This is a genomic window from Ensifer sp. ENS06, assembly GCF_014852205.1.
GTDB classification, from domain to species: Bacteria; Pseudomonadota; Alphaproteobacteria; order Rhizobiales; family Rhizobiaceae; genus Ensifer; species Ensifer adhaerens.
The window spans coordinates 1-57,671 of record NZ_JACVBC010000003.1 but is presented as its reverse complement, the minus strand read 5'-3'; the positions used below and the strand labels follow the sequence as shown (position 1 = coordinate 57,671).

Sequence of the window (57,671 nt, the reverse complement as noted above, 5' to 3'; positions counted from 1 at the left end):
GCCTGCGCGGCACCGGCTATGCTTCCGACGATTTCGACTGGTCGCGCGACAGGGGCTTCACCGTCGTCCCGGCCGAGGAATGCTGGCACAAGTCGCTGGTGCCGCTGATCGAAGGCATCCGCGCGAAGATCGGCAACCACAAGACCTACCTGACCTTCGACATCGATAGCCTTGATCCGGCCTATGCGCCGGGCACCGGCACGCCCGAGATCGGGGGCCTTACCGTCATCCAGGCACTCGAGATCATCCGCGGCTGCCGCGGTCTCAACCTGGTCGGCGCCGATCTCGTCGAGGTGAGCCCGCCCTTCGACACGACTGGAACGACCGCGATCACCGCGGCGAACCTGCTTTATGAAATGCTCTGCGTGCTGCCGGGGGTGAAGTACAAGCGGTAACGGCTCCGGCAAGCTTGATTGCGGATTGGCAGGAGGCCGGAGGCGGCCTCCTTTCCGAAAACCTTTCGAACGCCTTTAGCGCTTTGCCGGGCGCAGACGCCCCCAGATCGGCGCGACGACATTACCCAAGACGACGATCGTGATGGCGCCGACGACGAGGGCGAGCAGTGCCTGCTGTGCCGAGGTCGCAAACCAGCCGACGAGCCCGGGCGCGAACTGAAGCGCCTGCGCGACATGCTCGGAGATGTCGTGGATGAAATGTTCAGGCCCGGCCTCGCCAAGTTGCGCCATGCCGTGCACGAGAATGCTGCCCCCGACCCACAGCATGGCGGCGGTGCCGATGGCGGCGAGAGCCTTGAGGAACACGGGCATGCCGAGCACCAGTCCGCGGCCGAGCGGCCGCAGGAGCGCGACGGGGTTTTTGGCAAGCGCGACGCCGGCGTCGTCGGCCTTCACGATCAAGCCGACCGCTCCGTAGACGGCAAGCGTGATGAGGATGCCGACCCCGGCCAGAACTGCTGCCTGTGTGTAGATGCTGGCGTCGGCAACGGTCGAGAGCGTCAGTGCCATGATCTCGGCGGAAAGAATGAAGTCGGTTCGGATGGCGCCCGCAACCTTCTCGTTTTCGAGCGCTGCCGGATCGCTCGTCGCGCCGAGCACGGCTTCCTCATGTGCGTGGGCGGCATGGGGGAAGAGGGCACCATAGAGCTTCTCGGCGCCCTCGTAGCAGAGATAGATGCCGCCGAGCATGAGCAGCGGCGTGATCGCCCAGGGTGCGAAGTAGCCGAGCAGAAGGGCTCCCGGCAGAAGGAAGAGCAGCTTGTTCTTGAGCGAGCCGAAGGCGATCCGCGCGATGATCGGCAGTTCCCGTTCCGGCGTCAGGCCAACGACATAGCGTGGCGTCACGGCCGCATCGTCGATCACGACGCCAGCGGCCTTGGTGCTGGCCTTCACCGTCTGGGCGGCAACGTCGTCAAGCGAGGCCGCAGCCATCTTGGCGATCGCAGTGATGTCGTCGAGGAGGGCGATGAGACCTGTGGCCATCGATGGCTGAACCCTTTGAGAGAAATCCGAAAAACACGGCAGTTAAGTCGCCAGTAACCACCATAGCGTGTCGAGTCAACGGCGCCGCGGTTGCACCCCGTCACCCAGTCTGCGTCGCGGAGGCCCTCGTGTGCCAGAGGAGGGCGTCTCGCTCGTTCTTCAAAACGTTGTAAAAAGCAGCCATGTTTGGCTCAACCCCTCTGCAAGTACTTGAAATAGCGTACCGCGTTCGCGTGACGGCATTTTGATTTGGCTCGGAAGCAGCTTGAAATGGCTCAAGGCGATGCCGCTGGAGCCTCGCGCGCAGCTCAAAGGCACAAAAAAAGCCGGGCAAAATGCCCGGCTTCGACGTTGCGCTGATCGCTTGTTTAAAGGGTGATCTGGGATCGCTGATAGAAATTGGTATGGACGACGCTCATGGGGATTGCAGGCGGGATTCCGCTTGTCGCGATCTGAGCAGCCATGTGGGGACGCGTGGATCGCAGAACGCTCGCCAGTTGATACCCGGAAACATAGGTGCCGGCGAAGCGAATGAGGGAGTCTAGAGGGATGGTTCTTTCGGTGTCTCGACCGCTTCGCACATTACCCGCGATGAAGCCTTCCCTGACCAGCGCCTCCAGGGTGAGAGCCGAGACCTGAAGCGCAGCTCTCGCCTTCGCGAAGGAGAGTTCCGCCAGTCTGCCATCGGAACACAGCCGGGCGCATCCGATTGCGTCGAGAACCAGGCCGGCGAAGCCCATTTCACCGGTGGTCGCGGCGTGCACCTGACCGCGAAATACTAGTTTCATCACGGTAGCCGGAGAGCGGTCCGAGACGAAAGCGGCGACGGTTGGCGAAGTCATTAGTCCGTCGTCGAGACCAATTACGGGAAGCGCCTGAAGCCAGTTGAGTGCACGCTCGACGTTGCTGTTCAAGAACTGCTTTGAACCGAAGCGCTTGCCCGGAACTGCAAAGAGCAGATTTGCTCGCAATAGAGCGTTGAGCTCGCTGCTCGTCGTGTTGAGATGTCGCATCGCCTCTTTCATGCTGCAGCGAGCGGATGGCCGAACTCTGTCGAGAGCGTCCACCGGAAACACGACCTGATGATCGGGAAGGTTTTCCGTCTGAGGCGTGATGACCTCGGCCGCCCTCAGCGCGTTACGGAGATCGACCCGGCCGAGCCCCAGCCCGAACGACGCGGACGTGATCGAGTGAAGTTTGCGTTCCCGAACAATGCCTAGAAATTCTTGGCCGGGTCCGATCGGGAGTTCCTCGATGGCGACAGTCTGGATGAGTTGGCGGATCGGCGTATAAGGCGCCTGTTGGCTGGTGTCCTTTACGAGCTCAAAGAGTCGGCCAAAGAGAGCTCTCGGACCGATATGAATTGCTGAGCGGTAGAAGACTCTGGTGAGCCCACGGATGAAGTGAGAGAAGCCTTCCGGTCCTTGGGCGGAGACGGCAAACCCCTCGACAGCGCATTTAGACCACTCGACCTCGTCGAATTCCTTCGGATCGAACCAAATACCATGCCGGACGATGGCGCCGACCGTTTCGGTGAGGCGGCAAGCCACGTCCAGCGGCATGGCATCGAGCCACTTGGCTGCGGTCGGGCGCTTGTGAAGCCGTGCCAGCACATAGCGATCCAACGGAGAAGCAGGCGACGGGACGATGTTCATCTTCGGGCCCAGCACCAGATCTCGGTTGTTGGCTGAAAAGTCGCCGGGATGACGGCGCTGCGGCACGGCGACGTCGGAGAGCGCGCAGTCGTGAGTTTCGCAGGAGCGGATCGAGGAAACGCACCAGTGGAGACGGAAGTATGCGCGCGATCCTTTCCTGCCCGGAGGGAGAGCCTCTTCCGCGACGAGGCAGGCGGGACAGAAGCGATGACTGGTAGGCGCGAGGAACTGCTTTGAAGTCCACTCCCCAGCGATGCAGGCCTTGTCACCGGTCACCCGGATAGCGGCCCGTTTCAAATCGTCACCTTCCAGACCTGTCAGATTGGAGTACCTCTCGATTTCAGGATCTGAGCCGTTACAGAGCTTCTCGAAGCTAATACCCAGATGCCAAGTGAACGGGGGCGCCGTTGGGAAGTCGTGTGCAGCTGCGAGCCGCGAGCAATGGCTGGCGACGGACTCGTCGCTATGCAGGGGCAGGGAAATCGACAGTCTTCTCATCGTGACGTTCCTTGGCCTCGGTCGCAGCTGCGTGCGCCGGTCTGGTCTTCGAGAGTTCTTCTAGATGCAGCGCCACCTCTGGGCGGCGGAAGAACCGGGTGCCTATAAGATCTCTGTCGAAGGCAGGTTGAACGCCAAATTCCGTCAAGCGGCGCACGATCCATCTGGCGTTTCGGCCGAGCGATGCGACGAGCTCACCGATTGAAACGTAAGCCGACCCAAACGCGGAGAGATCGGTCTGGCACACGTAACGCGATCTAGAGCTGTGCTTCCGCCTTGCAGAGGTCGTAACCGGGAGCTGGCCGTAATCGATCAATGCTCGAACGCACGACGCCTGCACGGTCAACGTCTTACGCACTTGCGGAATTGGAAGCAGAACTGTGCCTGGACCGACAGTCAGCAGGGCCTGTCTGATTTCTGTAGGATCCACCAGCATGTCCCTGTACCCATCTTTCTTGTTTGCCCGAGCGACATTCTTCAGTTCCCCCTTCAACAGCAGACGCACGAAATCCCTCGCTCCGCATTTTGCCGATCGGGTGGCCTTTGGAATTTCGACGAGTCCGCCCGCCGGATCCGACATCGTCGCGAGCTTCGCCAGCTTGCCCTTCAACGCGACGATTTCCTCCACCGCGAAGTATGGAACCGCCCCTTTTTTCCGGGCGTCTTTCGTGGTCATTATCGGGGTCAGGAACCCTTCTTCGACAATTGCGGAAAAGTGATAGACGGGCATGCCGAGCATCCGTTGCGCTTCGGCGGATGACACAGCACGATTGGCCGCGACGAGGAGCTCATCTGCCTTCCTTGCGTCCACCAGCACGCGGCGATCACCGCTACGGTTGGCGCGGTAGGGGAGGAGGCCGGCGGCCCGGAACTTCGTTGCGACGCTCCTAGGCGTCTGCCCATGGAGTCTCGCGGCCGTCGACACCGTATGCCACCTGCGCGCCGTGATGGCGCCGAAGACGTCGTCGCCTGGACCCAATGGAAGCCTGTCGGCTGCAACCTGATGAACGATCTGCCGCACTTTCGCGTACGCAGGGTCGCGCTTCTGGTAGCGGAGCAGCCCATAGAACCGCCCCATGGCCTTGCCGCTGTGCTGTTGATTTGACGTGCATTTCGAACAAAGGTCTTCGAGGAATCTCCGAAGCCCGTCCTCTCCGTCAGCCACGACGTCGAAGCCCTGCTTTCCCGCCTCGTACCATTCTGCCTCGCTCAGCCTGTCGGGTTTGAAATCGAGGCCGCGGATCATGGTGGCGCCCACCCACTCCGACGTCTGCGCGGCGGCATAGAGAGGCATCGCGTCCATGAAGTCGTTGCCGCGACGGCCCAGAAGTCTGTCAGTAACGTATTGCTCCAATTTCGTAGGCTCCTGTGGTTTGCTGGAGAGCAGATGTTCGGGCATGTTCGATCGTTCCCATCCAAGGCGAACCACAAAGTCATGGATCGCCTTGAGGCCTTGGTTTTCCGACGTTATTAGCCGCGACCGGTGGACCGGACAGGTCCGGATGAACGTGATGGACCAGTTCAGGCGCGCATAGGCGCGACCTTGCCGGCGCCCTGCACGTGTCGTCTCATCTTCCAGTATGCAATGAGGGCAGAAGCGAAGCCTGTGCCGGCGGAAATGGTAACGAGAGATGGTCTGGTCGCGAACGAATGCGTGGGTGTCGTTCGTCCTGACTACCGCGTGTTCCAGTTGTTCCCGCTTCAGCCCGACCGCGTCGGCAAAAATGCCGATATCGGAGTGCCTTCCGTTGGCCACGGCTGTCAGGTCGAATCCCATATGTCTGGCGAACGCGCTCATGCTTGGGATGCCGTTGACCGCGGCGGTGCGTGAGCAGTAGCTCGTTAGAATCTCATCGGCGTGCAGGGGGACGGTGAGTGCCAGAAGCTTCATTCGGTTTCCTTGAACGTGTCGAAAACGAAGAGCGGAGCCTGAGAACCAGGCCCCGCGTTGGCAGGCGCGGAGGAGCCGACTACGGGCGGACTCCGAATTTCGTCGGCTTGCGCTTGGTCTTTTGGAGATTTGCTTCCTCCCAGGCGTGGTCGTCTTCGCGCAGGAACGCCGTGTGCGGAGACATCCCCCGCCAGTCGGCGGCTTCGAAAATATTCTCTCCGACCACGCACCCGGAATAGGATTGGTAAACGCGCTTGAAGTGTTCGCGTGTCACCTGCGTTGCGCCGTCGATGATCGCGAGTTCCACCGCTCCTCGGACCATCTGGACCACTGAGCCGAACTCGCCATCGCAGGCGTAGGTCAGACGGGCGACGAAGTCGCCCTCAAGGGAGTCGTGTAGCTCGAGCCTGGCATGCTCGCCGATGACTTTCTTCAGGACGGTCGCGACCGTTTCCCGTGCGGACTTTCCCTTGAGCTTGTCAAAGCGGATCACTGTGCGGCGATTGTAGAGCTGCTTTCGTGCAAGAAAGCTCGCCAGGGGAGGAACGCCGGCCAGGACCAGCCGCACCGGCCAGTCCGGCATCTGCACGAGGTTCTTGTATGCATTGCCGATCTTCGTCGTCGACAGCACGTCAGCCGTATCGACGGCGTGCTGGGCTTCATCGATCAACACGAACATCACGCGGTGGGTCTTCAACATCTGCTGAAACAATGCCCATGCTTGATGTTCCTGCAGCGCCTGTCGGACGGGGTAGCCCAGCGCCTCCAGACCTGTCAGAGCGAGCAGTCTCGCAGTGCAGGGGGACGGAGCGTTGAAGCAAAGAAAAGGCCGCACTTCGACGCCGTCCTCGTCGATGTACGACTGCATGGCTGGGATACGACTGGTATGCTCGAGGAGCGCACGTGTCTTGCCCGCCCCGGAGTCTCCGCAGATGGCGACGATCCTGCGCTTATCGGGCTTGCTGATCGCGTTTGTGTCGATGGTGGCGATACTCGCCACCATCGACACCAATGCATCGTGGACAGGACCGTCCCTGGACAGTCCAATATAGCGTCCGTTGATTTCCGAAATCCGATCGGCCACCTCGAGTTTTTCTGGAGGGAGCAACGCCCTGATGCGGGCGACGGCCGCGGTCTGGCCAAAGTTGTCCTGCACGGTTCATTCCTCCCTATTCCTAGCTGTCGAACTGGCTGTCGGTGGAGAACGACGCGCCCGCAATGCTGCTGTCGTCTGAGACGTCTTCGGCAACCTGAACATCGCTATCCGGATTGGGGCGCAGCAGCTCCAGTTCCAGCGCGGCCTCCTGCGAAGGCGTGCGGGGTTCCTTGAGAAACTCGGTGGGATCGAGCCCCATCAGCTCAAAGAACTGTGTCGACGGTCCCCAGTCGGCTTCGTAGTCCGATGGCACTTGGGCGTTCTTTTCGGTGATCCGGATGGGATGCGAGAGCTTGCTTTCGAAACGCACGAACTGCTCGTCCGTCACGAATCCCGTGCCCAGTTCGGCATGAAGGCGAGCCATCTCCCCCTGTCCCTGCAGCCATTGCTTGGTCTTCAGAAGCGTCCCCCGCGAGAGGCTGGCGTTCTCTCGATTCAGGAGCCGATGCCTTTCGCACGCGGCCGCCCAAATCCACATGCTCATTCCTCTGAACTCCTGGTGGACGGCCGGCACGCGAAGCCAGCCCTTGCCGTTCCAGACGGAAATCTCGCCGTAGTCGAAACGGTCGACGCGGATAAGAACCCTGGTCTTCGGATTTTTGCGCCGCATCGCCTGAATCGCGTCGGACTGATACCAGATGCCGCTCTGGCAGATGCCCGAAGTCGTGATTGCGGCGTTCCTGTTGATCCCGAAAATATGCCGACGGCGGTCGCCGGTCGGCGGAGGAAGCACGCCGTAAGTGTTGCTCAGCCGGATCCAGGCGTTGCGCGGCGTTTCGCCGCTCAGTCCGGCATGCGGTTCGTTGTGATAGACGTCGACGACGAAGCGGGTAAGGAGTTCGGCGGCCTGGTCCACCAGCAGGCTCGCCTCCTTCTCCGGCTGGTAGTCGCCCTTCGCCTCGATCGAGCCCCAGGTCTGGCCCGAGAAGTACTGGAGCGCCTTGGATCCGAAGGTGCGGAATGTCCGCTCGATCGTGCCACGCGCCGACGCCGCGCCGGCCGGGGGAAGGAACAGCGCGCTGCCAAGGTCATTCACCACGACGCGAAATGCCGTGCTCGTAAACCAGGTGGCGGAGTCGGTGGCGACGAGCTCCGGCGTGCCGAACATGTCCCAAGGCGTCTTGCACCCCAGCTTCCGGGCAATGTCGGACTTGTCGCGTGTTGCCTGCTCGAGGGCCGTGATCGCCGATCGGGCGGATGGCGCCTCCCGGTGAACGCGGAGCGCCAGAATGCATCTCGTCGCGGTATCGATAAGAGCGGTCACCCACAGACGAATCCGCTTGAGCCTTTTCTTCTGGTCCGCGCTCAGGGTCTGCCAGACCTTGCTGATGGTCAGCAGGGTCTGTACGTCAAATGCCCACTCGTCCTGCTCGACCCGCTCAAGCGGACGGATCGGATCGACACCCTCCAGCACGATCGCATACTTTTTGGCGGCAGCAGCTTCGCCAAGTCTTCCCAGATCGACGAACGCCTTTGGCAGCGCGTTGATCCGGTTTTGAAACGTGCGAAGGCTGGGAATGGCGAGCGGACGCTCGTGCTGATCAGTTCGGCGCAGGTTCTCAGCCAGCATCGATGCGACCATCTGGTCGTAGAGAGCATTCATCTTGGGCTTGCTGTCTGATGCGTACATGCGGGCGAAAGCGGCCATGGTCTGCTGAACCTCCGGTACCAAGGGGCTTGGCCTGGTTGTGAGGTAGCGGTCGACGAAAACGATGGGGTCGTAATCGGCCGCCTCGAACTGCCTGAGCCAGCGGCGCAGGGTAGTTGGAGAGGGGGTGCTTTCAGCGCTCCTTTTCGACTTGTAGGTCATGCGTTTCTGAGGCGGATTGAAGAGCTGGTTGAACTCCTCGCCGAGGCGGAAAATGTTGAGGCGCATGCACAGATCGCTGCGCTTGATGTTCGGTTCGTTGTGCTCGAGCTGCAGCCAGCGGCGGCACCACCGGTCCTTCTTGATGACGGCCTCCTGCTGCTTCGGAGTCAGGCTGGAAAGCAGATCGGCGCCATTCGCGCTTCTCGCGGCGGCTCCCCGCTTATAGGCGTCCGGGTAGACGACAAGCGGACTGACGGCATCCGCCAGCATCGTCGCGATCAGTTTGTGCGAGAACGGCTCCAGGATGTTGGTGCCGTCCTTGCGACGCAGCACATGGCCTGCGTCGTTCGACGCGACTGGTTGGTACTCGACGCCGCGATAGACGAGCATGTCGTCCGTCGCGAACCGGTTGCGAGGGGTGTGATCGTCGGCCGGAGTTGCGGTTGCGAGTCGAAGTAGATCGTACAAGGTCATCTCCTCAGTGAATGGACATGGCTTTCGCGACGAAGGGAGCGTCGACCAGCTTCCGATCGGGGAAGACCGGCCTCAGAACGCCGTCGTAGATCAGGCACCAGATGGCGTTCAGGGCCGACGCTCGGTCGTCAAACTGCGCGGTGGCATGGCTGGCATGGATCGCGCCATGCACCCCTTTGAAGAAGGCGCGCATTCGGGCGCAGTCTTCGTCGTTGCGAGCGCGTCGCGCTCTCAGAATGCTGAGGGCGTTCCAGCCACGGGCGATCGTCACGTTTTCATCCGTGAGGACGATCGCCTCGTCGGCGAAATCGGAAAGCTCCGTTCGGGCCTGCTTGAGCACCTGACGGATGCCGCTTTTCTCGAGGTCAGTCTTTGGCTTCACGGCGATTGCGATCTTGTAGCCCGTTGAGTAAGTGGCGCGAAAATCGAACGTGTGATGATGCCAACGGCCGTCTACCCCGAGATATCTGATTGCCGGCGGTTGGTCCTCGACCTCCACGACCGCCCGGTTGGCCATCAGGAGCGCGGCCACCCTCAATTCGTGGGTGCTGGAAAAGCCGACGGAACGGCAAGTGGTCGGATCGACTAGCCAGCCACGGCAGTGAGCTTTCGTGCGTGGCGTGGGCTGGCGAGTGCCTGTGGACCGATGAGGAGGAACCCATAGTTCCGATCGCCAGTCCTTCTCCACTTCGTATTCCCACCCGTCCTCCGCGATGGGAACCACCCGGCCGGAAACGATGCGATCCGGGCGCAGGCCGGAACTCTCGCCGGCGTCTGGCGTGCTGCCGATCTGTCGCAGCGCCTGCTCTTCTTTCACAAAACGCAGCACTTGAAGCGCTCTCATAAAACGTCCTTTCAGTGAACGAAGTTCTGATTGCCGTTCAGATGCGGCTGGGATCCACGGCGAGGCGACGTGCTCTCAAGTCGAACAGGCGGGCGAATGACTCCATGGTCGTCGGCGGGGGCGCGATCACAAAAGGCAGCGGCGAGGGGCGGAAATCCTGATACTGGAAGCCCAGAAGTCCGTCCTCGGCGCCTGTGGGAGGACCCACCCGGTTTCGCTCTGAATCAGGTGCCAGAAGCATGAGCAAGGTCGCGCGGAGCGATGTGAACTTTTCCGTCGTGGTGGGCGCCGTAGCCTTCAGAAGAATGGCGGCGTTGAGCTCGTGAACGAGGCGCATGATGCATTTGGTCACGATGTCGACCGCGATTTCGATGAACGTGTCGACGGAGCAGAGCTCGCGCGCAGGTCGGCGCGAAAAGCGATGTGCGCCTTCCGGGGTTTCGACGTCCTCAAAGTAGTCCAGGTAAGTCTCGTCGATCCCGCGCCGGTCGCTTTCCGCCATCTCGAGCGCGAAGTGAAACGCGGTTGCGAAGGATTCCTCGTCCAGGCCGCGCCGGTTCAGCGACGCGTAAACGGAGGTGAGATCGGAGATGGTGAGAAGGCGAGGGGTAGCGCTGCAGGAAGTCATCTTGTGACCCTTTCCACTGGAACAGATTTTTTGGTGTTTGGTGCGGAGCTGGCCGGGTCCTAAAGGACCAAGGCTTCGGTCATGCGGCCTATTATGAGAGCGCGCCTTCGCAGGATGCTGCGGACGGGTGGTCGTAAAAGGATGACGGACATGCACTTATCCTTCTGAACGAGACTATCGGGCACGATGGGCGCTATCGCCGTCTGAGCGGGAGGTCGCGCAAGCGACGTCCTAGGGCTGAGTGCGAAAGTGCCCGCCAGCCGGGGAAGCGGCGCTGCCGCAGTTGGGATGCGCTGCCGGGTGCCTCAGGCAGCGCTTGTTGGGACGAGGGTCGGGAAACTCGATGTGGATCAGGTCGTCCGGGTCGGCGAGACCCAAGTCTTCGTCGAGTTCCGACATGCGATACTTGCGAAACAGGCTCTCGATGGGGTCGCGCATAGAGGTCTCCTTGCGTCGAGGGGTTAGAGTTCATAGAAGGCGGCCGACGCGTCACGAGACCAACGGGGCTTTCGAAATCTGGCTCACGAGTGAGCGACCAGAAAAACGCGCACGGCTTCTCGTTCTGCGGAAAGGCAGGCCTTTTGATCGTCGGTTGCTGTAGGTTTGGTGGGCTTGGCGCAGGTCGCCGGCGCTAGGCGGCGCGGCCTATGCGGACCGCAGGCGCGGCCGTGCCGCGAGACGTCATCGCCTTAACGGTGTTCTGCTCCGCTTGCATTGAGCTAAGTCTGCCATGCTGGACTTCGCGCATCTGAGGCTCTTGCTTGTACTCGCGCTGCAACATTTGAAGCTCACGGAAAGTAGGAGCTCGCTGCGGACGTAGGGTCTCCCTGGCGATACCGGCGGTTTTCTCGACGAGGTTGAAGTGTTGCGCTTGAATGTCCTGCTTGTCGACGCAGTCGACAACTGCCTTAAGGACGATCGTGTTGCTGCAGCAACTCAGGAACCGGCTCTCCATCCACGCGATCTGAGAGGGGTAGAATTCAAGTTCTGCGATGGGAAGTGTCATGTCTACTCCATGCAGGGCGTCAGCCCGTTGACGCCGAAACACTAGGCGAACGGTGCTATGATTGTCATTCGCAATTCGCGTTTAAGGGGCGTTAGGTGCCGTATGGACGGCTACCGCGGGTTGTTCCTGCAACGCGCCTAAAGTGCCGTCTTGGCGAGGGGTAAGGGTGTGGTACAAAAGCAACACAGGCTGGCGGGATCATATGGCCCGTGTGTCCATCGCCCAAGAAGGGCTCTCGGTTCGCGTCGTTCGCATGGACTCGTCTCCACTAGCGATCTTTCGCGTATATTCCGACGCCGATCGTGACGGGCGTCAATTAAAGTCTTAAGAAATTCTTAACTATGGTTAACGCCGAGACTTCCCGTGGATTGGCGCGCAAACGGCATGTCCATCGACGAAGAGTTGACAATCCAGCCCTCAGAAAGGCGTCATTTCCATTGTTATGCGCCGTCGCTGGTAGACGGTGGTGACACCGCCGTTTATCAACCTAGGACCTAGGCTACCGACGGCAGTTTGCCTGCGTCCGAGAGTCAAATTCTCATTTCAAGGGGTAGTGTCTGCGGGTGCCGCCGTCTCAAGTAGTCGAGGACTTTGGACCTAAGTTCGGAATCGGTCAGAACGGGATCGGCGTCCGGACGATGTCGTAGTTTCTCTCCATGACCTCGGAGGCAGTTCGCTCGAGGAGGCTGTCCCAGTTTGTGCTGAAAACATCGGCCCATGGGAGGCGGAGCAGCCGCTTGTGTAGGTCACCCGGCTGATAGTCCATATCCGGCACCAGGTGTCGGATGCGGTTGTTCAGATCTCCGGCCCCGAAAGCGGAGTGATATTCCTGCGCGATCCTGAGGAAACCGCTCGTCGCCCTGGCTTCTGCGAGCGCAATTTTCCGCCGTTTCTCGTCATCGGGGTAAAGGGGGTCGCAACGCGCCTCCGCCATCTGGGCCCATGATGGCATTTCCCGCGCTGTGGTCGACGAACGGTTGGCGTTTCGGCTAAATCCGGCTCAAATCATGCTAGAGGCGCTGCCGAGGGCCTTGTGTCGCCATAAGGCTTCGCGAATTCGGAGAACGTTCGAAATGTCAGAAACATCAAGGAGACCTTTACAGGTGCTGGGCGGGCTGCGTGGGTTACAGTAACTGCTCAAGAAGGGGTCCACATAACCACAAGTTGAAGACGCGTTTCGATACCTGGTTGGGACGATTCCTTTCGCAGGGGTACAAGGCGATGTCGACCCCACGACGGGTCGTAGGCGCGCGCCTGATAGACCCCGGGCTCCGATCACGTATCGGCTCGGAGAAAGGTCGGTTCCGAGTGGACCCTTACACGGGCCTCAACAGCTGGAATTTGACACACGGCAAACGATGTTTTCAGCGCCGATTTCGGACATAAACCTCGACGCAGGCAACTCAGGCATATTTGACGTGGCGACGCGGACGAAACCCGCCCACCGGGCTGCTTCCTTATGTTCATCAAACAGCGAGTTCGCACCCGAGCCCTTCGCAGCGCCGCTGGAGAATCCGAGCGTAGTTTGGAAAGCCTGCCTTTTGCTGTGATTCCTCCGCAAATGCACCGCGAGCAGCGTCGTGAAGCGCCAACGTTCCGACCAGCTTGGCCACGGCAGCGTGCTGAGCATCGGATGCGATCTTGTCGAACTCAACCGCCAACTTCAGAGCTGCGACGCTGACGTTAGGGACAGGCACGGGATTGGTGCTCGCTTCAACGTCGGAGAAGAGCTGGCCTATAATGCAATCGAGCGCCTGGGACACGGCGACCAATTGCTCGCCGAAATCCGGTTGGTACCCTTTTTCTGAACCTGCTGGAACGTGAGCCCCGGTTTCTCCCCCAGCGTTTCCTGCGACATGCCGATCATGTTGCGAAGGCGCCTCACGTTGCGCCGACGGTTACGTCGATTTCGTTCGGGGACTTCGGGTTTGGCATGACGATCTCCTGGGCATAATCGCAAATCGCTGGCGAAAAATGGGGTACGGAGGGTGGTCTGTCTACTCTCAGATGTGATGGTGATCCATCTTTGCTGTCTGGAAACTCCTTCCCGCGCAACCTGCGCGAGAATCGACGGTTCTTGCTGCGCATTCGCGATGGCACGGTTGTGTATGGTTGCCAATGAGTCCCTCACAAGCTCCGGTGCCGAATCCTTCGACATGTGCGGCCTGGCAGGCAGGCAACCAGTAGATCTGAATCTTTGAATCGAAGGCCGTGCTGTACGCCAAATCCGCTGGCTGCGTTTTAGCTGTGACCGAGTCCTCTTTCGAGTTGCATTTCTTCTGAGTGCGCGCATAACCTGCGCTCCATTTCATCGATTCGGCGAGTCAGTCGAGGAGTCCATGCGACACAATTTGTTGAGATTTGCGGCTTTGGCCGCCACGGTTTCGTTTACCCTATCGCTCGCCTCTGAGGATTCTCGCCTCGACCTTAGCCAGTTGTTGGTCAATGCCGCCCACGCTCAGGACGCGGACGGCAGTTCGAGCGCAGGTGAAAGGCTTGGGAACGGGGCGTCGACGCTCGGAGGTTCTCCTGGGTCGGATACTAAGGCTATGGGCGGCGATGGCGCGTCGGCGGACAAGCCAGACACGGCAGTTGACCGCACTCGGCTCGGCAATGGGACCGATGTATCAACTGAACCGGGGGAGGTGGAGAAGCCTGCGGCGAAATCCGAGAATCCGACCGCCGACAAGAAGGATGGGACCCTAGAGCGCTCGCTCGCTGCCGCTGCCGCAGCAGCAACGCCGATTGAAACCCCGGTCAGTGCGATCCCGAAAGCTTCGGTACCGGAGATCACCGGCAACGGTTCGATGACGCAGTCGATCGCCATCGACGTTCCTGCCTTCCGTAGCCTTTCGCCGAAGCTGGCGCTCACCTACGATTCGGCGCGCAAGAGCCGACTGGGCGGTCTCTACCAAGGATTCACCGGCTTTGCCTGGGGGCTTGAAGGCCTCGATGTCATCGAGCGCGCGAGTCCTGGTTACGGTGTTCCAGCCTATGATGCGAGCGACGTCTATCTTTTGAACGGCAGTGAACTCGTCGCCTGCACAGCGGGAATGGTTTCGGCGTCTTGCTCGACCGGTGGCAGCCATGCCAACGAGAACGAAGACTATCGCCGCATCCGCTTCGACAGTGCTTCAAATAGCTGGACTGTAACGGCGCGTGACGGGACGGTCTCGTGGTTCCGTTCAGTGGCGGCAATGTCGAACTACAATCCGGCGGCCGGAACGCCGGAATGGGACACGAACCAGACTGGTCGTTATGTGCTTGCCTCGGTGACGGACACCAACGGCAACGCGATCACCTACCAATATACCTGCCCGGACCTGCCGATGTGCCTGCCGGAGCGTATCACCTACAACAACAACTACTTTACGTCCTTCTTTTACGACAGTCGTCCGGACTTCCAGACGGCTGCGAACGGGCACTACCTTACCTGGATCAAGCACCGTCTGAAGTCGGTGGTCAATTATGCCAACGGTCAGCATCACAGCGCCTATTCGCTTTCCTACGATCAGGCGCCGCTGTCGAACACCTCGCGGCTCGTTAAGGTCGAGCGCTGGGGCCGGGACGTTGGCTTTGACGGCAACGCCAATCCAATATCTGGTAGTCGCAAGACCATCCGCCAGATGGCCTACGACAACTTTGCGTTCACCTATACCCGCAAGGCGTTCGCATTCCCGAGTGAGCTCAATCTCAATGCCGGCGTGAATGCCCAGCAGGTCGGCGATCTCAATTTTGACGGCCGCGATGAGATTTTTGGCCTCCTGCAACAGAACACCGGTACTACGTCTGCACCAATATTCGGCTTTCACCTGACTTCGTTCGATGGAAACGGGGTCGCTGCCAAAACCAAATGGACCGGCGGATTTCCGGGCAATCTTTTTGCCGCAGCCGGGAGGTTTGCTGCGCAACCGACCAAAACTATCTTTGTGACCTACTCTACCTATAGGGAGGGGCAGGGTAGCACGCAGAACCACAGGATCTTCCCGGTCAGCAGCGCGCTCGACCTTGGCGGTCTGGCGACGTGCCCAGCATCTATCTGCACCATTGCCAAGAGCGAATCCACCGTGGCTGTTGCCGACGTCGACGGCGACGGCGTCGATACGCTCTATGGCAACCGCGGCTACGCCGGCGAGCTGCTCGGCAATGGTCGACAGTCGGTGATCTGGGGCAATACGATCCGCCGGGTCAGCAACGGCGCCTGGGTGAGCGTCGGCCTGCCGGCCGATTGCGCCAACACGAACTCCGCCTGCTCCTACGGTGACATCAACGGTGACGGCGTCACCGACATTGTGCACGCGCCGTCATTCGGCACCTCCAGCTACCAGACCAATATCTGGTTTGGCACCGGCAAGACCTTCGTCCACATCACAGGCGCGTCGCTGCTAGGCATTCCGATGCTGCGCGACATGGACAATGACGGCAAGATGGACGTGATCACGTCCGACCAGCGCTATACCCAGCCCAACAACTTCCGCCAGCTGCGGGCCCATGGCCTTTGGTCGAATGCATCCGGCAATACGCTACAGGTTTTTGGATCGTTCGACGGATCGGCCTTGTCGGGCGATTTCAACGGCGACGGCCTGCCGGATTTCCTCGCGTCCACCTCACAGACCTTCATTTCCAGCACCGGCACGGGGCATCCGAACATCCTGCGCAACGTCATCTTGGAGACGGGCGGTACGATCGCGGTCGAGTACACACCGTCGACGCGTTTTGCCAACACCTTCCTGCCGCATGTGCTGCATCCAGTCACCAAGCTGACGGTCAATGACGGCCGTGGTGGAGTTGCGCAGACCGACTATGCCTATGCCGGCGGCCTCTACGACATTAAGGCGCGCAAGTTCCTCGGCTTCCGCACGATCACGATGACCAAGCCTCTGGCCAGCGGCGAGGCGCTGCGTCCGGTGGTCGAGACGACCTATCGACAGGATCTCGCGAGCTACGGCCTGCCGGAACGCACGCTGTCGCGCAACGGCGAGAACACCGCCTCGAAGACGGTGGCCGAGACCTACGAGGTCAATGCGGCGAGCAAGCCGTACTGGGTCAAGAACGTCGCCACCGACACAACGCTTAACGAGACGGCGACGATTACGCTGCGCACCGAGCGGGTGATCGACGCCTTCGGCAACGTAACAGACCTGAAGGACTTCGGTCGCACAGACGTAAGCGGTGACGAAGTCTGGACCGTCAACCACTTCGCGCCCAATACATCCGTATACATCGTATCGCTGCCGCGCTGGAAGGCGGTGATGAACGGTTTCGACATCAACAAACAGGTTCGGTCGGAAGACTTCGAATATGACGGTTCTAACAATGCGAGTGTGCCGCCGACCAAGGGCAACCTCACCCGGCATTGGCTTTACACCAAACGCGGTGATGCCGATGGCATTTGGGCGAACGTCTTCCGCACATTCGGCTACGACAGCCGTGGTAACCGGATCTGGGCGGTCGACGGTTCGGGTTCGCGCACTGAATGGGACTACGATCCGACGTACGGAATTTTCCCGATCACCGAACGCGGGCCACGCTATTTTGCCACTGGCGGAAACGCGGCCGATGCCCGCTTCGTGACGGCCACCGGTTACGATCTCGTCTGTGGCTTACCCTGGTCGAAAACCGATCCCAACGGTATCGCTGAGGGATGGGGCTACGATCCGTTCTGTCGCCCTTACGCGTACACGCATTCGGGCTCGGGGCGCTACGTCAACAACCGCTACGAAAACGAAGGGAATCCCGCCCTTCAATCGATCGCAACACATGAGCCGCGTTCGTCAGCAGGCGACGAGGTAGTCAGGCGCACCTACTTCGACGGGCTTGGTCGTCCATGGTTGGCGGAATCGGCGGGCGAGCCGGGTACGGGCCTGCCGAGGATCACCGAGACGGTCTACGATGCCCGCGGCAATGTAGCTCAAACGGCTTTCCCGCGCTTCTACGGCGAAACACCGCAGTGGACAGTCAATTCCTACGACTGGCAGGAGCGGGTGGTGCGTACCGTCAATCCGGATGGAAGTGCGCGCACCAACCAATACCAAGCTTATGTTGCGACCCCTTGGGGCACTGACAACGTCGGGCTTTACCACCAGTACTCGCTCGACGAAGCGGGTCGACATACGGTCACCTACACCAGCACCTACGGCAACGTGATTGGTCAATGGTCCTATAACGGCACCACCTGGGTCCTCGATCAGGCTCGCTCCTATGACCCCGTCGGCCGCCTCTTGAACGTCACCGACGTCGGGGGGGCCAGGATCTCCTATACCTACGATCTCGTCGGCAATCGTCTAACGGCCAACGATCCGAACCTGGGCAACTGGTCTTACGCCTATGATGGCGCTGACCGGCTGATCCGCCAGACGGATGCCCGCGGGGCGGTGACGACGCTCAGCTATGATCAGATGGGCCGCCTGACGCTGCAGCAGGTGCAGCAACCGGGTGAGGCGACGCCGACGGTCGTCGCCCGCAACACATACGACGAGGCGGTAGTCTCGCCGTCGCACAACGTCGGTCTGATGACGAAGGCGGAGAACGGCGCAGCCACCAGCGTCTTCAGCCGCACCTATACCGGTACGGGCTCGGTAATGCGCACGACGACGACAATCGATGGCGTGGCGCATGCAACCGTCGAAACCCGCGGCCGCCAGGACAAGACGGTGTCCGTCGAATATTCGCCAGCACAGCTCGCGGTCGGCAGCACTGCCGCGCCGTACACCTACAACGACGCCGATCTCTTGGCGACGATCCCGGGCTACATCACCGCGACCAGTTACGAGGCCGATGGCCAGACGAAGTCAATCAGCTATGCCAATGGCGTGACGACGGCGTTCACGTATTCGCCGCAGCGTCGGTGGTTGACACGCTTGACTACCGCCAAGGGCGCAACCGTGCTGATGGACAATCAGTACGGCCGTGACGCGACGGGCAAGATCAAGACGACTACCGGACTGACCGCGAATGACAATTGGGTCTACGACTACGATCCGCGAGGCCGCCTGATCAAGGCGGAGAACTCCGGAGGTGCACTGGGCGAGACGTTCACCTATGCGGACAACGGCAACCTGACATCCCGAAGCCGCGTCGGCACCTACGTCTACCCCGCCGCCAATGGCGTGCGGCCGCATGCGCCGACGACGATCGGCAGCGCCGCGATCAGTTATGACGGCAACGGCAACATGGTCAGTGACGGCAGCCGCGCGCTTGCCTGGGACGGCGCCAACCGGTTGTCGAGCGTCACGCAGGCTGGTGCAACGACGACCCTCGCCTACGGTCCGGCCGGATCGCGGGCAAAGAAGAGCAACGCCTTTGCCACGACGCTCTATCCCGACGCCAATGTCGAGGTCGACCGCAAGCCAGGGCAGGACACCTTCACCCGCTATCCGCATCCGGACTTGAAGATCAGCTCTGTCGCCCAGACCGGCGTCACCACGGCCACGTTCCTGCATCGCGATCAGCTCTCCTCCGTCCGGCAGGTCACGGACGCCAGCGGCAATCTCGTCGAGCAGAACGGTTACGCCGCTTATGGCGAACCGACCAACGCGGCGATGCGCACGCAGAAGGGCTATATCGGCGAGCGCTTCGATCCTGAAACCGGGCTGCAGTATCTCAATGCTCGCTACTATGATCCGCGCTTCGGAAGGTTCATCTCGCCCGACGATTGGGATCCAACCAAGCCGGGCGTCGGAACCAATCGCTACGCCTATGCCGGAAATGATCCCATTAACAACAGCGATCCAAACGGGCATCAGGGGATCGGCCACAACGGCGGTCCACGCATGGATCTCGATGGCGATCGCGACAACGACAGAATTCCGGATATCTTCGATAATCGTCCGGACTTTGACGACTCCCAGATTTTCCATCCCGATGCGATGAGTTCGGACAACGCGCTCGGGGGCGGGCTCCTTGGCATTGCGGCCGGACTTCTAGGCGAAAAAGTATTCGGGGGAGATCCGAATGCCGTGAAACCAGGCGATGTCGGGACTTATGGAGATCTGAAGGCTCGGAAAAAAGCACACGGTGAAACCGAACCTCTTCATATGGACCACCAACCATCGTTTGCTGCTCAGGTCAAAAGCAGAGAGGATGCACTGGGCAGAAAGCTCACACCTCAAGAAAAGGCTACGCTCCGAGCTCAAACTCCGGCAGTAGCCTCGCCTGCGAAGGTGCATCGGGAGAGCCCGTCGTATGGGTGGCGGAACACTAAGAAGCGAGTCGAAGATGACGCTAAAGATCTCAACAAGGCCGCTGCCCGCGACAGAAATGTGTTTGACAAAGCAATGCGGGACAGAGAGACGGGTAAGAGCGACATGAAAAATTGGGGCAGGCGATGATCTTAGAAACCTTAATGAAATTCTTGGGAGAAGAAGTATCGCTTTTACTCCAGTCCTCCCCTTTCAAAGGCTGGTCGTTTGAGCGAACAGTCGATGAGGATCTGCCAGAGAGAAGCGTGAACTACGTTTCTGCTCGGAACGGATTTTCGATTGTATGCGACAGCCGTGAGCGGGTCAGTTCGATCTTCCTGGAGTCCGGAAACACCCAGCTCAATGTTGAGGACCTCCCCTTCTCTGCGGACCGCGACTACGTGCTCAGGCTTTTGGGAAACCCCTCCAAAACTGGGGCTCCGCACAAGGATTCGATTTTAGGGGACTTTGGTGCCTGGGATCGGTTTGACGGAGCCACGTGTTCCCTTCACATCGAGTATCATGTCAAGAAGGACGGCATAAGGAGGATTACACTCATGCGTCCCGAAGTGGCGCCGTGAAAGCGGATAAACGTGGTGGAGGGAGCACCTTGCGAGCCCGGCGGGGATAAGATCGGCGACTTGATCGAAATCGAAGTATCATCCGGGTGGGCCTATGCGCTGTTCACCCACTCGTCGAAAATGTATGGGGCGCTCCTTCGCGTGTTTCCCGGAATCCATCCAAATCGGTCGGAGGAAGCTTCCGCTTTAGTTCACCAAGAGCCGCTATTTTCTTGCTTCTTTCCTCTCAGCGCAGCCGTGAAACAAGGGCGTGTAGCCGTCGTTGGGATAGTTCGTGTCCCAGGTGAGCTTGCGGCGTCCCCAGTCTTCAGGGCGGGCATGGTGAACCCTGCGACGGGCAAAGTCGATAACTGGTGGCTTTGGGACGGAGAGAACGAGTCGAGGGTTGGCAGTCTAACACCGGAGCAACGAAAGCTGGATATTAGGGGTGTCTGGAACGATAGGCTACTTGTAGATCGTATTGTAAAACAGTGGAGACCCGAGCAAGACGCCCTCTAGTCGGGCTTCCTCGCCGCGCGGCATCAAAGGATCAACGGTTGACGACCGCCAGGGGCGCGACCGTGCTGATGGACAATCAGTGCACCCGCGATCTCACTGGCAAGATTAAGACCATCACCGGGATCGCGGCCAACGATAACTGGGTCTTCGACCACGACCCGCGCGGCCGCCTGATCAAGGCGGAGAACCCTGGCGGTTCACTGGGTGAGACTATGCGGACAATGGCAACCTGACATCCCCCAGCCGTGTCGGCACATACGTGTACCAAGCCGCCAACGGCGTGCGGCCGCACGCACCGGCCTCAATCGGCAGCGCCACGATCGGCTACGATGCAAACGGCAACATGGTCAGCGACGGCAGCCGCGACTTGCCTTGGACGGAGCCAGGCGGCTGTCGTTCGTCACCCAAGGAGGCGCGACGACGACGCTCGTCTACGGTCCGTCGGGCTCGCGGGCAAAGAAGAGCAACGCGTTCGGGTGCCGTTCGCCGAGGCGGCAGCTGGCGCCTGCACTAGTACGCGCCACGTCTACCGGCTGGGAATGCAACGCGTGCGCAGCCCTGGTATTCGGAACCCATACAGAACTGTTCACCCTGATCGGAGTCAGCTGCTTTTCAAGCGCATCCTAAAGTTGCGAACGTCGCTTGCAAAACTTGATGACTGCAGTCATGAATGAGCCGGAATGATTGCGAAGGCATTCGCGAGGGGGAATTCATGCGACACAATCTGTTGGGTTTTGCGGCTTTGGCCGCCACGGTTTCGTTTGCCTTGTCGAGTGGTGCTGGAGGGCAACGACTTTACCCAGGTGGGCTGCTGATCAGCGAAGCGCACGCGCAGGGGGCCATCGACGAGGTGAAGACCGGTGGTGGCTTTGGCAATGGTGCTTCGGCACTCGGCGCGGTTTCAACCGCAGCTAAGAGCGGCCCTAAAGACCAGCTTGACACTGCGGTAGATCGCACCCTGAGCGACAACGAGGGTGATGCCGAGCCCGCGGCAGGCCACCATGAGAAGAGCGAGCCGGAACTTGACACTTCCGCCCAGGCCAGGGCTTTGAAGCACGAAAGTGTCAATGCGCAGATTTCTGCCGAAACGGATGGTTCCGAGCCATACGTACAGCCGCAATTCGAGAAACGGAGTTTGCCCGCACTGTCAGACAACAGCGGGAACCTCACCTACCTTGCGGACATCACCGCCCCGGCGTTTCGTGGGTTGGAGCCTAAACTTGCCTTGAACTACAGCTCGTCGCGGCGAGCGAAGCGAAGTGGCGCCTATCAGGCGTGGTTGGGTTTCGGCTGGGGTCTAACCGACATTGACGTGATCGAGCGCGGTCGGCCCCATAAGGGCGTTCCGTCGTTTTCCGCGAGCGACGTGTACTACCTCAACGACGAGGAACTGGTCGCTTGCACTACCTCGATTTCCTCTCCCTCATGTTCGACGGGAGGAACGCACGTCACCGAGCGCGAGTCTTTCCGCCGGGTGAAGTTTACTGCCAGCAACAACAGGTGGGAAGTTACCGAAACGAACGGTCGAGTATCGGCCTTCAAATCAGTCGCGGAAGTGTCCGGTGTCACGCCCGCAGTCGGTGCTCCCACCGATCTCCTAAGAAACAGCCGCTGGCTTCTGAGCTCCAGGACGGACGCCAATGGGAACTCTGTCAGCTACAACTACGATTGCTCCGAGGTCGCGGCGAACCCTCTTACCGGCGTGTGCTACCCGTCCAAGATAGCGTACACGGGCGCATTGATCACCTTTTACTTCGAGGCGCGACCGGATTATGTCCTTGCCGCCAACGGTCACAACATTGCTGAGACCAAGAGGCGGCTCAAGACGGTTTTAGTGACGTCCGGCGGAAAGACCAGGACCGTCTACACCGTTGAGTATGATCAAGCACCGGTTTCCAACGCATCGCGCCTGACGAGAATTCGACAGTTTGGAAGCGACGCAGTGGTGGCTTCCAATGGCTCGGTCACAGCCGGAAGTGAGCTCCCGCCGATCGTAATGACGTACGCCAACTTTGCGGGCCAGTTTGGAGCCACCATAAACACAGAAACACTCCTCGGAAGACAAGCCGGTGGCATTAGTGGTGGGGTGGAGCATACGGATCTAAACAACGACGGAGTCACTGAGATCGTCGCGTGGGAGACGCCCCCGACGTCGAAAACAAGGAGAGTCAATGAGGTCGTTCTCGGGATTGCTCCCGATAACACAATTCGGAAGGTTGGAGATATTGAGAGCTCTATCTACGAGGGGCGATACATTGGCCGGTTCTCGGAGAGTTCGAAATTACGCCATGTGGTTTATAAATCCGCTAGTGGCGTAGCGAAGGCCGTCAGTCTGAATGACGCGGGAGCCATTTCTTTATCGGATTGCTCTTTGCCGGCCAATTCTGTCCCGGCGGCGACCTGCAACCTTGCCGGACAAGACAAGGCCTTGATGGCCTTTGACTATGATGGCGACGGCGTCGATACGCTCTATAAGACTGGTCATCCAGCCATGCCAGGCAAATTGTCTCTTGGTGGAGCAAGCCTGTATGGAGACGGCGAAACCTTTCTCGCAGTCCAGCAGGATGGGCAGGGCTCGACACCCGGCAAGTTCGAAGGGGCCGCGAAATTTGCGAGCCAAAGCAGTTCTGGCGTTAGTTATCCGGCGGTGGACGCTAACGGCAATACGATCAACCTCAATTGCTGGGGCGGCAACGGATTTTTCTGCTCTCTGAGTGACGTAAACGGCGACGGTATTTCAGATCTTGTTGTTTATGCGGTTGTCTACAATCGAAATTCCCAAGGCGTCATCGTTCTACCGGCTCAGATCACAAAACGGGTTTTGTTGGGATCTGGGCGGTCCTTCATCCTAAAATACACGACTGTCATCTCCAAGGATGGAATGCTGCAAAAGCTCGGCTTTGCGGACGTGGATGGCGACGGGCTGAATGAAATAGAAGAAGTCTATTTCGGTACCGGGCCAATTTCGTCGTGGAGATGTGACCTAACGTATGAACCGACCTCAGAGTTTGAACTCTCGTCGGTGTTCTCTATGCGTTTTGGCGCGGCTGGTGCGAACCTCGCGGCCGGTCCAACCCTGCCCAATGCCGGATTAATGTCGGATTTGAATGGGGACGGTCTGGCCGACATTGGCTTCTTCACTGCTGCAGGGCGACCAAGCATGCAGTACTGCGCGTTGCCGTGGGACTTCTTGTCATATCGCTTCTCTCGTTCCGGCGTGATGTTCCCAAACCTGCTGACCAGTGTGCGCACCCAGTTGGGGGCGGTCATCAAGCCAGAATATGCTCCGTCGAGCCGCTTCAAGAGTGACTATCTTCCGCATGTGTCGCAGGTGGTCACAAAGCTGACTGTCGAAGACGGTCGCGGTGGGCGAGCGATCACCGACGTCACCTATGCAAAGGGACGCTATGACCCCAAGGAGCAGGTGTTTCTCGGCTTTGGAACAGTCACGAAGACCTTGCCTTTAGCCAACGGGGAGGCGCAACGCCCGGTCATGGAGACGACGTATCGTCAGGACCTTGCCACGTTTGGGCAGCCATCCCGAACAATTCTGCGTGGTTCGGCGGGCGTCGTTTCTAAAAGCGTTGTTGAAGCCTATTCTGTGCAGAGCGCAACGAAGCCCTACCGGGCGTTTCACACCGCGACTGAAACAACGCTGACCGAGAGCGGCGGTTCGATCATCCTTCGTCAAGAGCGCAGCTTCGACACTTATGGCAACATCACACAGGTTCGGGACTTTGGCCGGAAGGATTTAACCGGAGACGAAACCTGGACGGTGACGTCTTACTCGCCGAATACCGCGGCCTACATCGTGTCGGCGCCAAGGGCGAGAAACGTGCGCTCCGGAGGGTTCACGGCTGATGTCGACGTCTATGAACAGCACGAAGTGTATTTCTACGACGGTGCGGCAAGCGATGCGACGGCCCCGACGAAAGGCAATCTCACGGTGCAGCGCAGCTACGCCTCGGTTGAGCCAACGTCAAGTTATCGTGCCGAGGCGTTCACCTATGACAGTTACGGCAACCGTCTGACACGTACCGACGGCGTTGGCAATCGAACCGAATGGGACTACGACGCCACCTACCGCCTACACGTCGTCAAGGAGCGCGCGGCGAAGTACTTCGCAAACGGTAGCCTTACCGCAGATACACGGTTCGTCTCGAACGTCACGCCCAATTTGGTCTGCGGTACCGTGGCGGACAAGACCGATTGGAACGGAATCAAAGAAACATTTACGTATGACGCCTTCTGCCGACCCTACGGCTACACGAACTCGGGCACCGGAAAGTACGTCAAGACGCGCTACGAAACTATGGGCAATCCGGCAACCCAGGCTGTCGTGTCCTACGAGCCCCTGGCGACAGGGGCCGGCGATGTTTTCCAGCGAACCTACTACGACGGCCTTGGCCGTTCATGGCGCAAGGAGGCACCGGGAGAGGTTACCGGGGGACCGAAACGCGTCACGGATACAGCCTACGATCCGAGGGGTAACGTCGCAAAGGTAGCACTACCCCGTTTTTCGGATGGCACTGCATTCTGGTCGGTGCACTCCTACGACTCGCAGGATCGGGTTGTGAAGACGGTGAACCCAGACGCGTCTCAGCGCACTTACAGCTATAACGTCGTCCCTACCGTTTTGACAGCAAGTCCAACCAGCATCCCGGTCTATGAAACCCTGCTCACGGACGAGGAAGAAAAGGTCCACCGGACGGTTACCGACAAGGGTGGAAATGCAGTGCTCGTTGCTACGCAGCTCTCCGGCACCTGGGTCAGCGAATATCGTAGCTATGACGCGCTGGCAAGGTTGCGGACCGTGCGCGATCACGGGGGAGCCATCTGGAATTATTCTTACGACCTGCGAGGCAACCGCCTTACGGCGAGCGACCCGGACCTTGGCAATTGGACGTACGTCTATGATGGTGCCGACAGGCTGATCAGCCAGACGGATGCCCGCGGCGCAATTACGACCCTGTCATACGACCAGATGGGGCGGCCGCTCACGAAGAAGGCAAAGGGGCCCGGGGATGCGACCCCGATAACTGTCGCTACCAATGCGTACGACACCGCGGAAGCGGGTGTAGGACGTGCGCCGTTCCACGACGTCGGGATGTTGACGATGTCGGCAAACGGCTCTGCCAAACTTAGTTACAGCCGTAGTCTTCCGGGCAGCGGCACGGTATTGACGACGACCACCTTGGTCGATGGAATCACTCACACGACCGTAGAGACTAAGGGTAAAGCCGACCTGCCTTTGTCGATCTTCTATTCCCCCGGAAACGTCAACGTTGGCTCGGCGGCGGCACCCTGGGCCTACAACACGGCTAACCAGCTGACGAAGGTGCCAGGCTACATAAGCGCGGGATCATACGAGGCCGACGGTCAGACAGCCTCGATCACCTACGAGAATGGTGTAGTGACCACCTTCGCCTACGCACCACAACGCCGCTGGCTCAGCCGGGTGACCACGAAGAAAGGTACGACCGCGCTGATGGATAACCAGTATGCGCGTGACGCGGTCGGGCGCATAAAGACAGTAACCGGGCTAACAACATCTGATAGCTGGGGCTACGCGTACGACGATCTTGGACGGCTGGTGACCGCCAACAACACAGGCAACAATTCGCTGGACGAAACTTTCACGTATTCACCCTCCGGCAACCTCCTGTCCCGAACCAGGGTCCCGGGGGCTTACGTCTATCCAGCGGGAACAGCTGTCCGGCCCCATGCTGCGACGAAAATCGGTACAAAAACGCTATCCTACGACCTCAACGGCAACAGGCTCTCGGACGGCGCGCGCACGTTGGTCTGGAATAGCTCCAACCTGCTGCAGAGCGTTACGCAAGCTGGTGCGGTCGTGATATTCGGATACGGACCGGATGGCGCCAGGGCGATGAAGACGTGGGCCTTCGGCAAAATGCTCTACGCTGGGGCCAACGTCGAGATCGATCGCACGACACCCGGCAGCGAGGTCTTCACACGCTATCCGCATCCGGACATCAAGATAACAACGGCAGCGGGGGCGACGAGCAAGAGCTTCCTCCATCGAGATCATTTGTCGTCAGTTCGATTGGTCACGAACGAGGTCGGTAGCCAGGTTGAAGCGACGGGATACGCCGCCTACGGCGAGCGCACGAACGCAGCGATGAAATCGCAGAAGGGGTACATCGGGGAGCGATTTGATGCCGAAACAGGGTTCATGTATCTCAATGCCCGTTATTACGATGCTGCCTACGGACGCTTCGTGCCGTCGGACGCAGCTGAACGCGAAGCGAAAGGCGGCGACGCACGGCCGGTGGGGGTCAGCGAGGCTGACGCTCGATCGACCTCCAGCCTTCATTCCGGCTCTCCTCGTACGCCGCTGGAGGCGAACTCTTCCCAATCTGCCCTACAACCGATGACGACACACGTAACCAGCGCTTTGAGGGGCTCCGAATGAACGGTTATCACCGCGGGCTCGCCGCCCGTCTCTTGAGCCTCCTGTTGGTCTGCAGTTTCGCTGCTGCCTCCTTTAGTTCTCAGACGCAGGCTCGGTTCATTTCCCCCGACACGATGGACCCGACGATGGCCGGGGTTGGGACGAATCGGTATGCGTACTCGGGTAATGACCCCATTAACAAAAGCGATCCCAATGGGCATCAATCGACTTGGCCGGGCAATGGCGGCCCCCCGCTCGATCCCATGGATCCCGACGGGGACGACATCCCCACATTCATGGATCCGAACCCCGGCGTAAACGATCACGCGGTACGGATACATCAGATCAGTCCGAACTTAGGCGATCCAGGCATTGGTGGGTTGGCGGCGACTATGGCGGGAGCCGCGATCATCGGGCATCCGTTGGCCCCAATTCGCGGATATCTCAACGACTTGGAACAGAAAAGCGGAATTGCGATTAGCCTCGAACAACGCCAGTATCTCGCCGACGATATAAGAACAAACACGAAGCCGGTAGGTAGCGTTACGGGGCAGGAACTAGCTGCCGCAAGAAAGGACTGGACGAACCGGCGCCCCTCGCTGCAGGCGGAATGGGAAATACGCACTGGAAAATCGTGGCCCCGGTACACCAGCAATGACATAGAAAACGGACTCGGCCGAAAAGGTACCGTGGTTGGAGGTTTCTATGACGCTCACCACATCCGCCAGCTTAACGACGGCGGAACAAACACATGGTGGAACATGACGCCCGTTCCAGCAGGGAACCATCAAGGGGGCGTTCACAAGCCGGGTGGTGCGCTCAGTTCATTACGGGATTTCTTTAGCGGCATGTTTGGCGGAACCAGGAGATAGAAATGGTAGAAAACATCAATTTAGATGTCCTAGATTGGTATAAGAAGTTCGTAAATGAAGAAAACAAAGAGGATGACCACACCTCCCCTAATTTTCTCACTAAAATAGATGAAAACGAACTTCGTAAATTTCAGGATGACTTCGGAAAAATACTACCGGAGGCATACGTGAAGTTCTTGGTCTCTGTGGGGTCCGGGCGAATCAGGCAGGATGCAAACGGAAGATTTGACGAATTCCACGATAACCTGTTCCTGAATACGTCCGAGATATCCGCTATTCTGCGAAAGGAGTCTGTCGAATGGGAGGTGTATCCAGACCTTGTTGCCGACGGAGAGGTGCCTTTCTTCTATCTCGGGGACAATGCGGTTCTGGTTTTTCGAAAAGATAAAGGGAGTAAGGTATATTATCCGCATTTGGACGACGTGTATGCGGAAAGCTTCGAAGATTTCACAAGGAAACTTATGAATAATATTGATTTTTACACCGAAATTTAAGTATGAACCAAGATAACATGGGTATTATGCCGAGCAATAACTCGCAAAGAGCAGCGAGGCGGTGGGGGCCGATATTGGTCCGCGAAGGTTTTGCATGATTGCAGCAGTCGACATGTCCCAACGATGAGGAAAATCTAGCCCGGAAAGGGCGAGCCAAGGCATGGAATGCTGGAACGCATATCGCAAGCGCTCCAGTCCCAACATGGCCAACGCTAATTGCTTGTTTGCTCCGCGGGCCGCCACCCTAGAGCCTCAGCACGCTCGAACGCGGACACATTCTCAAGGTACCAGGTGTCAGCCTTCTCTCGCATTGCAAGCGGCATGTCCTCCATCCGCTTGTATTTGCTGACGACCTCGCTTTGTAGCAGACGGTAATAGGCTGTCCCCTTCTTTGTCAGAAGGTATGCAGAGTTTGGGTAGTGTCCCAAGAGGACGTCGGCCGAGGCAGCCGCCTTTCGGTAGTCGCCGGACGAAAGATAATGCTCGACAAGATAGGCCGCCATGGTCGCTATCAGTTCTTCCCGCGAAAGCGGGCGTAGATAGGTCCCGATCTCGACGGCTCGGTCTGTCATCGGCAGTTTCTGGCGATACCAAACGTCCCGAGTAAAGCCGCCGCCGCTTGTTGTTTCGAGATTCCATTCCTTGCCATCATCATCGGTGTATTTGACGAACAGGTGCAACGGCGCTTCCGCCAGAGTCACGCGCAAACCCAGGCGCTCGCCCAGTAATTGGAACAGGATCGGCATGGTCACGCAATTGCCGCGTCTTGTCTCGAGGTAGCGGGACAGTTTGCGGTTGGCGAGGGTATCTCCGAGGGGATCGGTAAGATCGTACTCGAACGGCCGACGATTGTTCCAAGGCCCCGGCTCGTAGAGGTACCGTTTCAAAGCTTCGAGCTTTTCGGCTGTGCTTGCCGATGCGCCCACGGTATTTTTCACGTCATCGGCCATGCGGTCGATTTCCATGTGTCCTACTTCGATGTTCACGGTCAGATCAACCATCCGATCGATCGCCAGCTTTACCTCGGCCAAATCCCGGCCCGCTTGGAAGAGAGCTTCCGTGTCGGCGCGCAAACGCGAGTGGTCGTCTTCGACTGAGCCTGCCCAGACTTCCGTGGAAAGGACAAGAAGTGAAAGAATGCAGGCGGCGAACAGCCTCATAGTCGTTCTCCCAAGCGCAACTCCGGGTAAGTATTTGCGGACCTGGAGTCAACGTGTTGCCCGGCGATAGCAGTGAGTTTTCAGCGTGTTTTCCCGAAACAGTGTAATCACATCGTTGTCTTTCGCGCCTGGGGGCCTGCCGCGCGATTACGCTTATGGTTGTAGAATTTTAGACCGTTTTCCAGCGAAAGCAGAAATTTCTCTGGCAATCACACGGAGAGCCGCCCTAGTTGTGGACAGCCATGGTTGCGTGCATTTTGTCGGGTTCCCGTCATGCAGCGGGTCTGTATTGATGATAGCGCCTGTTCACTGAGTCTCTCCCATGAAGCCAGCGGTACTTATTGCTTTGCTCTGCGCTGCTGCGCTTGCGTCTTGCACATCAGACGATGCCGTCACTGACGTCCTCTCTGTTAAGATGAACGAACTCGATTCGCGGGGCAAACCGTTGCCTGTTACCGCGGGAGGCACCACCCGCATTGCCCGCGCGGGAAACGGGCAGGGGTTCACTGGTGCTTTGTCTACTGGAACGGGAAGCTTCGTAGGGTACGGACCAGCGATTTCCGTTGGCGAGATGGCTAAGGGTGGGGACGGCTATTCCCTGAACCTCGTCAACGCGCCGATTGCAGCGGCCGCAAAGAGTGTTCTCGGAGACACGCTTTCGGTCAACTACGTGGTGGATCCGCGCGTTACTGGCACGGTCACTCTGCAGACATCCGCGCCTGTCTCTCGCGAGGCCCTGATCGACATCTTCGAGTCTGCTCTTTCGGTAAACGGCGCGGTCATCGTGAAGCGGGGCGGCAACTATCAGGTCGTACCGTCGTCGGAAGCCTTTTCGTCCACGCCCAATGTCAGTGTGCCCTCGGTCTCGCCCAAGGGGCCCGGGATCAAGGTCCAGGTGGTTGAACTGAAGTACATCTCCGCACAGGAAATGAAAGGAATTCTCGAGCCGATTAGCCGCCAGGGTTCCATTCTGCGCGTCGATGAAACACGCAATCTCATCATGCTTGCGGGCACGAGCAACGATCTCGCTTCGCTGCGCGATGCAATCAATGTCTTCGACGTCGACTGGATGAAGGGCATGTCCGTCGCGCTGCACCCGCTTAGCGCATCGCAGCCCGCTGCCGTTGCGAAGGAACTGGATTCTATCTTTGCCAACGATAACGGCGCAGGCAACAAGATCATCCGGTTCCTTCCGAACGAACGGCTGAAGTCGATTCTCGTGATCACGTCACGACCTGCCTATCTCTCGCGCGCAGCGGCATGGATTGCAAAGCTGGACAAGCTGGCGAGCACGAACGAAGAACAAATGTTCGTCTACAATATCCAGAATCGGCCCGCCAAAGAACTCGCGCAGGTGCTTCAAGCGGTAGTCGCTAGCCAAAATCGGGGTGGCAGCGCAAGTTCTGCAGCCAAGGCTGTCGCGCCCGACATGGAAGTTGCGGCCGTCGGCAACGTGGCAAGTTCGTACTCACCTGACGGGCAGAGTGCTCCCGACGGACAGCCTCTTGAATCTGAGGGCTGGTCTGCCGAGCCCGCTGCTGCTGAAGCTAAGGTGAAGACATCGATCGTCGCCGACACTGAAAACAACTCGCTGCTGATTTCAACAACAGCACGGGAATATGATCATATCCAGGGATTGCTTCGCCAGCTGGATGTCGTGCCGACGCAGGTCCTGCTGGAAGCCGTGATCGCGGAAGTCACCCTCACAGACGAACTTAAGTTCGGTCTCCGTTGGTTCTTTGAGAGCGGGAACTTCGGGCTTCGGCTGTCTGATCTTGCCACTGGCGCAGTCGCCCCCAGTTTCCCGGGCTTTGCGTGGAGCTACGCTACCAACGATATCCGCGTGACGCTTAACGCACTTTCGAGCGTGACAGACGTCAACGTCGTCTCCGCTCCGACCCTCATGGCGCTGAACAATCAAAAGGCGACGCTGCAGGTCGGAGACCAGGTGCCGATCGTCACTCAACAGGCGACAAGCACCAACGGAAACTCGCCTATCGTCAACTCGATCGAGTTGAAAGACACGGGCGTCATCCTATCCGTTACCCCGCGGGTGAACAGTTCCGGACGGATCATGCTCGACATTCAGCAGGAAGTCAGCGATGTGGTTAAGACCACGTCCTCGGGCATCGATTCCCCCACAATTCAACAGCGAAAGATCTCCACTCGTGTCGTCGTCAATGACAGCGAGAGCATCGCGCTCGGTGGACTGATCCAGCAGAAGAACAGCATCAGCCGCAGCCAGGTGCCTGTCCTCGGTGATATTCCGCTCCTCGGCAACGCGTTTAAGAACAAGACCGATTCAATCAAAAAGACTGAGTTGATTATCTTCATCAAGCCGCGCGTCGTCCGCGACGTGCAGGAGGCGAGGGATGTGACCGAGGAGTTCCGGCAGCAGCTCGACTTCGGATCAGCTATCCAGAAGCGGCGTGGCGGAACCAAGCTTCAACAGGACCTCAAGCGCCTTGCCTATTGATCCGACATTGATGGGAGCGTCGTTGCTGCTTGTCGTTTGTACGGCAGTGATCGTTGTGACCGATTTCAAGTCAATGATCATTCCGGACTGGATCAATGCTTTGGTGCTTGCTGGGGGGGTAAGCTACAGTGTGAGAGATAGTTGGTCCGCCACGGCCTCAGCGCTGATGTTCAGCGTCATCGTGTTCGCATTTTTTTGGGGAGTCCGAAAACTTCACACCGCGCGCACCGGCAGGGTGGGGCTCGGAATGGGAGACGTCAAATTCGCAGGCGCCGCCGCGGCGTGGCTGAGCCCACTGGATTATCCGCTTTTCCTGCTCGGGGCGTCCTTTTCGGCACTCCTTTATTTTGCGATCGCCTACCGCGGACATCCCGACCCCCACAGTGTCCGGGTGCCCTTCGGGCCGTTCCTTTCGATTTCACTGCTGGCCGTCTGGCACCTCGAAAAGTTTGATATTCATTTGTTCGGATTCCAAGCATGACACTGCAAGCGCAAGAGCGGCGCCGTCGCCGCAACATGGAAGGCTTCACTCTCGTCGAGCTTCTGGTCGTCCTGGCGATCATCGGCCTTATCGCAGCGATCGCGACCCCTCAAGTGCTGCGCTACCTAGGAGCGGCCAAGGTCGATACTACCAAGGCGCAGATCAGGAACATCCAGAGCGCGCTCGAACTCTATTACATCGACAGCGGCCGTTATCCGTCGACAGAGGAGGGGCTGGTCGCCCTTGAGACACAGCCGGACAGCAACTCGAGTTGGAACGGCCCCTACCTGAAGAAGGGGGGAAAGCTCAAGGACGCTTGGGGCAACGCGTACAAGTACGAGAGTCCAGCGGGCGACAAGCAGTTTCAGATCACGTCGTTTGGCCGCGACGGTCGTGAAGGCGGCGAAAGTCAGGACGCCGACCTGCGCAGCGAATAGGACGCGTTTCTTAGAAAGATCGTGCGGCGAACAGCGAGCGCTGGAGGGCCGCCTACTCGGTTGATGGTAATCCGGACCGCGGTCGGAAGCGTGTCTGGCTTCGACCAGGCGCTGAGCCAGACTGGCGAGCGACCTGGCTCTTTCTCGGAGAGGTATTCGAAACGAGCATCGGCGATTTCGTCGGCGATTGGAGTAAGTGTTGGCTCCAATTTTGACGGCCGTCTCCGGGCAGTTGCCAGCAGTAGCTCGCTTCTCTCCGCCAGATAGGTGATGGAGATCTCCCGCAAGCCGGATTGATCGCTCCCGACGCGCACCATTCCGACAAATTTCATGTTCGCTTGATTGCCCACGAACGCCAGGCGCTCACCGGATTGTTCGTTGCCGATGATGACGAGCGGAACGGCGGCTGCGATGGTCTCGTCAAGGAAGTCGGCGATCGTGTTGAGCTCTGTCCGCGAGGTTGCGGACTGGCTGGCTTGATAGAGCGGGCGGATCTGTTGGATTGCCCCCAGTAGCACGATTGCCAGCAGACTGAAGACGCTTAACGCAACCAGTGTTTCAGCGAGGGAAAACCCTGCTGTGCCCTGGGCCGAGGTCGATTTATCGTGCACCGGAGGCCTCGTTCCGCTCAGATCCGCTGTCCGGGAGAAGGAAGCCGAACCGGATGCCTCCTGGGCTGGTCAGCGACATTGCTGACACGGAGAGGTTCGAGAGCGCCTCGCCGCGAGGCTTGCGAATTGAAACTTTCCACAAACGTCCCTTCGGGTCGGATATTTGCCCCGACACAGTACTCAGTTCGAGGGTTCGAATGTCCTGGAGGAGTTCAAGTGCAGTCTCGCGTTCGTCCGCAGCGACGGCACCACGCGAAGCAAGTCCAATCGCCTGGGTCGCTATCACGAGTGAAGACGAAAGGATGACAAAGGCGGCGATCATCTCCAGCAGCGTAAAGCCGGTGTCGTCCGAGAGATCACATGCGTGCATTGCCGATCTCCTTTAGCGAGCCGGTGAGCCAGTCAACGCGTAGGGCCGAGCGGCGCCCAGAGCTGTCACCGAACGTAATTTGCCCTCCGGTGGAACCTCCGTTCGGGAAGAAAGTGATCGTCCCTCGTTCGACCGTCGTGGTGTTGTCCCGGCCGACGATGGCCTCCATCGTAACGCCGGTCGGCAGCGAGAAGATTTGAGTGCCCGGCTCCAGTCGAACAACGTTTCCTTTGACATCGATTACGACGGCGACGGGACTCCCCGAGCTAATCGCTCGCAATCTGGCGGTCTGGGCGAATCGCATCGCGGTCGCAGCTACTCTCTCCGGGTTCGGTCCACCACGCGGCAACAGGTTCGGAAGCGCGATTGCCGCCGCGAGGCCGATGATCGCCAGTACGACCAGCATCTCCACGATGGTGAAGCCATTGGTATGATCCGCGGGCGGGTGTCTCATGAAATGCCGAGCTCGTTAACGCTCAGGAGAGCCGTCATGACGGATATGACGAGACCTCCCACCAGCAATCCCAACACGATCGTGACTACCGGTGTCATCAGTGCCAGTGCAGCGTCGGCACGGCGTTGGACTTCCTCGCGGAGCAGTTCGGACGACGTCGAAAGCACGACAGGTAGTTTGTTCACTTGGTCGCCTGCGCGCACAAGCGATACCACTTTCGCGGAGAACAGGGCGCTCTCATTGAGGGCCTCGCTTAGCGGCCGCCCCGAGACAACTTTGTCACGGAGTTCTTCCATCCGTGGCTTGAGAGCCCTCACGGTGCAGCAGTCCGTTGACAGAGCAAGTGCTTCTGGCAGCGAGACGGAGTTCTCGAGAAGAACCGCTAGGCTTTGCAGATAGCGTGCAAGCGTCGACTTGATCAGCATCGACCCGATCATGGGGGTACGCTGCAGCAGGCGTTGCATCCGGTTCCTTAGCGTTTCCGCCCTGAGCATCCAGGTAAGCGCAAGGATCAGCAGAAGGGAGCTTGCGGCGATCGAAAACCACGGGCCCCGCAAAAGCTCGCGAAGGCCGGACAAGGCGCTGATCATAGCCGGCGGTGACTTGCCCGAGCCGTCGAAAACAGGCAGTAGAGCGGGCACCAGCACAAAAGTAACGACCATCACGGCACCCAGCATCATCAGGAGGAGGAATGCGGGATAGATTGCCGCATCCACAAGCTTCTTCCGTTGAGTTGCCCGCCTCGCCAGGTCATCGGCGATCACCGAGAACATGTAGGGAAGGCTCCCGGAGCGCTCTCCGACCGAGACCAATGCCCGAAGGTCGTCGGGCAGGCCCGTAATCAGCTGTATAGCGACAGATGGAGGCTCGCCGCTGGCCAGACGGGCAGACATTGCCTCAATGATATCGCGTGCGCTGCTGCCGTCGACCGTCGATTTCATCACTTGAAGGGCTTGATCGAGCGTCAGTCCAGAACCACTGAGGACAGAAAGCTCACGGAAAAAGCCGGCGGGGTCGAATGGGCGCGTTAGCTCGAGGGAGAAGCGCCGCTTATCGCCCGTACCCTCGAGAGTCACCCGCTGGACGGCAAATCCTGCGGATTTCACCGTCTTTCGTGCCTCCTCCGCATCGGAAGCATCAACGACCCCCGTAACCTTCGTACCTTCCCTGGAAAAAGCCTGATAGCGGAACCGCTTCATCACATTCGCTCCGCTTCAATCACGCGAACGATCTCGCTAATCGAAGTTTCGCCGTTCTCTACCAAGGCCGCGGCATGTTGGCGAAGCGGCACCATTCCCTCGCGACAAGCAATGTCCAATAGGTCGGCTTCCGAGTTGCCTTTGACGATGGCTGCACCGATCGAGTTGGAAACGTGCAGAATTTCGTAGGCGGCGCGCCGACCGGAGAAGCGGGTCCCACCACAGTTCTCACAAGTCTGGTCACGGTCAGGACTGCAGCGTTTGCAAAGCCGCCGCACCAGTCTTTGACCGATTACGCAGCGGGTCGTCGCCTCCAAGAGAAATGGCTCGACCCCCATGTCCCGCAGCCGACTGAATGCACCGACCGCGCTGTTCGTGTGCAATGTGCTGAGTACCAGATGCCCGGTGAGGGCGGCCTGGACTGCGATCTCCGCCGTTTCACGGTCACGGATTTCGCCGACGAGGATGATGTCTGGATCCTGCCGGAGAACTGAGCGTAGCGCTGCGGCAAAAGTGAGGCCGATAGTGGGATCGACCTGCAACTGAGTGATGCCGTGGAAGCGATATTCGACGGGATCTTCGACTGTGAATATCTTCACTTCTGGTCGATTGAGTGCGTTGAGCAGGGCGTAGAGCGTGGTCGTTTTTCCCGATCCCGTGGGGCCCGTGACGAGCATCAGCCCATTCGGTCTGGAGGCAGCTCGCAGAAGACCTTCGACCGCGTCATCCGAGTAGCCCAATGTCCGGAGATCGAGTGAGACGGCCTGGCGGTCGAGAATGCGCAGCACTGCTGTTTCACCGTGAACCGTGGGCATTACCGAGAGTCTGAGGTCGACTTCCTGGCCTCGGATAGGGATGCGGATCTTGCCATCCTGCGGCAGGCGCCGTTCGGCGATGTTCAAGCGGGCGAGTATCTTCAGCCTGCTGATCGTCCCGGCATGGAGGCTGGATGTCACAGTCTCCGTCGACATCAATAGCCCATCGCGTCGGAAGCGCACGCGCATTGTTTCAGGCTGTGGTTCGACGTGGATATCGGTCGCGCGTTGATCGACGGCTTGCTGAATGATCCGCGACACGAACTTCACGACAGGAGCCTCGCGAGCGATGTCCACAAGTCTTTCTATGTCCGCGTCGTCGGCATTCTGTGAGGAGCCGGAACCGGAAGATTCGATCCCACTAGCTTGCGCGTGCGCCGACATCTGTTCCTCGATCCAACTCCGCCGCGCCAGTGCCAGTTTAACGTCACGGTCGAAGAAGTATCCGACGGCCTCGATGGTACTTCTATCGAAAGGGTCCGCGGCGAGCAGCCGAATTTCATCGTCGTCCATTTCTAAGGGCACGATGGCGTTTTCCCGAACGTAACCGGAGCCCAGCTGCTCGATGAGCGCGTTGCTCGAAAAGTCGATCGGTCGCTCGAGAAAATCGAGCGACAGGTATCGCGCAAGCTCTTCCGCTATCATTGCGTCCTGCATCAGACCGAGTTCGCGCAGGATGACGTCGACCGGCTGCCTTGAAATGCGGAAGGCGCCCTGTACACGCAGCGCCCCTTCCGCAGTCAACTTACCGCTCGCTTCCAAATGAGAGACGAATTCCTTCACGGTAAGCTGGATGGTCATGGATTCAGGCCTTGCTCGGCATAGGCAGAGATTTCGTTTCCCAAAAGAGTGGCGCAGGGGCCCGAGGCGTCCCCTTCGTGTCTTTGGCGAAGTCGCATGGTGATCTGCGTGCTGAAGGTCTTGTTCACGTTGTCGATTACCACGACTTGGTAGTCTGAGCCGATACCTCCTCCGGTTTGGAGAGTTGTGGCCAGCGAAACTACGTCCTGGGCTGCGGCTTGATCATTGGGCTCGGAAGCTCGAACGGTGTTCAGTCGTCTTTGAAGGTCGGGAAAGAGGGAATGGTTCGTCAGATTCTCGGTGGGATTGGACAATGTAAACAACCGTACAAGACGGTCCAACGGAATGGGTTGAAGCGAGGCAAACTCGTGGAGTTCCACGACGCTTTCGAAAGGACCATGTTTCATATTTTCCGATGTTGCTGTTTGACGGAATCCTGCGTGAGCATCACGAGCAAAACTCCGAAACGAGACCATTGCCTGCGCTGTTTCCGCTGCCTGGAGCGATTCCAGTCCCAGGCTTTCAAGGCCAAGGGCGATGAGTTCGGGTGTCGCCCGATTGAGATCGATCAAGCTGCTCTGATCAAGAACTTCGGTCGTCAGCGTGATATCCCGGATCTTGCAGCTCTGTGGTGCTTGTCGGCTGGCATCCAGGAGTTTCGACTTGAAAGACGGGTCCCGCGACATCTTGCTCGAGAGCGTGTCGTTGATCGCCTGTGCGGCGAGGTCTAACCGTATGCTCTCGAAGCGATTGCTGACGGTCAAGGTGCGAACCTTCGATGCTGTCACGAACGGCGTAAGGAACAACGCGAACATCATGAGGAATGCCAGGACTGCGACGAGTGCGAAGCCATCGTTTCCATTGGCCTCAGTGCGGGGCATTCTGTGCATCCGAAGCGTCGTAGAGGCGCACTTCGCGTGCAACGTCGGCCTTGGTTATCGAAATCCCGTTAGGCCGAACTGCAACCAGCTGCCAGCCGTCGATCGACTGTCCTACTTCGTACCATTCTCCTTGCGATTGGTCGTTCAAGGATATCAGCGCCGCTGGCCGAGACAGGATGTTTCGCGTCCCATGCAAGGAGAAAGAGGGGGGTGCGACATCGACCGATGCGATTTGGGGAGTCAGCGGCAGCGGCTCCTCCTCGACGACTTCGGGTGGTGGCGCGAATTCGCGTCTCGTGGGACTGAAAAGCGGCCGGGCCAGCGCTTCCGTCAGATCGAAGCTAACTACCAGAGGATCATTGGCCGTGGCGATTTTGCGGGCGGGTGGACTGCCTGCCTCCTCCAGGGGACTGACATCGACGGGCAGGAGATAGAGCCAGACGTTGGCGGCGGCAAACAACGCCACTGCTAGACATCCTATAATAATCCAGTGTCGATGGCCGAGCTTGTTCATTGTTGCGCCCCTGTCGCGGGCTTTGTCGCAGTAGGCTGAATAGCGGCGTAGATAGTCAGTTGGGTTGATATCTGCAGGGGCTGAGCCAAACCTTCGCCAGCGGTGACGTTGTTTGCCCGCATGTCCGCCTTTTGGACGATGAGCGGAGGCATCGCAGTCTCGATGGCAACCACCGTATCGAGGGTGGACTTCATTCCGCCTTCGAGATTTACCCGCAGACCGACGAACGCCACTCCGTCGATTTCGGTCTCGGCAACGCTGGTGGCTGACGAGATCGTGCTGCCAGACGCGGTTGCGATCGCAGCAACGATCTCCTGCAGCTTCGCTTGAAGCACTCCAATCTCACCGCCTTCCAGAAACATGGATTGTTCATGCGACGCTGCCGAAGTGATCGCAGTTGGGGGCTTCTTAGCTACCATCGCGTTGACCCGCGCGAGGTCACGTCTTTGTTCAAGAATGTCTTCGCCCTGATTGGCTAAGGACATAAGCCCGCCGTAAACTAAGGTGGTACCAAGCGTAACGGCAACGATCAGAAGCAGGATGGCGACGACGCGTTGTGCGCGTCTCGGAGCGTTCATGAGCTGAAGAAGAAATTCGGTCATTGTCGCGACACCGCGGCGCGAATTTGGAACTGCTCACCCGAGCGGCCCGGCACACGCGACACAGGTCCCGTTAGGATCGGGCGGTCAAACGAATCTGACTGATCCACCAGTGAGATCAGCTGAGCGGCCGACTGCGCAAATCCTGAGAAGGTAACTGTCGTACCGTCAAGACTTAGGTCCGTGAGATATGTGGTGTCCGGAAGGATCTTGGTGAGTTCTTCCCATACACGAGCGAGGGGAATTGCTTGGGTTTTGCGGGCGCGGGCAGACTCCGTGGCTTGCAAAGCTCTGGCCCTCACTTCCAACATCTTTCGGACCTCCATCGCTTCCTGGCGATGGTTCGAAATCTGCGCTTCTAGCAGCGCCGAGGCGGATGCGTTCCGCCACGCCATATGCGTGACGGTAACAAGGATAAGCAACGCCAAAAGCGCCAGCACGACAGACGTAATTGCTTGGCGCCACGCACTGCTGCCGATCCGAGGGTCGATGCTTCTGGCGCTGGCGGCCGATAGCCAGATAGGCTGCCCTTCAAGCTCAATTCCCAGCCGGACCGTACGAGTCTTGGCTTTGGGCAAGGCGTACGAGAGCCAAGGCTCGATGACATCGTTCCGCACCACGACGTAGCTGGTCTTTCCGGGCAGAGGCATCGGAGCAATGCGGACGTCGCTAGCCATGAATGGCGTCCTGTCCGCAAGGTCGATGGCGGCCATCTCCATTATACGTGATGTGGGTAGGTTCCGTTCGGAGAGTTCCCGAAGGATGTAGCGCCCTTTGCCGAGGAGCAGTTGAACGTCAGTCCTTCTTGTGGATGCGAAGTCAGACTCTCCGTATTCCTCCGGCGTGAGATCAACCACAAGGCCGTCAGCGAGGAGTTGAGCCGCACGGCGGTCGATTTTTATCACTGGAGTATGCGGAAAACGGCACTCAGCCAAAGGACCGAGTCCTTTCAGCTCCGACAACCACCAATCCCAGAAATCTCGAAGAATCCCCAAGATCGCCCCAGCCTCGAATCATAATGATAGAATTCACCATAGGTGAGCACTGAACGGGTGTAATCGAAACGCGGTGGTATCGGCTCTATATATCCACAGCTTGTGTAGAAGGGTCTCCTGCAGCCATTGGTTTCGTGGCAAACGGCTGCATTTTCGCGACGCGAATGGAGCATGGAGCCTCAATTTTCCGGTTGCGTTCCTATTTTATGCCCTCATAACCTGCAGCTCCATTCTTTGATTCGGCGGTTCAGTCGAGGAGTTCATGCGACACAATCTGTTGGGTTTTGCGGCCTTGGCCGCCACGGTTTCGTTTGCGTTGTCGGTGGGTGCAGGAGGGCAGTGGAGCGGTGAGAACGGGCTCGTGTTCAGTGTCGCACAGGCCCAGGACGCAGGCAGCGGCATGGACGCTGGGGGTGGCCTTGGCAATGATGGCTCTGGGCTTGGAAGCCACCCAGGCGCCAGTGCTACGGCCATAAGCGGCAAGGAGACCTCGAAGGACACACCGGACACGGCGGTAGATCGCACGAAGCTCGGCAACGGGTCCGGGAGTGGCAAGGAGACGGGGGCAGGTGAAGAGGCCGTTCAGGATCCCGAGCCAGCCGCAAATGTAGAAGTGCCCGGCGCTGAGAAGAAGGATGGCGCTGGCCTTGAGCGTTCGCTTGCTGCCGCCGCTGCGCCGACGCCGATCGAATCCCCGGTGAGCGCGATCCCGAAGGCATCGCTCCCGGAGATCACCGGCAACGGTTCGATGACACAGTCGATCGCGATCGACGTGCCCGCCTATCGCAGTCTGTCGCCGAAGCTGGCGCTTACTTACGATTCCGCCCGCAAGAGTCGGCTAGGCGGCCTCTATCAGGGGTTCACTGGTTTTGCCTGGGGCCTCGACGGCCTGGACGTCGTTGAGCGCGCTAGCCCTGGCTACGGCGTTCCCGCCTACGATGCTAACGACGTCTATCTGTTGAACGGCAGCGAGCTTGTCGCCTGCACGGCAGGCATGGTGTCGGCCTCCTGCGCGACTGGCGGCACCCATGCCAATGAGAACGAGGACCATCGCCGAATCCGCTTTGACAGTGCGTCGAATACGTGGACTGTGACGGCCCGAGATGGAACCGTGTCACTGTTCCGGTCGGCGGCGGCGTTATCGAACTACAATCCGGCGGCTGCTACTCCGGAATGGGACATGAGTCAGACGGGGCGATATTTTCTGTCGTCGGTCACTGACACAAACGGCAACGTCATCACTTACCAGTATACCTGCCCAGAGCAGCCTATGTGCATGCCGGAGCGTATCACCTACGAAAACAACTATTACACTCACTTCTTCTACGACACCCGCCCTGACTTCCAGATCGCTGCCAATGGCCACTACCTGACCTGGATCAAGCATCGGCTGAAGTCGGTGGTGAACTACGCGAACGGCCAGCATCACAGTGCCTATTCGCTGTCTTACGACCAGGCTCCGCTGTCGAACACCTCCCGCCTCGTCAAGGTCGAGCGCTGGGGGAGGGACGTCGGATTCGATGGAAACGCCAATCCGATCTCCGGCTCGCACAAGACAATCCGGCAGATGGGTTACGACAACTATGCCATCGCCTACACCAAGAGAGCTTTCACATTCCCCCACAACGACTTGAAGCTCTCGGCGGGAGTTGCCCGGCAACAGGTCGACGATCTCAATTTTGACGGACGCGATGAGATCTATGGTATTTTGGAGCGGCAATCGAGCTCATTGTCGGCGCCGACGTTCAGTTTCCACCTGACGTCGTTCGATGGAAATGGCGTGACAGCCAAGACCCGGGTGGGTGGCGTGTTTCAGAGCCCACCGTTCGCGGCGCCAGGAAGGTTCATTGCAGGCAAGGCAATCAAGGACGTATTTGTCACCTATTCCACCTACAAGGAGGGACAAGGCAGCACGCAGAACCACAGATTCTTCCCGGTTAGCAGCGCGCTTGACCTCGGCGCATTCGCCACATGCGGGGGAGCCTATGTGTGCAATATTGCCAAAAGTGAAGCAACGGTTGCCGTGGCGGACGTGGATGGCGATGGGGTGGACACCCTGTTCGGCAACCTCGGGTACACTGGTGAGCTACTTGGTAACGGCCGTCAGGCGGTAATCTGGAAAAACACGATCAGCCGGGTCAGCAACGGCGCCTGGTTGAGCGTCGGTCTGCCAGCCGATTGCGCTAGTACCAACTCCGCTTGCTCTTACGGCGACCTCAACGGCGACGGCGTCACCGACGTCGTGCATGCCCCGGCGATCGGCAATCCGAACTACCAAGTCAACATCTGGTTCGGCACTGGGAAGAGATTCCTTCACATTGCCAGCGCGTCGATGCTCGGCGTTCCGATGCTGCGCGACATGGACAATGACGGCAAGATGGACGTGGTCACATCAGACCAGCGCAACACGCAGCCGAACTTTTTCCGCCAGATGCGTGCGCACGGTCTGTGGTTGAGTGCGTCCGGAAACGCGCTGCAGGTTTTCGGTCCGTTCGACGCGTCGGGGGTGTCGGGCGATTTTAATGGCGACGGCTTGCCAGACTTCCTGGGATCTACATCAGAGATGCGCGTCTCCAACACCGGCACGGGCCATCCGAACATCCTGCGGAATGTGGCGCTTGAAACCGGTGGGACCATCGCGGTCGAGTACACCCCGTCGACGCGCTTTGCCAATACCTTCTTGCCGCAGGTGCTGCATCCGGTCACTAAGCTGACGGTCAACGATGGTCGCGGCGGCGTTGCGCAGACGGACTACGTATATGCCGGTGGTCTCTATGACGTGAAGGCGCGCAAGTTCTTGGGCTTCCGCACTATCACGATGACGAAGCCGGTCGCGAATGGCGAGGCGCAGCGGCCTGTCGTTGAGACGAGCTATCGTCAGGATTTGGCGAGCTACGGCCTGCCGGAGCGCACGCTGTCACGCAATGGCGAAAACACCGCATCCAAGGAAGTGGCCGAGACCTACGAGGTCAATTCGACGAGCAAGCCCTACTGGGTCAAGAACGTCGCCACCGATACGACTTTGAACGAGGTCGCGACTGTCAAGATGCGCACCGAACGGGCCATCGACGGCTTCGGCAACGTCACGGACGTTAAGGATTTTGGCCGAACCGACGTCAACGGCGACGAGGTCTGGACGGTCAACAATTATGCGCCGAATACGGGTTCCTACATTGTGTCGCTGCCACGCTGGAAGGCGGTCATGAGCGGCTTCGACATTAACAGACAAGTGCATTCCGAGGACTTCTATTACGACGGCTCGAGTAATCCGTTCACCCCGCCAACGAAAGGCAATCTCACGAAGCATCTGCTCTATTCTAAGCGCGGGGATGCCGACGGTATCTGGGGGGCGGTCGCACGCACATACGGTTACGACGGCCATGGCAACCGCATCTGGGCAGTCGATGGCGCGGGTTCGCGCACCGAATGGGCCTATGAGCCAACCTATGAAGTGTTCCCGGTGACGGAACGTGGACCACGCTACTTCGCCACCGGCGGCAACGCGGCCGATACCCGCTTCGTGACGAGCACTGGCTATGATCTGGTCTGCGGCCTGCCGTCGTCGAAGACGGATCCGAACGGCGTTGTCGAAACCTTCGGCTACGATCCCTTCTGCCGACCGTTCTCATATATCCATTCGGGCTCTGGCCGGTACGTCAACACCCGCTACGAGAACGAAGGCAATCCAGGTCAACAGGCGATCGTCACGCTTGAACCCCGGTCGAGCGGCGGCGAACAGTTCAAGGCGACATATTTCGACGGTCTTGGCAGACCTTGGCTCAGTTCAGCGCCAGGTGAGCCAGGCACTGGATTGGTCCGCGTAACCTCGGAGACCGTCTACGACGCCCGCAGCAATGTCGCGCAATCAAGCTTTCCGCGCTTCTACGGCGAAGCGCCGCAATGGACTGTTAATTCCTATGATTGGCAGGACCGGGTGGTCCGGACAGTGGACCCGGACGGCGGTGCCCGAACCAACCAGTACCAGATTGAGTTGGGCACACCGTGGGGAACCGACAACACCTCCCTTTCCCGGCGGTATTCGATCGACGAAGCCGGACGGCAGACGGTCGTCTACACGAGCACCCACGGCAGGGAGATCAATGAGTTTTCCTATAGTGGCACCGCGTGGGTGCAGGATCAGGCGCGGACCTATGATCCGATAGGACGTCTGCTGAACGTCACCGATGCCGGTGTCTCACGGATCTCCTATACCTACGATCTCATCGGCAACCGGCTGACGGCCAACGACCCGAACCTGGGGAACTGGTCTTACGCCTACGACGGCGCTGACCGGCTGATCCGCCAGACGGATGCGCGAGGCGCGGTGACGACGCTTGCCTACGACCAGATGGGGCGTCTGACCCTGCAGCAGGTGCAGCAGCTGGGTGAGGCGTCGCCGACGGTCGTCGCCCGCAACACCTACGACGAAGCGGTCGTCTCGCCCTCGCACAACGTCGGTCTGATGACGAAGTCCGAGAACGGCGCGGTCACCAGCGTCTTCAGCCGCACCTATACCGGCACGGGTTCGGTGATGCGCACGACGACGACGATCGACGGTGTCGCGCATGCGACAGTCGAGACCCGCGGTCGCCAGGACAAGACGGTGTCGATTGAATATTCGCCCGCGCCGGTCGCGGTCGGCAGCGCTGCCGCACCCTACACCTACAACGACGCCGATCTCTTGGCGACGGTCCCCGGTTACATCACCGCGACAAGCTATGAGGCGGACGGCCAGACCAAGTCGATCAGCTATGCCAACGGTGTCGCCACCACCTTCAGCTACTCGCCACAGCGGCGCTGGCTCGATCGGGTGACGACGGCCAAGGGCGGAACCGTGCTGATGGACAATAAGTACACCCGCGATCTCACTGGCAAGGTCAAGACCATCACCGGGATCACGGCCAACGATAACTGGGTCTACGACTACGATCCCCGTGGCCGACTGGTGAAGGCGGAGAACCCTGGCGGTTCACTGGGTGAGACGTTCACCTATGCGGACAATGGCAACCTGACATCCCGGAGTCGCGTCGGCACTTATGTCTACCCCGCCGCCAACGGTGTGCGTCCGCATGCCCCGACATTGATCGGCGGTGCCACGATCGGTTACGACTCCAACGGCAACATGGTCAGCGACGGCATCCGCGCGCTTGCCTGGGACGGCGCCAACCGCCTGTCGAGCGTCACGCAGGGTGGCGCGACGACGACCCTCACCTACGGCCCGTCTGGATCGCGGGCCAAGAAGAGCAATGCCTTTGCCACGACGCTCTATCCCGATGCCAATGTCGAGATCGATCGCAAGCCGGGACAGGATACCTATACCCGCTATCCGCACCCCGACCTGAAGATCGTCTCGGTCGCACCGACCGGTGTCACCTCGGCCACCTTCCTGCATCGCGACCACCTGTCGTCGATCCGCCAGGTCACCGACGCCAACGGCAATCTCGTCGAGCAGAATGGCTATGCCGCCTATGGCGAGCCGACCAACACGGCGATGCGTACCCAGAAGGGCTACATCGGCGAACGCTTCGATCCCGAAACTGGGCTGCAATACCTCAATGCCCGCTACTACGATCCCAAGTTCGGACGGTTCGTTCCGTCAGATGTTGCAGCCGAAGCCAGCGCCGCCGATGACATGGACCGAAGATGTCGCGACACTGGTGGCTCTGAGGAAGGTCGATGAGCCTGAGCATCCCGTTCAACCGAGCCCAACCCACAGCAAAGTTTTCGCAAGGACGCAGTCTCATGGCCTTACTCCGATCAGTGCTGACGAGGCTGCTGTCAATCCTACTCATCGCGACGCTCACTATGACGCCGTTGGCAAGCGCGGCCAATGCACGCTTCATCTCACCCGACACGCTTGATCCGACCCTCGAAGGCGTCGGGACGAACCGATATGCCTATGCCGCAAACGATCCTATAAACAACAGCGATCCGAACGGGCACCTCTGGGGCGCAGTGATCGGGGGCGTAATCGGTGTTCTTGGAAGTTGGCTTGGCGGATGGGACCGTGCGAACGCTCCAGCAAATTCTGCCGACGCACGAACGAGAAGCGGGACCGATGTTGCAATCGGCATGGTAGTTGGAGCGGGCGGTAGTCCTGCTGCCCGCTTGGTCGGAGGTGCGTTCAAAGACACTTTCGAAAAGAAACAAGTCAATAAGCAGCTCTCTGAAACGGCTGAAGCCGCGGCAGCGAGTAAAGAGTGGAATCCAACAACCGACGCTGGCCCTTTGCCACAAGATATCGCTGAAACATTCAGAAGTGCCACATATACCGAGACCGTCACCACTGAGCCTACGACGCTGTATCGTGTCTATGGCGGTAAGGCTGGTGAAATTGGTGGTTATTGGACACGCACGGCGCCTAAAGGACCGTTGCAATCTGTCGTCGATAGTGCGCTGGATCAGCACTGGAAGAATACGGCGACAAACGTTGCGAGAATCCGAGTGCCAAGCGGCACACGTTTGTTTGAGGGCGTTGCTGCGCCTCAACGGGGCCTCGTTGGCGGTGGAAACCAGATTTACATTAGAAACGTGGACCCGTCATGGTTGATAAGATAGACAAGAGCCCTTGGGAAAGTATCCATGATTTTCGCAGCCGGTCGGAATTTGACCGTTTTGAACGCTGGATGCAGGACGAGATCCGGAACATGCGCGCTCGGGAAGTGACCGTTGGGTCATCATACGCAGGTACGACGCTCTCTGAAAAATGGTTTGTCCATATAGATTCCGGCGAGGTGTGGAGACTTGTCTGGCCAGACCCGCCCTTTCGGGGTGTATTTGAACGGGTGTGATAGGCTTCATCGCCATCTGCCAGAGCGTTTCATTTCACCCGACGACTGGGATCCGAGCAACGTTCGCGTTGACCTACGATTCCGCGTTCAGGTTTTTATATCCGCCATGTCCAGGGCAACACTAATGACAACTGGGTCTACGACTACGACCCTCGCGGCCGCCTGATCAAGGCGGAGAATCTCGGCGGGCACTGGACGAGGCGTTCACTTATGCCGACAACGGCAATCTGACGTCCCGCAGCGGCGTCGGAAGTTACGTCCACCGATGCCGGGTTGGGTGGGATCCCACGCATCCGGCGAGATGAAGCGACCGAACTTTGGATTGGAACGCCTGTGGACGTGAGAACAATGAACGCGAACGATTTTCCGATGGATCCAGGGGGATGGCAATCGGTTGACGACGTCATGAATGGCGCGACGACCTTCACAGGCAACAGCCTTTCACCACCGGGTCGCAGGCGATGAGTGAACTTCTCATCCTTGCGCGCAATTACTTGGCCGAAGTTGAGGGGTGCCTTGAACTTTTCGAAGGCAAATTTGGCCGAAGGGACATTATTAAAGCTTGGAGAGAGGGAACGTTGGAGCGAGAGGGGCTTCTCAACGATACTATAGCCTATCAAATTCACGGAAGAGGCTGCCAAGTAGAATTTGCCGACCACGACGTCGACTTTGACTTCATGGATTGGGATGGAACGGTCGGCTTTGACGCTTGGAAATTATGGACTTACGCGCGGCAGTTTCCAGAGCGATATCCAAAGCTTACTTCGAATGCAGATGTCGAGCAAGAATTGCAGCTATGCATCGAGGCTAGAGCAATAAAAGCAGTTTTCCCCGACGGCCGATATTACCAGCTCGTGTCTTCCGGGCATTGATTGGGCCGAATGGCGCGATAACTCGCTGCGGTCGCTGACGCTGCCGGTGGCCGAAATAACGAAAGGCAGACATTAGGGGCGTCTGGGACGATACGCTGATAGAGCGGATCGCAAAGTTTTGGATATCCGCAAGACACTTCATAGTATCGCCTGGCCTGAGAAGACACCTGAGTGTCCTGATACGACCCGCGGTCATCTGATCAAGGCGGAGAACACGACGTTGCTCTCGGCGAGACCTTCACTTTTTCCGATAACGGCAACTTGACCTCTCGCGGCCAAGTGGGCGCCTACTTTACCGGGTCCAAGGTGCCAACCTGCTTGTCCACGGCCGCCGCTCCGGGGGCGACAACAACCCTCGTCCTGGGCCGGATCGCGGACAAAGAAGAGCAACGCCTTTGCCACGGCGCTTTATCCCGACGCCAGTCGCAGAAAGGAAAGAGGAAATTAGAGAGAAACCGATGGCGTAGAAAAGAAAGAGCCACAAGGGCGAGCTTTCATCGGCTTCGGCCGACGATTTGTTACGCGTCGGCCAGCGGGATCTATAATTTCGACATTTCGTCTTCGTTCATCGCGCGCGAACGGTTCTCCGACCTAATCCGCGATCCGCTGGGTCGCCTATCGATCGATGATCAGTACAGCCGTAGATAGCACAATCAACCCGATTGAAATGGTCTTCGCTTTCACGTTTTTTTCACCGATCAGGAAGACCGATAACGCGAATCCTACAACCAGACTGGTTCGTCGAAAGATGGACAAGTAGGTGACATTGGCACCTGGGTCAGCGATCGCAAAGAAATACACCAGCTCCGCAAGAACCCAAGAGAAGCCGACCAGCGGCACCGACAGGCTCCACTGAAAATCGGAAACCTTTTCTCGCGGCCGAATTAACCACAGGACCAGCGCCGCCAATGCGCAACGTTGGATAGCTGAGTATGCCTGGATCGCGAAAAGCGGCGTGTCCAGCTCTTGGACGATGTATTTGTCGTAGACCGTGGTCATCGCGGATAGGATCGTCGCTATCAGCATCATGAGCATGGGGCCGCTCGCGATGACCTTGATGCCTTCTTTTTTTCCCGCCACTGCAAGCACGTAGTACGCAAGAACTGAAGCCAGAATAGCCGTCAACTGGAGTGCGCTCAGCAATTCCCCAAAAACGATCATGCCTCCGGTAAAGGTCCAAAGCGGGCCGGATGCACGAACGGCCCCCGAAAACGACATCGGAAGCTCGCGGACTGAATAGTAGGCGAAAAACCATGATGCCGTCATCGCTGCGGACTTTACGAGGATCAATCCCTGCTCTGCCCATGACGACTGGGAGACATCTACGTAAAATCCTAGGGCCTGACCCGCGGGAGTAAACGCCGGAAGCCAGGCAAGTGCGCCGAACAACGACGACCAGAACACGACTTGCAGTACCGAATTTCCCGTGGTCGCTCGTTTCGTCCAATAGTCATACAGGCCAAGAATTCCTCCGGCCGAGATACCAAGAAGCATCCACATCAGAGGCGCGCACGCTCGAAGGCAGCAATGTTTTCGAGAAGATGGGCTTTACGCGAGGTGCCGGTGAGCACGATTCCCGATTTCATGTGACCTCGAACGAAACGAAATGCGTCTATCAGGGCGCCGTCGGATCCACGTGCCAACGACCCCATGCCGAGGGGGCGATTGATTATGGGTTTCACTGCCGCATTCTGCAGGGTTTCCAGAACGTCGAGCAACGCAATGTTTTGGGCGTTGAAGGGAAACTGAAGGAAATCGTAATGGCCGGATCGCAGGGCTGCTTTCGCGGTTTCGCTATCGCTGACAGATGCGCCGAAGTGTTTGACGCCGTTGGAGCGGGCAACCTCGAAGACCGCAAGAACGTCGTCTGAAAGGACATTTTGTGCGTTTGCCTTGTGGAGCTGCAGGATGTCGATTCGGCCAAGCCGCCGCAGGCTATTTTCTAAGCTGCGGTACAAGTCGTCCCTGCTGTGACTGACCCAGGATGTGCCAGCGACATCATCCCAATGTTCGCCCATTTTTGTGGCTATCGAGGAAGATGCAAATATCTGAGGACACGATCTCAAGACCTGTCCGAGAATGGCTTCGCTACGAGCATAAGCCGGTGCCGTGTCGAAGAAACGTATGGCATGCTCGAAAGCAGTCTCGATGAGTTCGCGGGCATCGCGTTCGTCCGGCGGAGCGACGTTGTCGATTCCCCAGGTTCTTCCGATCGACAATAGGCCCAGCCCCAGTACGCACGAGTTCATGACGCAGCCTTCGGATGAAAGTTGGATTGCAGTTGCAGGTCGCTTGCGACGAACGCGCCCGCGCCCACGACCACGTGTCCGACGGGAACTGAAAGTCCCCGGGCCAGACCCGATCCCTTAAGCAGACCGGCTCGCCGATCGGGATTAGGTTCGCGGTGGCTTCCTCCAGCCTCCAGTGTGCAGTTGTCAGCGGTGATCGCGCCGAGGAGTTGACTACCAGAGCCAAGATTGGTCGCGCCTAAGATCGTTGCGCCGCCCATGAATCGACCTTCGTCGCCTATCGTTATCGACGCGCCGTTGCGATTGGCTCTCGCCGTGAAACCGCCGTCGCCAAATTGGTTGTTGTTGCCAATCTGGATATTTCCGAGAGACGCTTCGATCAAGGTATTGGGATAGAGCACGTTGCCGTCGCCTATTGAAAGGCGACCAGCATCTTCCGAGCAAAATAGATAGACCCCGGGAAAGAAGGTATTGCCCGAGCCGATGATCGCATGGCGCGAAACTAGAACCGAAGAGGGATCGTAGATGACGTTCCCCCGGCGGGATAGCTCTATCGTTTCGCCGATCAACAGCAGTCCTTGTTGCGAACGGACGTGGTCAAGGTGTTCCAAGAGTGACATGCTCAGCCTACTTCCAACAACTGTTGTGTGTCTTCGAAGTGATCACAGGGGCGCAGCGCGATAACCGAGCTGTCCAACGCCTGGTGAATGTAGGAGACCAGGATATCGGTGAGATAAGGCGCTTCTGTCATCTTGCCGGGCAAGACACAGACGTGTCCCGGAATGGGCTCCCTTATTGCGATATCTAGAGACCGGGCGTCCGTCGCGTTCGCAACAAGATCGACTTTCGTGCAGGCTATGTTGATGCTGTCTTCGCCGCTCCAGTTCGGAAAGATCCGCCGAATCGCGTTCCGGAGGTTCTCGGCGCGATCTGCGATGACGTCGTACGAAGGCGTTGGAGACAACAGAGCATCTTCGTTCAATCCGATGACGCTGACGTCCCCGTGATGCATCATCGCCGCCTCATGAGGATCGACATAGAACAGGCCGACGGGGGCAAGCCGCTTCGTAATCACCAGATGGCTCTTCCAGTACCTGATCGGGAGCTCCACGCCATGGTGTTTCTGGAAGATTGCTCTCGCGCCAGTCCCGGCCGAATAGACGAACTTGTTCGCCTGGACGTAGCGCAGGTCTCCTGAGGGAGCTTTCAAAACCGCGGTCTGTCCGTCAATACGTTCTATTTGGTGCTCTACGTAGAAGTCGCAGCCCGCCTTCTGTGCCATGGCGAAGAGTTTGCGATAGAGCAAGCGCGTATTGACGCTGACATCATTTGCTTCGAACAGTGCGGCGACCCGACCGAAATTGGCAGTTGGGGCGGCCTTGCTTGCTGCTGCGTGCGAAATCGGCCGCACCTGAACGTCCGCTTCCTTCCATCGCGAAACCACTTCATCGACCTTGCTGCCGTCCGCGATCATTACGATTGGCCGGACGTCGCCGTCCTCGATCGCCTCAGAGCAGAAGCGGCGCAATTGCTCGTGGCCATAGATGCAGCGCCTGGCGACTTGGATTCCGATATGGCGGTCCCTGATCGAAGCGGCGTGGTAGGTTCCACGATGCAACCACCCTTCGTTCCGGGTAGAGGGGCCTGAGGCCAGAGTGGAGTGCTGTTCAACCAAAGCCACGTGCAAGCCGATGTCGCACAGCTTTTTTGCCGACATGAGACCTGTAATTCCTCCGCCAACCAAGATCACGTCATAAGATCTGAGCAAGATCGCCTCCCTGATTGCTAAATCTAACGTCTGCCTGAAGCTCGAGCCGCAGGCTGGTATGCGACGCCTCATGTGGCGTTGGCCAGCGGTTGCCCCGCTGGTCGGTTCTGCGACTCCGATCGGAGACTGTTTCCAGAGAAGGAACAGTTACGCCCAGGTCAGCGAAAGGTTTCCGGGCAATCCGGCGATTGCCAACGCGCAGTATCTGGCGCTGTTTTCGTGGATGGAGTTCAATTGAAACGAGGAAATGACCGCGAACAATCTGTCAAATTGAACAGATTGACGGCCTCAAACAAGGTGTCGCTACCATAATGGAAGGTCACGTGCGATCGAGGCGATCCGAGGCAACCTGGATAGTATAGACGGAGTGTAACAATATCGTGACGAGCCGCGAGCACGCGAAGCGCTAGCGGATTGCCCGACCCGTCCATACGCGAAACGTTGCTTGCACGGCGATGCGCATGTGGCGTCGTACGTTCGCGAGCATCTGTAGATTGATCGAATCCATAAGGCGGTGTGATATTGGACAATGAAGAGGAAAATCGGAAACTTGAGGATCTCCGTCTCAATGCGGTGGCGCTTCTGGAACTACGCTCGCGCGGGTTTCAGTTCGAAAATGACCTCGGCCACCTCGAAAACGCCTCCGCATACCTGGTGTGGGCGGTCTCACCTATCGCCGAATCCTTGCTGCGCTTCGGCGCCTCTGAAGCGCGGCGTTTACGCGTGAATCAGTTCAAGGGTGACTGCCCTCACGATCGCCTGGGGCGTTGTCGTCACGCCCAGCTTGCGCTTCGCCGATCGTAGATAAAGACGTATTGCACTCTCGGAAATTTGGAGAGCAGGGGCAATCTGCTTGGGTAGCTTGCCGCGTGCAATGAATTCGAGGCACTGAACTTCGCGCCGAGAAAGGGGACGGAACGCTCTCGTTTCGCGAAGCCCGGAGATTGAGAGCGCCCTTTCGTGGAAGTGGTGAGAGAGGATGCGTAGATCAGTCAAACATACATCGCGTAGGCGGAGCCACTCGCATTCTTGGAGGTTCGATGTCGCTGTGAGAAGGGACCGTTCTCCCCGCGGCCCGCGCACGGGCATCGTAACACCGTGGCGTCCTACCTCGAATGAGTCTGCTTGCTTGAAGAACCGGCTCGTTCTTGAGCTCGTGTGATCGAGGGACGACCAGTCAACAGGCAGGAAGCCAGTCTTGCTTAGCGCTACGACGGGGTCGACCTCAAAAAAATTCTCGCGAAAATATTGGTCTATCCACTCTTGGGGGTACGTCAGCAACAGCAGAGGATTGTCGGAGCCGCCGGGGCCCATGCGCACAACGTGGAAGACGAGATGCGATAAGCGGTAGTTGTCGCGAATGGTGGAAACGGCGGCTTGCAGGTCTACAATACTAGTTGCCGCTTCGATCAGTTCAAGGCTGTCCAGTAATAGCGGGCGCCCATGCATTCTGTTCCTCCAGGCCGATTGTCTACTTCCAGCCGGAAGGAATAACAAAGTTACCTTGCGTTGCAAGATGTCTTTTGGTTCTGCATGAGGTTGCAAGTTGTGACGGTGGTTTTTCAGCGTAGCGGGGGGGAGCCTCTTTCGGTCAAGCTTTCGCGGAGCCGATCGCCCACCTCTACACTCACCTCCCAAAGCCCACAGCCGATTCTTCCGAACTGTGGGTGCGATAAGGACAAAAGTTTGGGCGACCAGCCGAGCCGGCGATATACCCGTTCCATCGCGGCTTCATAGACGCCGACGATATGCTTCACTCCGGAACCGAGAGCGAAATCACACAATCCGGACAGAAGCTGCAGCGCGACGAGCCCTGGCTCGTACGCGCCTCCTTCCGAGGCTGGGTGAACACATAGCCGCGTGCACTCCCAAACGGACGGCCCCTCAACGTCTACGGCTTCGCGGAACATTTGGCTGAACTCGCTCTTGAGCATAGTTGCACCGGTGGTCGGCAAGAGCCTCAAGGAGCCTGTCACGCCTTCCGTCTGGCCCAGCGATACAAGATAGACTGGATCTGCCTGCAAGTCGTAGTAATCGAATTCCTTGCCGTCACGTACGTGAACCTCCCAATTCAAGCGCCCTGCAAAGACTTTGGCTCTACCGCGCAGCATTTCATCGTAGGAAGGCTCCAAGTGATCCCGCTTTGTGAGAACTTTCAGCATACTGGCCTCTTCTGATGTTCTGGCATGTCGCTTGCGAACGCGAGAATCCAACCTGCATCGACGGACTTCTGCCGTTTGGCCTTAAAGCTGCCGTTGTCGTGTCGCGTCCAAGTGAATTCGGAAACGGTGAGCCATCCGAGGCCCGTTTGATCGCTCTGCAAGTACAATCAGCCCACGTCATGCAAGCACATCAATAATGTTGTTCGGAGAAACTACCGATCTGCTGATGACGTTCTCGGACCGGGCATTACGCACTTATCAACCACAAGAATGGTCAACAGGACTGAGAGCGCGCACATAGCAATGAGAACGGTGATTACCGAGCGGTCGGTCATGGTTTTTCTCGACGCGGACGCCAGCGTCCAGGAGTTCGCCGGTTCCGTCAAAGGGTGGGATTGATCTGGCGTACGCCGTTGGGAAGGACTGTTGCGCCGGGCCGAACAAGGCACAACCTATCAATTTCGCCAGATTGCCTTGTGGCCCGAGGGTACTCGGCGGTGGTGATCGACATAGTGGCAAGAGACCTGGGGATGCACTTCTGATAATCCGGTTTCTTTGGTTGCAATATTAAGAAATACCCGCATAACCTGCGACTCTATTGCTAGATCCGGCGTTCAGTCGAGGGAGTCCATGCGACACAATCTGTTGGGTTTTGCGGCCTTGGCCGCCACGGTTTCGTTTGGCTTGTCGATCGGTGGGGGAGTGCGAGATCCAAGCGGGCTTTTGATTTCTGCCGCCAGGGCACAAGAGTCAGTCACTGGCGCAAAAGCAGGCCGCAACCTCGGCAATGGCTCGACACTCGGAAGTCGGGGCACCGAAAACCGAAGCGACGAAGGTGCCTCTGGCTCAAAGCCCGACACAACAGTTGACCGCACTCGGCTGGAGAACGGGTCTGGGAGTGGGAATGAGACGGGGACTGGTGAAGAGATTGGCCCTGAGGCGAAACCGGATGTGAAGGTCGAGGACCCGGGCGCTGTGAAGGATGGCGATCGCCTGGAGCGTTCGCTTGCAGCGACCGCGGCAGCGCCACTGGTAGAGTCACCGGTCAGCGCGATCCCGAAAGCTTCGGTTCCGGAGATCACCGGCAACGGTTCGATGACGCAGTCGATCCCGATCGATGTCCCCGCCTATCGCAGCCTCTCGCCGAAGCTGGCGCTTAGCTATGATTCCGCCCGCAAGAGCCGGGGAGTATTTCGAACGATTGGGGTCGTATTAAAATGGATGTAGTTAGCCCGGCAGAGCAATCGCGCCTACAAACGATTCTCGCGGCCGCAAAGGCCGCTGACTGGAACAAGTTTGAAACTCTTACGGATCGACCGTTCTCGAACACGGCTTCAATGAGGGAGCAATTCGAAGATTCCTCGAAGCTGATCCGTAGTGCGCGTCGGGAGCCGAACTTGACAGCAATCTTAAAGCATCATGAAGACGGTAGCCGATTGATCTTCGCGAAGATCGAATTAGACGACCCTGCCGATCAGCCCATCATGCTTACCTTGCACAGCACTTCAGCCGAGCCACAAAGCGCAATCAGCATCTGGACATTCTATCAAGAAATCGACTTCGGCTAGGCCCAAGGGACGATTACGTCGACAACATTGCGCCGCTACGGCTTAAGCTATCACTGGTAAGCAAGGGAGGGGTGCGGAAAGTCGAATGATCGTACCTTGAACCGGATAGCATGCGAACGACGGACACCTCCGAGCCTATATCTCGGCCACCTTGCTCAAACCCTCTGAGACCGTCCACGAGCCTCTGCGGACGGAATTGATGGGAGCCGTATCCCCGCCGAGCCCTCCTTTGCAGGGGGTGTCGCAAGCTGCTTGCAAACTCACAGATCGGGCGGTGCTCAAGACTTATGCTCTCCGCGCCTGGGATGTTCTGGTCGACGAAAAGGCCTCCCATCCCTCCTGGCCCCAACGTCTTTCGGCGCTAGGATATTCCAAGGCGCCGCAGATTGAGCCTGTGACTACGACCGCGCTCTCGTCTCTTTTGGATGAAAGCACGTCTGCGCGGATGATCAAAGCCTTCGACAAGCCCTGGACCAGTCGGATCGCAAACTTTCTTCAGTGGTGAAATGTTGCGGCGCAAGGCAGCAAAGAGTGGTCTGCCGAACTCCGGCCTCGAGCAACATCACACTATCTATGTGGGGCAACAATCCGCCGGACCTAACCTGGGAAGGCTAAGCGGCGACATCCCACAGACCTCACGACCGTCGAACTGGGTGGACTGCCGAACGCGTCCCGCAGTCACCCGTGGGGCAAGGACAGCTGACAGGCGGTGTGCCAGGCCCGAGAGATCGGCTGGCTCGCGATGCCATTTCAGGTCTGGGGGCGTGTCATGCCTGGGCCTGAGATCTGTATCGTTCCGGAAGGATGGTAGTCTGCGTTCACTGTTGGCTGCGTCCCATAGTTCGCATTTCACGTTTGCCATGATCGAAGCGATGCGAAAGACGGCGCTGCCGTACTCCGAGCTTTTCGCGGTCAGGTCAAAGTCTGGATTTCCGGTGCAGCCACCGAGTGTGACCCCAACGACGATCGCAAGTGGTTTCTTCATGCCCCATCCCCCTCAGAACATGAGTCGACACTAAATCACGGAGATCTGGAAATCACAACCAGGGGTTCTGAGCGTGCACTGTCGAGGACACGGATTCGGCGCTGCGCTTGCGGCCCGTCTGCCTTCCGCTTAGGCGAAATCGCGGGATGTCGGGACGCTGAGCAAGCTTGTGAGCTCGCGCTGCAGCGAAATTAAACTCTCTTGATCAATTGTAACAGCTCGGCCAGGTTTACACCCGAGACATGCCATGGCTGGTAACTTTCTCTTATAGATTGCGTTGGTATGCGACGACGTCGCAACCGGGTACGGCTCCAATGCATTTTGAGAACAAGTTTTTTAGAGATTTGACCAAGGTCGTTGCTCAGTCCCTTGAGCGAATAACAGCCGAGATTGATGTGTTGAAGCAGTTCCAGGCGGAAGAGCCGGCCACACCGCCGGGGCTGCGTGAGATACTGGAAACCGAGTTTCCAGGCATTCACGCGAGATTGTCCGATGTATCTTCCGAAATCAGGGAGAAGAAGGACGAGTATTATGATGTGTCGACCAGCACACATGATCGGGAGAGCTTAGCCACTTTGCAACGCGAAATCGGCGCGCTGGATGGAGAGCGCAAGCAACTCGAAACGAAGCTCAGGGAGTGCGAGGCGTTAGTTAGAAAAGGCCTTGTACCCTCAGTCCACGAGGGGATCCGCGACGCTGTTTTTCACAACGAGGACCAGGAGAAGATTAGAGGCCGACTGGAGACTCTCGATCTTGAACGAGCGGCGCTCGGCCAAATCCGCGACGAGATGGATACATTGAAACTCCGACGACGCGACCTTGGTGGAGTATCAGCAAGAAACGTGGACTTTCTCAATCGACTCAGATCCGTTGCAACTGGCGAATACCTTCGTGACCTCGCGCACACTCTGGTAGGGTAATCCTCCCGCAAAATAACGGGCTTCAAAAGTAGAATTTTCTCGGGCTTTATGATCGAGGAGATTTTGATGAAGACGAGCAGATTTAGCGAACCCCAAATCCTTGCCATCCTGCGCCAGGCGGA

Annotated in this window: 44 protein-coding genes (1 of these 44 running past the window's edge); 18 read left to right on the top strand and 26 right to left on the bottom strand. The window is 58.6% G+C overall.

Going from position 1 to position 57,671, the window contains the following annotated elements; all coding sequences use genetic code 11:
* Nucleotides 1-395, top strand: the 3' portion of a protein-coding gene (speB, locus tag IB279_RS13860) for an agmatinase (RefSeq protein ID WP_034789665.1). The gene continues 559 nt to the left of window position 1, outside the view; 395 of the gene's 954 nt are visible here — the last part of the coding sequence; its start codon lies off the left edge, out of view; the stop codon is at nt 393-395.
* A gap of 75 nt (nt 396-470) precedes the next feature.
* Here speB and IB279_RS13855 read toward each other — a convergent pair whose 3' ends face one another.
* The 10 genes from IB279_RS13855 to IB279_RS13810 all read right to left on the bottom strand — a co-directional run bounded on the left by IB279_RS13855 (nt 471) and on the right by IB279_RS13810 (nt 12,335).
* Nucleotides 471-1,439: a DUF808 domain-containing protein gene (locus tag IB279_RS13855; protein WP_060519290.1), complete on the bottom strand. Its 969-nt coding sequence runs from the start codon at nt 1,437-1,439 to the stop codon at nt 471-473.
* Nucleotides 1,440-1,807: 368 nt separating this feature from the next.
* A complete protein-coding gene (locus IB279_RS13850; protein ID WP_192339298.1) occupies nt 1,808-3,592 on the bottom strand; it encodes a TniQ family protein in 1,785 nt (594 codons plus the stop codon).
* Complete coding sequence (locus IB279_RS13845) at nt 3,558-5,483, bottom strand: TniQ family protein (RefSeq protein WP_192339297.1); 1,926 nt, start codon at nt 5,481-5,483, stop codon at nt 3,558-3,560. The genes IB279_RS13850 and IB279_RS13845 overlap by 35 nt, the downstream gene beginning before the upstream one ends.
* Nucleotides 5,484-5,562: 79 nt before the next feature.
* The gene (locus IB279_RS13840; protein WP_192339296.1) at nt 5,563-6,639 is read right to left on the bottom strand and encodes an ATP-binding protein; all 1,077 of its coding nucleotides are present in this window, start codon (nt 6,637-6,639) and stop codon (nt 5,563-5,565) included.
* A gap of 19 nt (nt 6,640-6,658) precedes the next feature.
* Nucleotides 6,659-8,917 carry a DDE-type integrase/transposase/recombinase gene (locus tag IB279_RS13835; RefSeq protein ID WP_192339295.1) on the bottom strand — a complete coding sequence of 753 codons (2,259 nt, stop codon included), beginning with the start codon at nt 8,915-8,917 and terminating at the stop codon, nt 6,659-6,661.
* 10 nt (nt 8,918-8,927) lie between these two features.
* Nucleotides 8,928-9,752, bottom strand: a complete 825-nt coding sequence (locus tag IB279_RS13830) for a TnsA endonuclease N-terminal domain-containing protein (protein ID WP_192339294.1) — start codon at nt 9,750-9,752, stop codon at nt 8,928-8,930.
* Nucleotides 9,753-9,804: 52 nt separating this feature from the next.
* Nucleotides 9,805-10,395, bottom strand: a complete 591-nt coding sequence (locus tag IB279_RS13825; protein ID WP_192339293.1) for a hypothetical protein — start codon at nt 10,393-10,395, stop codon at nt 9,805-9,807.
* 231 nt (nt 10,396-10,626) lie between these two features.
* A complete protein-coding gene (locus IB279_RS13820; RefSeq protein ID WP_192339292.1) occupies nt 10,627-10,833 on the bottom strand; it encodes a hypothetical protein in 207 nt (68 codons plus the stop codon).
* A gap of 193 nt (nt 10,834-11,026) precedes the next feature.
* A complete protein-coding gene (locus IB279_RS13815) occupies nt 11,027-11,401 on the bottom strand; it encodes a hypothetical protein (RefSeq protein WP_192339291.1) in 375 nt (124 codons plus the stop codon).
* 613 nt (nt 11,402-12,014) lie between these two features.
* A complete protein-coding gene (locus IB279_RS13810; protein ID WP_192339290.1) occupies nt 12,015-12,335 on the bottom strand; it encodes a hypothetical protein in 321 nt (106 codons plus the stop codon).
* A gap of 646 nt (nt 12,336-12,981) precedes the next feature.
* On the opposite strand from IB279_RS13810, the gene IB279_RS13805 reads away from it, so the two are divergent.
* The 7 genes from IB279_RS13805 to IB279_RS13775 all read left to right on the top strand — a co-directional run bounded on the left by IB279_RS13805 (nt 12,982) and on the right by IB279_RS13775 (nt 28,441).
* A complete protein-coding gene (locus IB279_RS13805; protein ID WP_192339289.1) occupies nt 12,982-13,209 on the top strand; it encodes a hypothetical protein in 228 nt (75 codons plus the stop codon).
* Nucleotides 13,210-13,950: 741 nt separating this feature from the next.
* Nucleotides 13,951-19,731, top strand: a complete 5,781-nt coding sequence (locus tag IB279_RS13800) for an RHS repeat-associated core domain-containing protein (protein WP_192339288.1) — start codon at nt 13,951-13,953, stop codon at nt 19,729-19,731.
* A complete protein-coding gene (locus IB279_RS13795; protein WP_192339287.1) occupies nt 19,728-20,162 on the top strand; it encodes a hypothetical protein in 435 nt (144 codons plus the stop codon). Before IB279_RS13800 ends, IB279_RS13795 begins: the two co-directional genes overlap by 4 nt.
* 536 nt (nt 20,163-20,698) lie before the next feature.
* Nucleotides 20,699-20,893 (top strand): hypothetical protein, encoded by a 195-nt coding sequence (locus IB279_RS13790; RefSeq protein WP_192339286.1) that lies wholly within the window; start codon nt 20,699-20,701, stop codon nt 20,891-20,893.
* Between the two features lie 479 nt (nt 20,894-21,372).
* Nucleotides 21,373-27,096, top strand: a complete 5,724-nt coding sequence (locus tag IB279_RS13785; RefSeq protein WP_192339285.1) for a toxin TcdB middle/N-terminal domain-containing protein — start codon at nt 21,373-21,375, stop codon at nt 27,094-27,096.
* On the top strand, nt 27,093-27,947 hold the full coding sequence (locus tag IB279_RS13780; protein ID WP_192339284.1) for a hypothetical protein: 855 nt from the start codon (nt 27,093-27,095) through the stop codon (nt 27,945-27,947). The genes IB279_RS13785 and IB279_RS13780 overlap by 4 nt, the downstream gene beginning before the upstream one ends.
* Before the next feature lie 2 nt (nt 27,948-27,949).
* Complete coding sequence (locus IB279_RS13775) at nt 27,950-28,441, top strand: SMI1/KNR4 family protein (RefSeq protein WP_192339283.1); 492 nt, start codon at nt 27,950-27,952, stop codon at nt 28,439-28,441.
* A 212-nt stretch (nt 28,442-28,653) separates the two neighbouring features.
* Here IB279_RS13775 and IB279_RS13770 read toward each other — a convergent pair whose 3' ends face one another.
* Nucleotides 28,654-29,601 (bottom strand): transglutaminase family protein, encoded by a 948-nt coding sequence (locus IB279_RS13770; protein WP_192339282.1) that lies wholly within the window; start codon nt 29,599-29,601, stop codon nt 28,654-28,656.
* A gap of 322 nt (nt 29,602-29,923) precedes the next feature.
* Between IB279_RS13770 and gspD the strand changes: the two genes are divergently transcribed.
* From gspD to gspG, 3 genes are read left to right on the top strand one after another with little or no spacing between them, the layout of a single operon-like run.
* Complete coding sequence (gene gspD, locus IB279_RS13765; protein WP_192339281.1) at nt 29,924-32,077, top strand: type II secretion system secretin GspD; 2,154 nt, start codon at nt 29,924-29,926, stop codon at nt 32,075-32,077.
* 22 nt (nt 32,078-32,099) lie between these two features.
* The gene (locus tag IB279_RS13760; RefSeq protein WP_192339280.1) at nt 32,100-32,558 is read left to right on the top strand and encodes an A24 family peptidase; all 459 of its coding nucleotides are present in this window, start codon (nt 32,100-32,102) and stop codon (nt 32,556-32,558) included.
* The gene (gspG, locus tag IB279_RS13755; protein ID WP_192339279.1) at nt 32,555-32,995 is read left to right on the top strand and encodes a type II secretion system major pseudopilin GspG; all 441 of its coding nucleotides are present in this window, start codon (nt 32,555-32,557) and stop codon (nt 32,993-32,995) included. The genes IB279_RS13760 and gspG overlap by 4 nt, the downstream gene beginning before the upstream one ends.
* Here the strand turns inward: gspG and IB279_RS13750 are convergent.
* From IB279_RS13750 to IB279_RS13710, 9 genes are read right to left on the bottom strand one after another with little or no spacing between them, the layout of a single operon-like run.
* The gene (locus tag IB279_RS13750; protein ID WP_192339278.1) at nt 32,968-33,606 is read right to left on the bottom strand and encodes a hypothetical protein; all 639 of its coding nucleotides are present in this window, start codon (nt 33,604-33,606) and stop codon (nt 32,968-32,970) included. The two genes, gspG and IB279_RS13750, sit on opposite strands and share 28 nt — an antisense overlap.
* Nucleotides 33,596-33,976, bottom strand: coding sequence for a prepilin-type N-terminal cleavage/methylation domain-containing protein (locus IB279_RS13745; protein ID WP_192339277.1), 381 nt, complete (start codon nt 33,974-33,976; stop codon nt 33,596-33,598). The genes IB279_RS13750 and IB279_RS13745 overlap by 11 nt, the downstream gene beginning before the upstream one ends.
* Nucleotides 33,963-34,430 carry a GspH/FimT family pseudopilin gene (locus IB279_RS13740; RefSeq protein WP_192339276.1) on the bottom strand — a complete coding sequence of 156 codons (468 nt, stop codon included), beginning with the start codon at nt 34,428-34,430 and terminating at the stop codon, nt 33,963-33,965. Before IB279_RS13740 ends, IB279_RS13745 begins: the two co-directional genes overlap by 14 nt.
* The gene (locus tag IB279_RS13735) at nt 34,427-35,629 is read right to left on the bottom strand and encodes a type II secretion system F family protein (RefSeq protein WP_192339275.1); all 1,203 of its coding nucleotides are present in this window, start codon (nt 35,627-35,629) and stop codon (nt 34,427-34,429) included. Before IB279_RS13735 ends, IB279_RS13740 begins: the two co-directional genes overlap by 4 nt.
* Nucleotides 35,629-37,245 carry a GspE/PulE family protein gene (locus IB279_RS13730; RefSeq protein WP_192339274.1) on the bottom strand — a complete coding sequence of 539 codons (1,617 nt, stop codon included), beginning with the start codon at nt 37,243-37,245 and terminating at the stop codon, nt 35,629-35,631. Before IB279_RS13730 ends, IB279_RS13735 begins: the two co-directional genes overlap by 1 nt.
* Nucleotides 37,242-38,126, bottom strand: coding sequence for a hypothetical protein (locus IB279_RS13725; protein ID WP_192339273.1), 885 nt, complete (start codon nt 38,124-38,126; stop codon nt 37,242-37,244). Before IB279_RS13725 ends, IB279_RS13730 begins: the two co-directional genes overlap by 4 nt.
* Nucleotides 38,113-38,640 (bottom strand): hypothetical protein, encoded by a 528-nt coding sequence (locus IB279_RS13720; protein ID WP_192339272.1) that lies wholly within the window; start codon nt 38,638-38,640, stop codon nt 38,113-38,115. Before IB279_RS13720 ends, IB279_RS13725 begins: the two co-directional genes overlap by 14 nt.
* Entirely contained in the window at nt 38,637-39,242 is a 606-nt protein-coding gene (gene gspM / locus IB279_RS13715; RefSeq protein WP_192339271.1) for a type II secretion system protein GspM, read from the bottom strand. Before gspM ends, IB279_RS13720 begins: the two co-directional genes overlap by 4 nt.
* Nucleotides 39,239-40,201, bottom strand: coding sequence for a PilN domain-containing protein (locus IB279_RS13710; protein ID WP_192339270.1), 963 nt, complete (start codon nt 40,199-40,201; stop codon nt 39,239-39,241). The genes gspM and IB279_RS13710 overlap by 4 nt, the downstream gene beginning before the upstream one ends.
* 295 nt (nt 40,202-40,496) lie before the next feature.
* Here IB279_RS13710 and IB279_RS13705 point away from each other — a divergent pair, with 295 nt between their 5' ends.
* The 3 genes from IB279_RS13705 to IB279_RS13695 all read left to right on the top strand — a co-directional run bounded on the left by IB279_RS13705 (nt 40,497) and on the right by IB279_RS13695 (nt 47,897).
* Complete coding sequence (locus IB279_RS13705; protein WP_192339269.1) at nt 40,497-45,914, top strand: toxin TcdB middle/N-terminal domain-containing protein; 5,418 nt, start codon at nt 40,497-40,499, stop codon at nt 45,912-45,914.
* On the top strand, nt 45,911-46,792 hold the full coding sequence (locus tag IB279_RS13700) for an RHS repeat-associated core domain-containing protein (RefSeq protein ID WP_192339268.1): 882 nt from the start codon (nt 45,911-45,913) through the stop codon (nt 46,790-46,792). Before IB279_RS13705 ends, IB279_RS13700 begins: the two co-directional genes overlap by 4 nt.
* A 694-nt stretch (nt 46,793-47,486) precedes the next feature.
* Entirely contained in the window at nt 47,487-47,897 is a 411-nt protein-coding gene (locus IB279_RS13695; RefSeq protein ID WP_192339267.1) for a DUF6896 domain-containing protein, read from the top strand.
* A 615-nt stretch (nt 47,898-48,512) separates the two neighbouring features.
* Here IB279_RS13695 and IB279_RS13690 read toward each other — a convergent pair.
* Genes IB279_RS13690 through IB279_RS13675 form a run of 4 tightly spaced genes read right to left on the bottom strand, consistent with a single transcriptional unit; the run spans nt 48,513 to nt 51,914 of the window.
* Complete coding sequence (locus IB279_RS13690; protein WP_192339266.1) at nt 48,513-49,397, bottom strand: EamA family transporter; 885 nt, start codon at nt 49,395-49,397, stop codon at nt 48,513-48,515.
* Complete coding sequence (locus tag IB279_RS13685; RefSeq protein ID WP_192339265.1) at nt 49,397-50,146, bottom strand: aldo/keto reductase; 750 nt, start codon at nt 50,144-50,146, stop codon at nt 49,397-49,399. Before IB279_RS13685 ends, IB279_RS13690 begins: the two co-directional genes overlap by 1 nt.
* On the bottom strand, nt 50,143-50,766 hold the full coding sequence (locus IB279_RS13680) for a hypothetical protein (RefSeq protein ID WP_192339264.1): 624 nt from the start codon (nt 50,764-50,766) through the stop codon (nt 50,143-50,145). Before IB279_RS13680 ends, IB279_RS13685 begins: the two co-directional genes overlap by 4 nt.
* A gap of 2 nt (nt 50,767-50,768) precedes the next feature.
* Nucleotides 50,769-51,914: an FAD-binding oxidoreductase gene (locus IB279_RS13675; RefSeq protein ID WP_192339263.1), complete on the bottom strand. Its 1,146-nt coding sequence runs from the start codon at nt 51,912-51,914 to the stop codon at nt 50,769-50,771.
* A 522-nt stretch (nt 51,915-52,436) separates the two neighbouring features.
* On the opposite strand from IB279_RS13675, the gene IB279_RS13670 reads away from it, so the two are divergent.
* Complete coding sequence (locus tag IB279_RS13670; RefSeq protein WP_192339382.1) at nt 52,437-52,718, top strand: hypothetical protein; 282 nt, start codon at nt 52,437-52,439, stop codon at nt 52,716-52,718.
* Here IB279_RS13670 and IB279_RS13665 read toward each other — a convergent pair.
* Both IB279_RS13665 and IB279_RS13660 read right to left on the bottom strand, forming a co-directional pair.
* Nucleotides 52,632-53,363 carry a LuxR family transcriptional regulator gene (locus tag IB279_RS13665; RefSeq protein ID WP_192339262.1) on the bottom strand — a complete coding sequence of 244 codons (732 nt, stop codon included), beginning with the start codon at nt 53,361-53,363 and terminating at the stop codon, nt 52,632-52,634. The genes IB279_RS13670 and IB279_RS13665 overlap by 87 nt on opposite strands.
* 113 nt (nt 53,364-53,476) lie before the next feature.
* Nucleotides 53,477-54,076, bottom strand: coding sequence for an acyl-homoserine-lactone synthase (locus IB279_RS13660; RefSeq protein WP_192339261.1), 600 nt, complete (start codon nt 54,074-54,076; stop codon nt 53,477-53,479).
* Nucleotides 54,077-54,706: 630 nt separating this feature from the next.
* Here IB279_RS13660 and IB279_RS13655 point away from each other — a divergent pair.
* The 3 genes from IB279_RS13655 (at nt 54,707) to IB279_RS13645 (ending at nt 57,549) form a co-directional block, all read left to right on the top strand.
* On the top strand, nt 54,707-55,303 hold the full coding sequence (locus tag IB279_RS13655) for a hypothetical protein (RefSeq protein WP_192339260.1): 597 nt from the start codon (nt 54,707-54,709) through the stop codon (nt 55,301-55,303).
* Nucleotides 55,294-55,644 (top strand): hypothetical protein, encoded by a 351-nt coding sequence (locus IB279_RS13650; RefSeq protein WP_192339259.1) that lies wholly within the window; start codon nt 55,294-55,296, stop codon nt 55,642-55,644. The genes IB279_RS13655 and IB279_RS13650 overlap by 10 nt, the downstream gene beginning before the upstream one ends.
* Nucleotides 55,645-56,943: 1,299 nt before the next feature.
* Nucleotides 56,944-57,549, top strand: coding sequence for a hypothetical protein (locus tag IB279_RS13645; protein ID WP_192339258.1), 606 nt, complete (start codon nt 56,944-56,946; stop codon nt 57,547-57,549).
* Nucleotides 57,550-57,671 lie beyond the last annotated feature (122 nt).

Bases quoted from the DNA above. Each gene is read 5' to 3' on its own strand.
- IB279_RS13855 (WP_060519290.1), bottom strand. From the start codon at position 1,439: ATGGCCACAGGTCTCATCGCCCTCCTCGACGACATCACTGCGATCGCC.
- IB279_RS13850 (WP_192339298.1), bottom strand. From the start codon at position 3,592: ATGAGAAGACTGTCGATTTCCCTGCCCCTGCATAGCGACGAGTCCGTC.
- IB279_RS13845 (WP_192339297.1), bottom strand. From the start codon at position 5,483: ATGAAGCTTCTGGCACTCACCGTCCCCCTGCACGCCGATGAGATTCTA.
- IB279_RS13825 (WP_192339293.1), bottom strand. From the start codon at position 10,395: ATGACTTCCTGCAGCGCTACCCCTCGCCTTCTCACCATCTCCGATCTC.
- IB279_RS13820 (WP_192339292.1), bottom strand. From the start codon at position 10,833: ATGCGCGACCCCATCGAGAGCCTGTTTCGCAAGTATCGCATGTCGGAA.
- IB279_RS13815 (WP_192339291.1), bottom strand. From the start codon at position 11,401: ATGACACTTCCCATCGCAGAACTTGAATTCTACCCCTCTCAGATCGCG.
- IB279_RS13810 (WP_192339290.1), bottom strand. From the start codon at position 12,335: ATGGCGGAGGCGCGTTGCGACCCCCTTTACCCCGATGACGAGAAACGG.
- IB279_RS13800 (WP_192339288.1), top strand. From the start codon at position 13,951: ATGGGCGGCGATGGCGCGTCGGCGGACAAGCCAGACACGGCAGTTGAC.
- IB279_RS13795 (WP_192339287.1), top strand. From the start codon at position 19,728: ATGATCTTAGAAACCTTAATGAAATTCTTGGGAGAAGAAGTATCGCTT.
- IB279_RS13785 (WP_192339285.1), top strand. From the start codon at position 21,373: ATGCGACACAATCTGTTGGGTTTTGCGGCTTTGGCCGCCACGGTTTCG.
- IB279_RS13780 (WP_192339284.1), top strand. From the start codon at position 27,093: ATGAACGGTTATCACCGCGGGCTCGCCGCCCGTCTCTTGAGCCTCCTG.
- IB279_RS13775 (WP_192339283.1), top strand. From the start codon at position 27,950: ATGGTAGAAAACATCAATTTAGATGTCCTAGATTGGTATAAGAAGTTC.
- IB279_RS13770 (WP_192339282.1), bottom strand. From the start codon at position 29,601: ATGAGGCTGTTCGCCGCCTGCATTCTTTCACTTCTTGTCCTTTCCACG.
- gspD (WP_192339281.1), top strand. From the start codon at position 29,924: ATGAAGCCAGCGGTACTTATTGCTTTGCTCTGCGCTGCTGCGCTTGCG.
- gspG (WP_192339279.1), top strand. From the start codon at position 32,555: ATGACACTGCAAGCGCAAGAGCGGCGCCGTCGCCGCAACATGGAAGGC.
- IB279_RS13745 (WP_192339277.1), bottom strand. From the start codon at position 33,976: ATGCACGCATGTGATCTCTCGGACGACACCGGCTTTACGCTGCTGGAG.
- IB279_RS13740 (WP_192339276.1), bottom strand. From the start codon at position 34,430: ATGAGACACCCGCCCGCGGATCATACCAATGGCTTCACCATCGTGGAG.
- IB279_RS13735 (WP_192339275.1), bottom strand. From the start codon at position 35,629: ATGAAGCGGTTCCGCTATCAGGCTTTTTCCAGGGAAGGTACGAAGGTT.
- IB279_RS13730 (WP_192339274.1), bottom strand. From the start codon at position 37,245: ATGACCATCCAGCTTACCGTGAAGGAATTCGTCTCTCATTTGGAAGCG.
- IB279_RS13725 (WP_192339273.1), bottom strand. From the start codon at position 38,126: ATGCCCCGCACTGAGGCCAATGGAAACGATGGCTTCGCACTCGTCGCA.
- IB279_RS13720 (WP_192339272.1), bottom strand. From the start codon at position 38,640: ATGAACAAGCTCGGCCATCGACACTGGATTATTATAGGATGTCTAGCA.
- gspM (WP_192339271.1), bottom strand. From the start codon at position 39,242: ATGACCGAATTTCTTCTTCAGCTCATGAACGCTCCGAGACGCGCACAA.
- IB279_RS13705 (WP_192339269.1), top strand. From the start codon at position 40,497: ATGCGACACAATCTGTTGGGTTTTGCGGCCTTGGCCGCCACGGTTTCG.
- IB279_RS13700 (WP_192339268.1), top strand. From the start codon at position 45,911: ATGAGCCTGAGCATCCCGTTCAACCGAGCCCAACCCACAGCAAAGTTT.
- IB279_RS13695 (WP_192339267.1), top strand. From the start codon at position 47,487: ATGAGTGAACTTCTCATCCTTGCGCGCAATTACTTGGCCGAAGTTGAG.
- IB279_RS13690 (WP_192339266.1), bottom strand. From the start codon at position 49,397: ATGTGGATGCTTCTTGGTATCTCGGCCGGAGGAATTCTTGGCCTGTAT.
- IB279_RS13685 (WP_192339265.1), bottom strand. From the start codon at position 50,146: ATGAACTCGTGCGTACTGGGGCTGGGCCTATTGTCGATCGGAAGAACC.
- IB279_RS13680 (WP_192339264.1), bottom strand. From the start codon at position 50,766: ATGTCACTCTTGGAACACCTTGACCACGTCCGTTCGCAACAAGGACTG.
- IB279_RS13665 (WP_192339262.1), bottom strand. From the start codon at position 53,363: ATGCATGGGCGCCCGCTATTACTGGACAGCCTTGAACTGATCGAAGCG.
- IB279_RS13660 (WP_192339261.1), bottom strand. From the start codon at position 54,076: ATGCTGAAAGTTCTCACAAAGCGGGATCACTTGGAGCCTTCCTACGAT.
- IB279_RS13655 (WP_192339260.1), top strand. From the start codon at position 54,707: ATGCGACACAATCTGTTGGGTTTTGCGGCCTTGGCCGCCACGGTTTCG.
- IB279_RS13650 (WP_192339259.1), top strand. From the start codon at position 55,294: ATGGATGTAGTTAGCCCGGCAGAGCAATCGCGCCTACAAACGATTCTC.
- IB279_RS13645 (WP_192339258.1), top strand. From the start codon at position 56,944: ATGCATTTTGAGAACAAGTTTTTTAGAGATTTGACCAAGGTCGTTGCT.